54 protein-coding genes and 1 pseudogene (1 of these 55 cut by a window edge) are annotated in these 55,125 nt (G+C 68.1%); 24 read left to right on the forward strand and 31 right to left on the reverse strand.

Annotated features, from left to right (window positions below; genetic code table 11):
• Positions 1-45: 45 nt before the first annotated feature.
• Positions 46-408, reverse strand: coding sequence for a hypothetical protein (locus NDI65_RS12070; RefSeq protein WP_139043121.1), 363 nt, complete (start codon positions 406-408; stop codon positions 46-48).
• 568 nt (positions 409-976) lie between these two features.
• Between NDI65_RS12070 and NDI65_RS12075 the strand changes: the two genes are divergently transcribed.
• The 4 genes from NDI65_RS12075 (at position 977) to NDI65_RS12090 (ending at position 5,419) form a co-directional block, all read left to right on the forward strand.
• Positions 977-2,134, forward strand: a complete 1,158-nt coding sequence (locus NDI65_RS12075; RefSeq protein WP_089779946.1) for an ABC transporter substrate-binding protein — start codon at positions 977-979, stop codon at positions 2,132-2,134.
• A 31-nt stretch (positions 2,135-2,165) separates the two neighbouring features.
• Entirely contained in the window at positions 2,166-3,209 is a 1,044-nt protein-coding gene (locus NDI65_RS12080; RefSeq protein WP_089779373.1) for a sugar ABC transporter permease, read from the forward strand.
• Positions 3,206-4,150, forward strand: coding sequence for a carbohydrate ABC transporter permease (locus NDI65_RS12085; protein WP_310893686.1), 945 nt, complete (start codon positions 3,206-3,208; stop codon positions 4,148-4,150). The genes NDI65_RS12080 and NDI65_RS12085 overlap by 4 nt, the downstream gene beginning before the upstream one ends.
• A gap of 117 nt (positions 4,151-4,267) precedes the next feature.
• Positions 4,268-5,419: an ABC transporter ATP-binding protein gene (locus NDI65_RS12090; protein ID WP_089779370.1), complete on the forward strand. Its 1,152-nt coding sequence runs from the start codon at positions 4,268-4,270 to the stop codon at positions 5,417-5,419.
• 45 nt (positions 5,420-5,464) lie between these two features.
• On the opposite strand, the gene NDI65_RS12095 is transcribed toward NDI65_RS12090, so the two are convergent.
• Positions 5,465-6,145, reverse strand: a complete 681-nt coding sequence (locus NDI65_RS12095) for a hypothetical protein (protein ID WP_310893687.1) — start codon at positions 6,143-6,145, stop codon at positions 5,465-5,467.
• Between the two features lie 420 nt (positions 6,146-6,565).
• Between NDI65_RS12095 and dpsA the strand changes: the two genes are divergently transcribed.
• Positions 6,566-7,096 (forward strand): DNA starvation/stationary phase protection protein DpsA, encoded by a 531-nt coding sequence (gene dpsA / locus NDI65_RS12100; protein WP_089779366.1) that lies wholly within the window; start codon positions 6,566-6,568, stop codon positions 7,094-7,096.
• A gap of 150 nt (positions 7,097-7,246) precedes the next feature.
• Here the strand turns inward: dpsA and NDI65_RS12105 are convergent, their stop codons facing one another.
• The 9 genes from NDI65_RS12105 to NDI65_RS12145 all read right to left on the reverse strand — a co-directional run bounded on the left by NDI65_RS12105 (position 7,247) and on the right by NDI65_RS12145 (position 14,050).
• Positions 7,247-7,414 carry a hypothetical protein gene (locus NDI65_RS12105; protein ID WP_004970437.1) on the reverse strand — a complete coding sequence of 56 codons (168 nt, stop codon included), beginning with the start codon at positions 7,412-7,414 and terminating at the stop codon, positions 7,247-7,249.
• A gap of 109 nt (positions 7,415-7,523) precedes the next feature.
• Positions 7,524-7,958, reverse strand: coding sequence for a metal-dependent transcriptional regulator (locus tag NDI65_RS12110; RefSeq protein ID WP_089779364.1), 435 nt, complete (start codon positions 7,956-7,958; stop codon positions 7,524-7,526).
• The gene (locus tag NDI65_RS12115) at positions 7,955-8,767 is read right to left on the reverse strand and encodes a hypothetical protein (RefSeq protein WP_089779944.1); all 813 of its coding nucleotides are present in this window, start codon (positions 8,765-8,767) and stop codon (positions 7,955-7,957) included. Before NDI65_RS12115 ends, NDI65_RS12110 begins: the two co-directional genes overlap by 4 nt.
• A 304-nt stretch (positions 8,768-9,071) precedes the next feature.
• Positions 9,072-9,521 (reverse strand): DUF6069 family protein, encoded by a 450-nt coding sequence (locus NDI65_RS12120; RefSeq protein WP_089779363.1) that lies wholly within the window; start codon positions 9,519-9,521, stop codon positions 9,072-9,074.
• Between the two features lie 158 nt (positions 9,522-9,679).
• Complete coding sequence (locus tag NDI65_RS12125; protein WP_089779361.1) at positions 9,680-12,493, reverse strand: aconitate hydratase; 2,814 nt, start codon at positions 12,491-12,493, stop codon at positions 9,680-9,682.
• Between the two features lie 108 nt (positions 12,494-12,601).
• Positions 12,602-12,784 carry a hypothetical protein gene (locus NDI65_RS12130; RefSeq protein ID WP_089779359.1) on the reverse strand — a complete coding sequence of 61 codons (183 nt, stop codon included), beginning with the start codon at positions 12,782-12,784 and terminating at the stop codon, positions 12,602-12,604.
• 10 nt (positions 12,785-12,794) lie between these two features.
• The gene (locus tag NDI65_RS12135; protein WP_089779357.1) at positions 12,795-13,214 is read right to left on the reverse strand and encodes a hypothetical protein; all 420 of its coding nucleotides are present in this window, start codon (positions 13,212-13,214) and stop codon (positions 12,795-12,797) included.
• A gap of 70 nt (positions 13,215-13,284) precedes the next feature.
• Positions 13,285-13,551, reverse strand: a complete 267-nt coding sequence (locus NDI65_RS12140; protein WP_089779354.1) for a glutaredoxin family protein — start codon at positions 13,549-13,551, stop codon at positions 13,285-13,287.
• A 73-nt stretch (positions 13,552-13,624) separates the two neighbouring features.
• Positions 13,625-14,050, reverse strand: coding sequence for a CopG family ribbon-helix-helix protein (locus tag NDI65_RS12145; protein ID WP_004970423.1), 426 nt, complete (start codon positions 14,048-14,050; stop codon positions 13,625-13,627).
• A gap of 262 nt (positions 14,051-14,312) precedes the next feature.
• Between NDI65_RS12145 and NDI65_RS12150 the strand changes: the two genes are divergently transcribed.
• Positions 14,313-14,810, forward strand: coding sequence for a hypothetical protein (locus NDI65_RS12150; RefSeq protein ID WP_042665845.1), 498 nt, complete (start codon positions 14,313-14,315; stop codon positions 14,808-14,810).
• Positions 14,811-14,962: 152 nt separating this feature from the next.
• On the forward strand, positions 14,963-15,130 hold the full coding sequence (locus NDI65_RS12155; RefSeq protein WP_167344134.1) for a hypothetical protein: 168 nt from the start codon (positions 14,963-14,965) through the stop codon (positions 15,128-15,130).
• Positions 15,131-15,169: 39 nt separating this feature from the next.
• Here NDI65_RS12155 and NDI65_RS12160 read toward each other — a convergent pair whose 3' ends face one another.
• From NDI65_RS12160 to mutS, 5 genes are all read right to left on the reverse strand, one after another.
• Entirely contained in the window at positions 15,170-15,814 is a 645-nt protein-coding gene (locus NDI65_RS12160; RefSeq protein ID WP_089779352.1) for a DUF6663 family protein, read from the reverse strand.
• A 71-nt stretch (positions 15,815-15,885) separates the two neighbouring features.
• Positions 15,886-16,842: a bifunctional 2-dehydro-3-deoxygluconokinase/2-dehydro-3-deoxygalactonokinase gene (kdgK1, locus tag NDI65_RS12165; protein WP_089779349.1), complete on the reverse strand. Its 957-nt coding sequence runs from the start codon at positions 16,840-16,842 to the stop codon at positions 15,886-15,888.
• An 88-nt stretch (positions 16,843-16,930) separates the two neighbouring features.
• Positions 16,931-17,233 carry a hypothetical protein gene (locus tag NDI65_RS12170; RefSeq protein WP_042665842.1) on the reverse strand — a complete coding sequence of 101 codons (303 nt, stop codon included), beginning with the start codon at positions 17,231-17,233 and terminating at the stop codon, positions 16,931-16,933.
• Positions 17,234-17,342: 109 nt separating this feature from the next.
• Positions 17,343-19,574, reverse strand: coding sequence for a DNA mismatch repair endonuclease MutL (gene mutL, locus NDI65_RS12175; RefSeq protein WP_310893688.1), 2,232 nt, complete (start codon positions 19,572-19,574; stop codon positions 17,343-17,345).
• The gene (gene mutS / locus NDI65_RS12180) at positions 19,571-22,294 is read right to left on the reverse strand and encodes a DNA mismatch repair protein MutS (RefSeq protein WP_310893689.1); all 2,724 of its coding nucleotides are present in this window, start codon (positions 22,292-22,294) and stop codon (positions 19,571-19,573) included. The genes mutL and mutS overlap by 4 nt, the downstream gene beginning before the upstream one ends.
• Before the next feature lie 296 nt (positions 22,295-22,590).
• On the opposite strand from mutS, the gene NDI65_RS12185 reads away from it, so the two are divergent.
• The 3 genes from NDI65_RS12185 to NDI65_RS12195 all read left to right on the forward strand — a co-directional run bounded on the left by NDI65_RS12185 (position 22,591) and on the right by NDI65_RS12195 (position 28,049).
• Positions 22,591-23,757 (forward strand): ABC transporter substrate-binding protein, encoded by a 1,167-nt coding sequence (locus NDI65_RS12185; protein ID WP_264371811.1) that lies wholly within the window; start codon positions 22,591-22,593, stop codon positions 23,755-23,757.
• Positions 23,754-26,210: a methyl-accepting chemotaxis protein gene (locus tag NDI65_RS12190; protein WP_310893690.1), complete on the forward strand. Its 2,457-nt coding sequence runs from the start codon at positions 23,754-23,756 to the stop codon at positions 26,208-26,210. Before NDI65_RS12185 ends, NDI65_RS12190 begins: the two co-directional genes overlap by 4 nt.
• A gap of 180 nt (positions 26,211-26,390) precedes the next feature.
• Positions 26,391-28,049: a methyl-accepting chemotaxis protein gene (locus NDI65_RS12195; protein WP_089779341.1), complete on the forward strand. Its 1,659-nt coding sequence runs from the start codon at positions 26,391-26,393 to the stop codon at positions 28,047-28,049.
• Positions 28,050-28,096: 47 nt separating this feature from the next.
• Here the strand turns inward: NDI65_RS12195 and moeB are convergent, their stop codons facing one another.
• Entirely contained in the window at positions 28,097-28,909 is an 813-nt protein-coding gene (gene moeB / locus NDI65_RS12200) for a molybdopterin-synthase adenylyltransferase MoeB (protein ID WP_089779339.1), read from the reverse strand.
• Between the two features lie 139 nt (positions 28,910-29,048).
• Between moeB and NDI65_RS12205 the strand changes: the two genes are divergently transcribed.
• Together NDI65_RS12205 and NDI65_RS12210 are read left to right on the forward strand one after the other, a co-directional pair.
• Positions 29,049-29,402 (forward strand): rhodanese-like domain-containing protein, encoded by a 354-nt coding sequence (locus NDI65_RS12205; RefSeq protein ID WP_089779337.1) that lies wholly within the window; start codon positions 29,049-29,051, stop codon positions 29,400-29,402.
• A 36-nt stretch (positions 29,403-29,438) separates the two neighbouring features.
• Positions 29,439-30,026: a hypothetical protein gene (locus tag NDI65_RS12210; RefSeq protein WP_089779334.1), complete on the forward strand. Its 588-nt coding sequence runs from the start codon at positions 29,439-29,441 to the stop codon at positions 30,024-30,026.
• Positions 30,027-30,056: 30 nt separating this feature from the next.
• On the opposite strand, the gene NDI65_RS12215 is transcribed toward NDI65_RS12210, so the two are convergent.
• Positions 30,057-30,647, reverse strand: a complete 591-nt coding sequence (locus NDI65_RS12215; protein ID WP_089779332.1) for a 50S ribosomal protein L15e — start codon at positions 30,645-30,647, stop codon at positions 30,057-30,059.
• A gap of 243 nt (positions 30,648-30,890) precedes the next feature.
• On the opposite strand from NDI65_RS12215, the gene NDI65_RS12220 reads away from it, so the two are divergent.
• Entirely contained in the window at positions 30,891-31,763 is an 873-nt protein-coding gene (locus tag NDI65_RS12220; RefSeq protein ID WP_089779331.1) for a hypothetical protein, read from the forward strand.
• A gap of 61 nt (positions 31,764-31,824) precedes the next feature.
• On the opposite strand, the gene NDI65_RS12225 is transcribed toward NDI65_RS12220, so the two are convergent.
• From NDI65_RS12225 to NDI65_RS12235, 3 genes are read right to left on the reverse strand one after another with little or no spacing between them, the layout of a single operon-like run.
• Positions 31,825-32,901 (reverse strand): ABC transporter permease subunit, encoded by a 1,077-nt coding sequence (locus NDI65_RS12225; protein WP_089779329.1) that lies wholly within the window; start codon positions 32,899-32,901, stop codon positions 31,825-31,827.
• A complete protein-coding gene (locus tag NDI65_RS12230) occupies positions 32,898-33,833 on the reverse strand; it encodes a sugar ABC transporter permease (protein ID WP_310893691.1) in 936 nt (311 codons plus the stop codon). Before NDI65_RS12230 ends, NDI65_RS12225 begins: the two co-directional genes overlap by 4 nt.
• Before the next feature lie 5 nt (positions 33,834-33,838).
• Complete coding sequence (locus tag NDI65_RS12235; RefSeq protein WP_089779325.1) at positions 33,839-35,128, reverse strand: substrate-binding domain-containing protein; 1,290 nt, start codon at positions 35,126-35,128, stop codon at positions 33,839-33,841.
• A gap of 229 nt (positions 35,129-35,357) precedes the next feature.
• Between NDI65_RS12235 and NDI65_RS12240 the strand changes: the two genes are divergently transcribed.
• Positions 35,358-36,491, forward strand: a complete 1,134-nt coding sequence (locus NDI65_RS12240) for an ABC transporter ATP-binding protein (RefSeq protein ID WP_089779323.1) — start codon at positions 35,358-35,360, stop codon at positions 36,489-36,491.
• A gap of 67 nt (positions 36,492-36,558) precedes the next feature.
• Here NDI65_RS12240 and NDI65_RS12245 read toward each other — a convergent pair whose 3' ends face one another.
• Complete coding sequence (locus NDI65_RS12245; RefSeq protein ID WP_089779321.1) at positions 36,559-38,565, reverse strand: glucan 1,4-alpha-glucosidase; 2,007 nt, start codon at positions 38,563-38,565, stop codon at positions 36,559-36,561.
• Between the two features lie 104 nt (positions 38,566-38,669).
• On the opposite strand from NDI65_RS12245, the gene NDI65_RS12250 reads away from it, so the two are divergent.
• From NDI65_RS12250 to NDI65_RS12260, 3 genes are all read left to right on the forward strand, one after another.
• Positions 38,670-40,850, forward strand: a complete 2,181-nt coding sequence (locus tag NDI65_RS12250; RefSeq protein ID WP_089779940.1) for an alpha-amylase family glycosyl hydrolase — start codon at positions 38,670-38,672, stop codon at positions 40,848-40,850.
• Between the two features lie 5 nt (positions 40,851-40,855).
• Positions 40,856-41,926 carry a TrmB family transcriptional regulator sugar-binding domain-containing protein gene (locus NDI65_RS12255; protein WP_187367421.1) on the forward strand — a complete coding sequence of 357 codons (1,071 nt, stop codon included), beginning with the start codon at positions 40,856-40,858 and terminating at the stop codon, positions 41,924-41,926.
• Positions 41,927-42,025: 99 nt separating this feature from the next.
• Positions 42,026-42,865, forward strand: coding sequence for a YihY/virulence factor BrkB family protein (locus NDI65_RS12260; RefSeq protein ID WP_089779318.1), 840 nt, complete (start codon positions 42,026-42,028; stop codon positions 42,863-42,865).
• 25 nt (positions 42,866-42,890) lie between these two features.
• Here NDI65_RS12260 and NDI65_RS12265 read toward each other — a convergent pair whose 3' ends face one another.
• On the reverse strand, positions 42,891-43,106 hold the full coding sequence (locus tag NDI65_RS12265) for a DUF1328 domain-containing protein (protein ID WP_209446888.1): 216 nt from the start codon (positions 43,104-43,106) through the stop codon (positions 42,891-42,893).
• Between the two features lie 519 nt (positions 43,107-43,625).
• Here NDI65_RS12265 and NDI65_RS12270 point away from each other — a divergent pair.
• Positions 43,626-44,294: a helix-turn-helix domain-containing protein gene (locus NDI65_RS12270; protein WP_089779314.1), complete on the forward strand. Its 669-nt coding sequence runs from the start codon at positions 43,626-43,628 to the stop codon at positions 44,292-44,294.
• 127 nt (positions 44,295-44,421) lie between these two features.
• On the opposite strand, the gene NDI65_RS12275 is transcribed toward NDI65_RS12270, so the two are convergent.
• The 5 genes from NDI65_RS12275 to NDI65_RS12295 all read right to left on the reverse strand — a co-directional run bounded on the left by NDI65_RS12275 (position 44,422) and on the right by NDI65_RS12295 (position 49,062).
• Positions 44,422-45,330 carry a serine/threonine-protein kinase RIO2 gene (locus tag NDI65_RS12275; RefSeq protein WP_089779312.1) on the reverse strand — a complete coding sequence of 303 codons (909 nt, stop codon included), beginning with the start codon at positions 45,328-45,330 and terminating at the stop codon, positions 44,422-44,424.
• A gap of 219 nt (positions 45,331-45,549) precedes the next feature.
• Positions 45,550-46,311 (reverse strand): MBL fold metallo-hydrolase, encoded by a 762-nt coding sequence (locus tag NDI65_RS12280; RefSeq protein WP_310893692.1) that lies wholly within the window; start codon positions 46,309-46,311, stop codon positions 45,550-45,552.
• A gap of 79 nt (positions 46,312-46,390) precedes the next feature.
• Positions 46,391-47,158 carry a helix-turn-helix domain-containing protein gene (locus tag NDI65_RS12285; RefSeq protein ID WP_089779309.1) on the reverse strand — a complete coding sequence of 256 codons (768 nt, stop codon included), beginning with the start codon at positions 47,156-47,158 and terminating at the stop codon, positions 46,391-46,393.
• A gap of 149 nt (positions 47,159-47,307) precedes the next feature.
• Positions 47,308-48,363, reverse strand: a complete 1,056-nt coding sequence (locus tag NDI65_RS12290; protein ID WP_310893693.1) for a sensor histidine kinase — start codon at positions 48,361-48,363, stop codon at positions 47,308-47,310.
• 48 nt (positions 48,364-48,411) lie between these two features.
• Entirely contained in the window at positions 48,412-49,062 is a 651-nt protein-coding gene (locus tag NDI65_RS12295; RefSeq protein ID WP_089779305.1) for a VOC family protein, read from the reverse strand.
• A 165-nt stretch (positions 49,063-49,227) separates the two neighbouring features.
• Here NDI65_RS12295 and NDI65_RS12300 point away from each other — a divergent pair, with 165 nt between their 5' ends.
• The 3 genes from NDI65_RS12300 (at position 49,228) to NDI65_RS12310 (ending at position 51,876) form a co-directional block, all read left to right on the forward strand.
• On the forward strand, positions 49,228-50,055 hold the full coding sequence (locus NDI65_RS12300; RefSeq protein WP_310893694.1) for a biotin/lipoate A/B protein ligase family protein: 828 nt from the start codon (positions 49,228-49,230) through the stop codon (positions 50,053-50,055).
• A gap of 63 nt (positions 50,056-50,118) precedes the next feature.
• Complete coding sequence (locus NDI65_RS12305) at positions 50,119-51,000, forward strand: deoxyribonuclease IV (protein WP_089779301.1); 882 nt, start codon at positions 50,119-50,121, stop codon at positions 50,998-51,000.
• Between the two features lie 123 nt (positions 51,001-51,123).
• Positions 51,124-51,876, forward strand: coding sequence for a methyltransferase domain-containing protein (locus NDI65_RS12310; RefSeq protein ID WP_089779936.1), 753 nt, complete (start codon positions 51,124-51,126; stop codon positions 51,874-51,876).
• Between the two features lie 63 nt (positions 51,877-51,939).
• On the opposite strand, the gene NDI65_RS12315 is transcribed toward NDI65_RS12310, so the two are convergent.
• Entirely contained in the window at positions 51,940-52,578 is a 639-nt protein-coding gene (locus tag NDI65_RS12315) for an NAD(P)H-binding protein (RefSeq protein WP_089779299.1), read from the reverse strand.
• A 134-nt stretch (positions 52,579-52,712) separates the two neighbouring features.
• Here NDI65_RS12315 and NDI65_RS12320 point away from each other — a divergent pair, with 134 nt between their 5' ends.
• Positions 52,713-53,060 carry a helix-turn-helix domain-containing protein gene (locus NDI65_RS12320; protein ID WP_089779297.1) on the forward strand — a complete coding sequence of 116 codons (348 nt, stop codon included), beginning with the start codon at positions 52,713-52,715 and terminating at the stop codon, positions 53,058-53,060.
• 18 nt (positions 53,061-53,078) lie between these two features.
• Here the strand turns inward: NDI65_RS12320 and NDI65_RS12325 are convergent, their stop codons facing one another.
• Positions 53,079-53,294 (reverse strand): zinc ribbon domain-containing protein, encoded by a 216-nt coding sequence (locus tag NDI65_RS12325; RefSeq protein ID WP_007274834.1) that lies wholly within the window; start codon positions 53,292-53,294, stop codon positions 53,079-53,081.
• Between the two features lie 75 nt (positions 53,295-53,369).
• On the opposite strand from NDI65_RS12325, the pseudogene NDI65_RS12330 reads away from it, so the two are divergent.
• Positions 53,370-53,555 (forward strand): annotated as a pseudogene (locus NDI65_RS12330) (hypothetical protein); the annotation flags it as partial.
• A gap of 64 nt (positions 53,556-53,619) precedes the next feature.
• Here the strand turns inward: NDI65_RS12330 and NDI65_RS12335 are convergent.
• Positions 53,620-54,267 carry a hypothetical protein gene (locus NDI65_RS12335; RefSeq protein ID WP_089779295.1) on the reverse strand — a complete coding sequence of 216 codons (648 nt, stop codon included), beginning with the start codon at positions 54,265-54,267 and terminating at the stop codon, positions 53,620-53,622.
• Between the two features lie 134 nt (positions 54,268-54,401).
• On the opposite strand from NDI65_RS12335, the gene NDI65_RS12340 reads away from it, so the two are divergent.
• Positions 54,402-55,125: the 5' portion of a TIGR00269 family protein gene (locus tag NDI65_RS12340; RefSeq protein WP_004970384.1), read on the forward strand. Its footprint extends 242 nt past the window's final position; the window shows 724 of its 966 coding nt (coding positions 1-724); its start codon is at positions 54,402-54,404; its stop codon lies off the right edge, out of view.

The following is a 55,125-nucleotide window of genomic DNA, read 5'->3' on the forward strand; positions in this document are numbered from 1 at the left end:
AACGCGCAAAAATCCTAATTCCATAAGCTCTGCTTACGGACCGGGCTACCGTCGGGCGATAACTTTAGCCGGGGGTGTTCGGTAGATGTCGCAGGCTCGTCGAGCGACGCACCTGTGGCGGTACGTTCGATACCACTGCGGCAGTTGCAAAGCGTGGTGTCTCGTTGACCGCGCTGAGCGCGCGGCGAAGATGCGCGAGGACCCCACGTCGGCGACTTCCGGTTGAGCGTCGACCTCTGCCTCGAACGCCGCCTTCGCTTCCGGTTCGACACTGACCATGAGGAGGTGTCTCGCGTCGTCGAGTCGAATCAGTTGCGAGAGCGAAACCTCCCGGTTCGGAAGCGACCGAGCTAGCCCGACCAGGGGGAGCAACTCCGACCGCAGGAGGATTTCCGCGACGATTGCCATAGCCATCGGTCGGTGTCGAACCATATCTCTCCTGTCCGTGGCCGCGGTCGAGTCGGAGCACCCCGCGTCGGGGCCTCGACGGCCGAGACGAGGATTGACGCGACTACCGGTCTCACAGCTTTTATTTCGGTTCCGGTCGACTTCACAGTTCCAACTGGCTCTGCGTTCGTAGTTGATGGCGAGGACGAGCTACACAGCGGGAGGACGGCGATCACACCCGGACTCGATAGACGGCGCTTGCGGGCGTCTACCTCCAGAATTTCGATGATTAGCTCCGTCTGAGAATTTTTACTATTATCCCGAGTAAATGAATATCAATCGTTAAGTACGATGGGTTCGATATTTTTCATGCATGTCACGCGATAGCCAGTCTGATGATAGCCGACTCAGTCGGCGCCAGTACGTCGCCGGCGCGGGAGCGCTCGCGACGATGGGGCTCGCCGGCTGTTCCGGCGGCGGTGGTTCCGACGACGGTGGCGACGGCAGTACTACTGAAGCGGGTGGCGACGGCGGCGACAGCGGTACCAGTGAAGACGGCGGCGACGGCGGTAATAGCGCCCCGGTCGAGGTGCTTCACGGCTGGACCGGCGGCGACGGCGCCGCGGCGGCCGAAGCGCTCGAAGAGGCGTTCAACGAGGCCTACCCCGACGTCGGCCTCGACATGAACCCCATCGGCGGCGGCGGGAATCAGAACCTCGACGCGGTCGTGGCGAACCGGCTCCAGAGCGACGACCCGCCGGGCTCGTTCGCCAACTGGCCGGGCCCGAACCTCCTCCGCTACGAGGGCGTCCTCGGCAGCGTCGACGACGTCTGGGAGGAGAACAACTTCGAGGAAGTCATGATCGACGAGGCGGTCGAACTCCACAAGCAGGGCGGCAGTTACCGGGCCGTCCCGCTGGGTTCCCACCGCCTGAACTGCCTGTTCTACAACGTCTCGGTCGTCGAAGAGGCCGGCATCGACGTCGAGTCCCTGAACAGCCCCTCGGCGCTCATCGACGCGTTCGAGACGGTGCAAAGCGAGACCGACGCGGTGCCGATGACTCACGCGATGTCCGGCACGTGGACGACGACGCAGCTGTGGGGCGCCGTGATGCTCGGCGTGAACGGCTACCAGCCGTACATGGACTTCCTCAACGGTGAGGCCTCCGAGAGCGCGGTTCGTTCGGCGTTCGAGACGACCGCCGAGATGCTCGAAAACTACATCTCCGACGACGCGGCCTCGCTCAACCTCACCTCGTCGAACCAGAACATCATCAACGGCAACGCCGCGTTCATCCACCAGGGCAACTGGGCGGCCGGCGCGTTCCGGAACGCCGAGAACTTCGACTACGGCGAAGACTGGGGCTTCAAGACGTTCCCCGGCACGGAGGGGATGTACACGCTCCACATGGACTCGTTCCTCTACCCGGCCGACAACCCGACGCCGGAGGCGTCGAAGGCCTGGTCGGCGTTCGTCGGCAGCCCCGAGGCGCAGATTGCGTTCAACCAGTACAAGGGCTCGATCCCGACGCGGACCGACGTGAGCATGGACGAGTTCGGCCCGTACCTCCAGGAGACCGCCGAGGACTTCGCCAACGCGGAGTACCGTCCGCCGAACCTCCAGCACGGCCTCGGCGTCCCCTCCGAGACGATGACGGCGCTCAACGAAGTCATCTCCTCGGAGTTCACCGGACCGTACAACGTCGATGCCGCGACGCAGGGGTTCCTGGACGCGGTCTCGAACTGAACCCTAAGAAATGTCAAATTTTTATCAACGAGTGCGCCGCGCGATCACCCCCAGCTCTGGCGACGAGCAGCGGGTCGACGGTGACGAAGGCGAGCGCGACGAGGTCCGCACCGACGGTGGCGTCGTGAACGAGGACTCCCGGAGTTCGGGGTCCGAGTCGGGCGTGTTGGACCGCCTCGCCTCGGGAATCGACGGGCGGTTCGGGAGCGACTTCCTCGAATCGTCGATCTTCTGGGTCCCGCCGTTCCTGCTGATGGGGCTTTTCGTCTACGGCGCGGTCATCTGGAACTTCCTCATCTCGCTGACCGACTACCAGCGGTTCGCGAACGCGCCGGACTACTCGAACCTCGACTTCGAGATGTACACGCGGGCGCTCGCGGACTCGGGGTTCATCGACGCCGCGGTCAACACGTTCATACTGCTCGTCGCGTTCACGGTCGGGACGCTCGCGGTCGGTCTCGTACTAGCGATTCTGATCGACCGCGGAATCCGGTTCGAGAACTCGTTCCGGACGATCTACCTGCTGCCGATGAGCCTCTCGTTCGTCGTGACGGCTCAGTTCTGGCTGTGGATCTACAACTTCAACAACGGGATTGCCAACCGCGTCATCGGCGTCTTCGGACTCGGCCCGATTAGCTGGCTCGGCAATCAGGACATCGTCCTCTGGGCCGTCATCTTCGCGCTGATGTGGCAGTTCTCCGGGTACGCGATGGTCGTGTACCTCGCGGGGCTCCGCGCGATTCCCGACGAGCACTACGAGGCGGCGAAGGTCGACGGCGCGTCGACGCTGAAGATGTACTGGCGGGTCATCATCCCGCAGTTGAAGGGCGCGACGATAAGCGCCGCCGTCGTGTTGATGGTGTTCGGCATGAAGGCGTTCGACTTCCTCTACTCTCTGGTCGGCGGTTACCGGCCGCCGAACGGTGCCGACATCCTGGCCACGAAGATGGTCCGCGAGGCGTATGCGAACCTCAACTGGGCGTACGGCGCGGCGATCGCAATCGTCCTCTTTGCGATGGCGCTCGGCGTCATCGGCCCGTACCTCGTCTACGAATACCGGAGGAACAACCTATGAAAGACGACACGCTTCGAACGGACGGCGGAACTGCGACGATCACGACCCGGCTGCGCCGGAACGTCGGTCAGATGACGATCGAGGACGCCGGCCTGTACGTCGTCCTGCTGTTGGCGGCGGGGTTTTATCTCGTCCCAATCGAGTCCGGCTTGGTCACGTCGGTCAAGACCGGGACCGCTATCGTCCAGACCGCGCCGTTCGCCCCGCCCGGACCGTCCGGGTTCACACTGGCGAAGTGGCAGACCGCGGTCGAAGCCCTACTGCGCGGGATGGGAAACAGCATGCTGTACGCCGTGCCCGCGACGATCATCTCGGCGTTCGTCGGGAGCATCACCGCGTACGGGCTGACGATTCCGGACTGGAAGCAGTCGTACAAGGCGCTGGTGCTGGCGCTCATCATCGCGGGGATCTTCATCCCGTACCAGGCCGTGCTAGTGCCGCTGACGCAGTTCTGGTCGCAGTGGGCTCAGCTCACCGACCTGCTTTCGTTCGTCTGGGCGCTCGGCATCCCGAACGACTACGTCGGCATCGTCGAACTCGTGGTGACCCACGTCGCCTACGGGATTCCGATCTGTACGCTGCTGTTCCGGACGTACTACAAGACGATGAGCGAGGAGATGATCGAGTCCGCGCGCCTCGACGGGGCGACGCTCCGGCGGGTGTACCGACGCATCGTCTTCCCGCTTTCGGGGCCGATGTTCGCCGTGGTCCTCATCTACCAGTTCACCCAGATCTGGAACGACCTCCTGTTCACGCTGGTGCTCGTCTCGACGGAGTCGAGTCCCGCGGCCCCCGTCGTGTTGATCCTCGCGGGGCTCGGCACCTCGATGGAGGGACAGGACTTCGCGCTCCGGATGGCCGGGGCGTTCTTCGCGGCGCTCCCGACGCTCGCGGTGTACATCTTCTTCGGCGACGAGTTCGCCGAGGGGGTGGCCGCGTGACGCGTCGGCACTGCGACGTGACCGCCGTCGAGGCCGTCTCGCACGGCGACCGCGGCCGCCGGAGGCGCTCGTCGCGGCGCGGAACCGACAGCTCACCAACGATACCTACTCAGAGATATGGCAACGCTTGAACTCGATTCGATAACGAAGACGTTCCGGGACGGCGACGAGGAAATCGTCGCTGTCGACGACATCTCGATGTCCATCGACGACGGGGAGTTCCTCGTCGTCGTCGGTCCGTCGGGCTGTGGGAAGTCGACGACGCTCCGGATGATCGCGGGATTGGAGTCGATTACGTCGGGCACGATTTCGCTCGGCGACCGCGTCATCAACGACGTCCCCTCTCAGGAGCGCGACATCGCGATGGTGTTCCAGTCGTACGCGCTGTACCCGCACATGACCGTCCGTCAGAACATGTCGTTCGGACTGGAGGAGTCGACGGACCTCCCGGACGACGAAATCGGCCGGATGGTCTCGGAGACGGCCGACCTGCTCGACATCCCGAGCCTGCTGGACCGGAAGCCGAGCGACCTCTCGGGCGGCCAACAGCAGCGCGTCGCGCTCGGCCGCGCCATCGTGCGCGACCCCGAGGTGTTCCTGATGGACGAACCGCTCAGCAACCTGGACGCGAAGCTCCGCGCGCAGATGCGGACGGAGCTCCAGCGACTGCAGGACGACCTCGGCGTCACGACCGTCTACGTCACCCACGACCAGACGGAGGCGATGACGATGGGCGACCGAATCGCCATCCTCGACGGCGGGGAACTCCAGCAGATTGCGACGCCGCTTGAGTGTTACCACGAGCCCGCAAACCAGTTCGTCGCGAGCTTCCTCGGCGAGCCGTCGATGAACTTCTTCGACGTGACGCTCGAAGGCGACCGCCTGGTCGGGGACTCCTTCGAGTACCCGGTCGGCGCTGAGATACGCGACGACGTCGGCGACGCGACCGACCTCGTCCTCGGGATTCGACCCGAGTCAGTCGAACTCGTCGACGCCGCGAGCGGCGACCACGACTTCGAGATGGCGGTCGACGTCGTCGAACCGATGGGCGACGAGAACACGCTGTACCTGTATTTCGACCCCGACGCGGACCCCGAGACCGCAGGGACGCTGGTTGCGACCACGGACGGCCTCACGCGCATCAGTCCGGGCGAGACGGTCGTCGCGCAGATTCCGGAGGAGGCGATTCACCTCTTCGACCGGAAGACGGGCGAGGCGCTCCACAATCGGTCGATGGAGGAAGCCGCACAGCAGATCGACCTCGGCTGAGCGGACCGGCACTCCTTTTCCCGTCGTTCGGTCGCGCGCCGCTTCTCACCAGGGGTGAGTCCGGTCGACGCCTTCGGCGATGAGCGCCGCGGCGGCGACGTGGGCGTACGCGCACCAAGCGAGCGCCAGGAGGGCGGCGACGCTCCGCGCGATCGTCGCCGCGAGCGCGCTCCACGAGAGGACGACGAGGACGGCCCCGCCCACCCACGCGAGGAAGTACGTGCCCGAGGCCGCTCCGCGAAGGGCGTCTCGCCGAAGCCCGGAGCGGAGTCCCTCGCGGACGCTCACGGCGGTCGCGACAGGCAGGAGATACGCGCAGACGACCGTGACGAGCAGCGCCACGGTGGCGAGCATCGCCGTCGTCACGCCGCTCAGCACGGCCGGAACCGTGCCGGTCGCGGTCACGTAGCCGACGGCGACGACAGTGACCGCGGCCGGGAGGAGGTAGACGGCGGCGACGCCGACCACTCGCCCGGCGAGTCTGAGCGTCTCGGTCGTCGCCAACGGGGGAAAGCCGTCGCCGGCGAGCACGCCGCCGAGGAGGCCGAAGAAGGCGAGAAGCGGGGCGACGGCGAGCAGCGCCGGAGCCAGAAGCGTGAGGTCGGGCCAGAGTCGCGCCGCGAGGCGGAAGAGCGTCCCGGCGAGAAGGAGCGCGACGAGGCACGTCGCGGTGCCGTCCACTCGCGTGCGGTCCGCAAACGGGTACCGGAGGGCGTCGACGAACACGTCACGCTCCCCGCGTGCGGTCGGAGACGCCGCGCGTCGGCGAGTCGTCGGCCGCGCTGGTCACTGATCGGAACACGGCTGTTCGCTCGACGGCACCGCGCAAAAGGGTGTTGATAGCACGACTAGTCGGCCCCGAGCGGGGGAACACACGATACGTTTACGACCGAATCGGATTCGAGAAACCGCGACCTCGTCCGCGTCGACCGCGGGGTCGAAAATAATATACTGAATCTGGTAGGTGATTCGGTGAGACCGGAATATCTCAGCCGAACCGTTCGTCCCCATGCGCCTGCTTAGCACGTTCTATTCGCCGCTTTAGAAGCAATTGGCGAGATTCACGAAACGAGATTTTAGGCGACACGAAAAATTGTTCGTTCTCGGATAAGTATTAAGTGTCCCCAGCCCCAACTACCAGTCGAGATGAGCACACAGAAGTCAGTCCTCAAGGAAGCAGGCAGCGTCGGCGACAACCCGGTTCGTCTCGACACCGAGAAGGCCGAACAGATCATCGAAGCGCTGAACACCGACCTCGCGGACGCGTACGTCCTCTACCACCAGCTCCACAAGCACCACTGGAACGTCGAGGGTGCCGAACACCTCCGCCTCCACGAGTTCCTTCAGGAGGCCTACGAGGAAGTCGAGGAGGCCGCGGACGAAATCGCAGAGCGCCTCCAGTCCATCGGCGGCGTCCCCCACGCCAGCATGCCCGCGCTGAGCGAGGCCGCGACCGTCGAACCCGAGGACGAGGACGTCTACGACATCCGCACGTCGCTCGAAAACGACCTCGAAATGTACGGCGACATCATCGAGAGCTACCGCGAGCACATCGAACTCGCCGCGGGTCTCGGCGACCACGCGACGGCGCACATGCTCCGCGAGCAACTCATCGAAATCGAAGAACACGCCCACGTCATCGACCACTACCTCGAAGACGACACGCTCGTTCAGTAAGCGTCGCCGCCGACGCGTCGGAGGACGCGGTTCCCGTTCCGACGGCCGACCCTTTTCTCGCGAACGCTCCCGCGACGCGTAGCGACTGGACTCGCCGCGCTCGCATCCCGAGCGCCCCCCGAACAGGACGGGACCGCGTCACGCCGGGCGTTATCGCGTCACGTCGATGGTCACGTCGCTCGAAATCCAACCGTCGCTGTTGCCCGACTCCATGAACACCGACTTCCCCGGCCCGCCCTTGCAGACGGATATCTCGGGGGAGTCGGGTCGGTCGGGCTCCGACGCGGATTCAGAGTTCGACTGCGTACCAGCGGCCATTGCGAGACTTTAGGGAAACCTAAAACAAAAAGGGTGCGGTTCTGATTCGGCGCTTGCCGTGCTAATTGTTGACAAACCACAGATTCGGTGTCGGTCCGTGTCGAGCCGTTCACCTCGCGGGCGTGTCGGGCGACGACTGCGACCTCGTCTCGGTGCTCCCGTCCGCCTCGTCGTGGTCGGCCTCGCCGCGGAGCAGCGTCGCCGCGAGGCGCTCGGCGACTGTCCGGCTGACGTTTCCGACGAGTTGCATCGCCTCGTCTTCGTGGTCGTCGAGGCCGAGCACGTCCCGGCAGAACCGCGAGAGGGTCCGGTAGGTGTCGTAGAGGTCCGCGGCGGCGTCGCGGCCCTCAGCCGTGAGCGTCGCGCCCTCGTACGGCTCGTAGTCCACGAGCCCCTTGGCGTCGAGGTTCTGGAGGCGCTCCGTCGCCGCGGGCGGCGAGCGGTCGAGCGCGTCGGCGACGTATCCCGGCGAAATCGGCGCTTCCTCGCCGCCCTCCCGCTCGGCGATGTACAGGGTGAGGAGGTACTGCGGCGCGCCGATCATACGCGGCGGACGAGGTGGTCGCGGACGGCTCGCTGACAGTCCGCGCAGACGCCGCTCGTGCGGACCGCGGCCGTCAGGACCGGGTAGTCGGTCGCGCGGTCCTCGTAGAGGTACGCCGCGAGATGTCGGTGGTCGACTTCGACCGCCGCGGTTTGGTGGGTCGCCCCGTCGAGACGCCGCTGTCGCTCGCGGACCAGTCTGTCGCACGCCTCGCGGTGGTCGGCGAGCGTCTCGTGACGCCGCCGGAGGGCGTCGAACCCCAGCGCCGAAAGCGGCGTCTCGTCCGCCCGGGTCAGCCAGTCTTCGCACTCGTCCAGCACGGCGAGCGCCGCCCGGAGCGACCGCTCCTCGCCGTCGAGCGCCCGCCGCATCCCGTCGAGGCCGCGCTTCCGGTCCGTCGCCGCCGACACGACCGCCTCCTTGACCGCCGGCGTGAACCGCCCTCCCGTGTCGGAATCGAGCGCCGCCGCGACCTCCGGCCCGAACTCCTCGCGAATCGTCACCGAGAGCGGTTCGGACTCGTCCCCGTCGGCGACGCTGTGGGCGCGTATCGTCTCCGCGAACAGTTCGCGGACCCGTCGCCGTCCCGCGCCGGCGTCGGCGTTTCGCCGGGTCGGCGTCGGCGTCGATGTCGTCCCGCACGCGGTCGCTCGCGCGGTGTCCGCCGGCGGGCGCGCCGACTGTGCGGCGAGCTTTCGCACGCGCCGCTCGAACCGCTCGACGGCCCGCCGCTTCGCCAGCACCTGCTCGCGCTCGCGCTCGACGCGGCCCAGCGCGTCTCGGACGCCCGCGGCCTCGTCACCAGCCACGTCCGCGCCCCGTCTGTCCGGCGCGCCCGACCCGGTGGTCTCGCCGCCGAGACAATCGCGCATGTTCAACACGCACCCGCGGCGGTTCCGCCGCCGCACGCGAGCGCGCCGCGTCGGTTCGGTCCCGACGACCGTTGGGACTCCTTGTCGGCCATATTCTTTAGGGCGGCCTAAAACAACATAGTGTCTTCGGTTTTTAGGCTATCCTAAAGAGTGGTCGCACGGTGGCAGACGGGGCACCGACCGCGTCGCCACGGTCGGTTCGCGGCGGTGCAGTCGGGGCCGGACGCCGGCGGTCGGGCGGTCACTCCTCGGTCGCGTCCGGGCGGGTTCCCTTCGGGACGCCCCAGCCGAGTTCAGTGAGCGACGCCACGCAGACCGCCGCGACGACGACGTGCATTACCATCAGCACGACCACGCCCGGCACCGTCGCGCCGGGGTCGGCGTACAGGAGTCCGATGTCGGGGAGGAACGACGCCACGAGCACCGCGCCGGCGACCCTGACGAACGTCCGGTCCGCGTCGGCGACGCGCCCCGTGAACAGCCCGTAGACGAGCGTCGCCCCGACCGCGCCGCCGGCCGAGAAGAGCACGACCGGCGGGTACGAAAGCGGCGCGAAGGGCTCTACGAGCCCCGTTTCGAGGACGAGCGTCAACAGGAGCGCGTTCGCGACGGCCGCGACCGCCGCGGTCGCAAGCCCGCGACGCGTGAGGTCCGTCCACGTCGGGCGGACCGCGGGTGTCACGGTTGCCATGCTAGTAAGTAGCACGCGCCGGGTGAAGAATCTACGCGTCTTCGGCGATTCGTGACGCTCCGTGAGTCCGACACGCGGGTCGAAACCGGTCGGGGCGTCGGCCCGACTCAGTTGCCCGGTTCACCTCCCCGATTCGGCCTGCCGACTGCCTCCCCGACTCAGTTCTCGGTCAGGAGGCGACGGAGCACGTAGTGGAGGATGCCGCCGTTTTCGACGTACGTCACCGCGGCGGGCGTCCCGACCTGCGCGGTCACGTCGAACTCGATTTCGGTCCCGTCGTCCCTCGTGGCGACGACGGTCAGTTCGTCGTTGACTTCGAGGCCGTCGTCGAGGCCGCGGATGTCGAACTGCTCGGAGCCGTCGAGGCCGAGCGATTCCCACGAGTCGCCGTCTTCGAACTGGAGCGGGAGGACGCCCATGCCGACGAGGTTGTCGCGGTAGATGCGCTCGTAGCTCTCGGCGATGGTGGCGCGAACGCCGAGGAGGTCCGTGCCCTTGGCCGCCCAGTCGCGGCTGGAGCCGGTCCCGAACTCGACGCCCGAGAGGACGACGAGCGGGGTCCCCTCCTCGCGGTAGCGCTGGCTCGCCTCGAAGACGGTCGTCTCCTCGCCCGTCGGGTGGTGAATCGTGTAGCCGCCCTCCACGTCGTTGAGCATCTGGTTCTCGATGCGGACGTTGGCGAACGTCCCGCGCATCATCACCTCGTGGTTCCCGCGGCGGGAGCCGTAAGTGTTGAAGTCCACGGGGTCGACGCCGTGGTCCATGAGCCACTGGCCGGCCGGGAGTTTCGACCCGAACGGCCCGGCGGGGCTGATGTGGTCGGTCGTCACCGTGTCGCCGAGCGTCAGGAGACAGCGGGCGTCCTCGATGTCGGAGACGCCGGGTTTCTCCAGCGGGAACTCCGTGAAGAACGGCGGCTCGCGGATGTAGGTCGACTCGTCGTCCCAGTCGTACACGTCGCCGGTCGGCGCTTCGAGCGCCTCCCAGCGCTCGTCGCCCTCGAACACCTCGGCGTACTTCTCGCGGAACATCGAGGGGTCGACGCTGTCGTGAATCGTCTCACGGACCTCGTCGGCGTCCGGCCAGATGTCCGCGAGGTAGACCGCGTTGCCGTCGTCGTCGGTTCCGAGCGGGTCGGTTTCGAGGTCGATGTCCATCCGCCCGGCGAGGCCGTAGGCGACGACGAGCGGCGGGCTGGCGAGGTAGTTCGCGCGAATCTTCGGGTGGATGCGCGCCTCGAAGTTGCGGTTGCCGCTGAGGACGCTCGTCGTCCACAGGCCGTGTTCGTCGATGGCGTTCTCGATGGGTTCGGGGAGCGGCCCGGCGTTGCCGATGCAGGTGGTACAGCCGTAGCCGACCACGTCGTAGCCGAGCGCTTCGAGGTGCGGGAGCAGGTCGGCCTTCTTCAGGTACTCCGTGACGACGCGACTCCCCGGCGCGAGGCTCGTCTTGACGTAGTCGGGCACGTCGAGGCCCTTCTCCAGCGCGTTGCGCGCGAGGAGGCCCGCGGCGACCATGACCGAGGGGTTCGAGGTGTTCGTACAGGACGTGATGGCGCTGACGACGACGCTCCCGTGGCCGATTTCGACCGTCTCGCCGTCGAGGTCGACCTCGACGCGCTTCGTCAGTTCGCCGAGGTCGGGCTCCTCGGGTGCCGCCTCGGGCGTCTCGGTCAGCGTCCCGCCGTCGCCCGCGAGTTCGCCGTCGCCGCCGTCGCCTCCCTCGCCGAGCCAGCGGACGATGGCCTCCTCGTCGACGTCGTCGACGACCTCCTCGAACTCGCCGTGGAGCAGTTTCCGGAAGTGCGTCTTCATGTCGCCCATCGGGACGCGGTCCTGTGGGCGCTTCGGCCCGGCGAGGCTCGGTTCGACCGCCGAGAGGTCCACGTCGACCGTCTCCGTGTACTCGGGGTGTTGCTCGCCGAAGAGGCCCTGCGCGTCGAGGTACTCGCGGACGAGTTCGATGTGTTCGGGCTCGCGGCCCGTGAGTTCGAGGTAGTCCAGCGTCGCCTCGTCGACCGGGAAGACGCTGATGGTCGACCCCTGTTCGGGGGCCATGTTGGAGATGGTCGCCCGGTCGGGGACCGAGAGGTTCCCCACGCCGGGGCCGAAGAACTCGACGAACCGGTCGACGACGCCGACCTCGCGGAGCTGTTCGGTGACGTGCAACACGAGGTCGGTCGCGGTCGCGCCCTCGGGGAGTTCGCCGTCGAGTCTGACGCCGACGACCTCGGGGAGTTTCATCGTGATGGGCTGGCCGAGCATCGCCGCCTCGGCCTCGATGCCGCCGACGCCCCAGCCGACGACGCCGATGCCGCCTATCATGGGCGTGTGGCTGTCGGTGCCGACGAGCGTGTCGGGGAGGAGCCAGCGGTCGCCGCGCCACTCGCGGTCGTGGACGACGCGCCCGAGGTGTTCGAGGTTCACCTGGTGGACGATGCCCGTCCCCGGCGGGACGACGCTGAAGTTGTCGAAGGCGTTCTGCGCCCACTTGAGCGCCTTGTAGCGCTCGGCGTTGCGCTCGTACTCCAACTCGACGTTCTTCTCGTAGGCGTCGGGCGAGCCGAAGAAGTCGACCTGCACGCTGTGGTCGATGACGAGGTCACACGGAACCTCGGGTTCGACGATTCTCGGGTCCTTGCCGGCGCGGTCGGCCGCCGACCGGAGCGCCGCGAGGTCGACGACCGCGGGCACGCCCGTCAGGTCCTGTAGCACCACGCGGGACGGCGTGAACGGGACTTCGACGTTCGGCACGTCCGGCTCCCACGAGGCGGCGTTTCGCACGTCCTCCTCGGTGACGATGTCGCCGTCGACGTTCCGAATCACCGACTCCAGCAGGATGCGGATGCTCACCGGCAGCCTGTCGAGTTCGCAGAGGCCCTGTTCTTCGAGAACGGTCAGGTCCGCCATCTTGTACGTGGTTCCGCCGTGTTCGAACTCACGGATGGCGTCCAGCGTATCTACGTCGCTCATCGTCGACCGTTAGGGTCTCCGCGGGCTTGAATGCGGGACTCGTTCTCACGTCGTCGGAATCGAGGCGAACGGAGGGGCAGAACGGTACCATCTACAGGGGGCCGCGGCTCACGGCGACCGCGGGTGGGACTTCCCCAGTTCGCCGGCGACGATGACGCCGCCGTGTTCGAGAAGCGCGTACGAACAGTCCCAACAGCTGTACCGCAGGTCGTGGCCGCGGGCGACGACCACGTCGGCGCGCTCGCCGCAGCGATAACAGGCACGGCGGCCCGCCGGGTGGATGACGCGCATCGCCCTCGGACTACTCCTCGGGGACGCCCGCGACGCCGACGAACTCGTTGACCTCGTCTTGGACGTACCGGCGGACGCGCTCGCAGTAGTCCCACAGGAGGTCGTTGAACTGCTCTCGCTCCGGCTCGGTCAGGCTCTCGCCGCCCCGGGACCACGACGCCGGAATCTCGGGGTGTCGGGTGCAGACGACCGAAATCGGGTGGTTCTTCGGATGTCCCATGACGACGGCGTACTCGTCCGTGCCCCAGAGCCCGTCGTCGCCGTCGCCCGCGAGTTCCGCGTCCACCTCGTCGAGAAGCTGTCGCTCCTCGGACGTGACGGCGGCGTCGTCCCCGGCGAACAGCTCGCGGTACGCCCGGTCGCGGGCCGTGTACGTCCACCCGTCGAGCCGCTCCCGCGCCCCTCGAAGGAGTCGTCTATCAGCTTCCATGCGTACCAAAAGGCGCGCCGAGGTGATAGGCGTAGGCCCGTTTCGCTCCGTCACCTCCCGTCCCGTCGATTCAGTCGAGCGACCGCGCCGCGGTCAGTTTCTCCCTGAGCCGGTCGGCGTCGACGCGGAACTTGAACGCGGGTCGGCCGTCGACGTAGACGTACGGCACGCGCTCGCCGTACGTCTCGCGGAGTTCGTCGTCGGCGTCGACGTTCACGAGGTCGATATCGACCGGGACGTCCGCCTCCTCGGCGACGTCGCGGACGGTCGCCTCCGCCTCGTCGCAGAGGTGGCACTCCGTGCGCGTGTAGATGACGATGGGGACGGCGTCGCTCATCGACGGATGTCGTCGCCGCGGCCTGTTGAGTCTTCTCGTCGGCGTCGTCCCCGGCGGCGGTTGTCCCGAACCGTCAGTCCTCGACGATGCCCGTGAACTCGTCGACCGGCATCACCGAGTAGTCGACGCTCAGGGTGTCGCGGGTCGCGCGAATCTTCCCGACGAACGTCGAGATGTCCGAGAGCTGTCCTTCGAGGACGAACAGCTCCATGCAGTAGTGGTTGCCGACGTGGTTGTGGAAGTTCGACTTCACGAGGCCCTCGTACTCGTGTCGCAGGCCCATCATCCGCTCTTCGACGGCGGTCGTCTCGTAGTCGAAGATGACGGTGACGACGGCCATCAGCTCGCGGTCTTCGAGCTTCTTGTCTTCGAACTCGCCGAGGAGGTTTCGGGCAGCCTCCCTGACGACCTCGCTTCGCCCCGTGTAGCCGTGCTCGCCGGCGAACGAGTCGATTCGTTCCAGAAGCTCCTCCGGCATGGAGACGCTGACGACGGTCATATATTAACTCCGATGGGTAATCCTATTAAAGATTCGTATCGCTCCCCGAATCGTCTTCGCTCGCGCCGCGACGGGGGAACGGTGCCTGATGTATCTGTTGGCCGACCCCGCCGCGGATATCGGTCGCCGATTCGCGTCGAAACCGCGGCTGACGGGGGTTTCGTCCGGGTGTTCTGCCGCCGTCGGCGTTTTCGATTCAGATACCGGAGGCGAACTGTTGATATAGGAGAAGCGACCAGTCACAAATCGATCGAATCCTCGTATGGCGACAACATCCGAACCCGGACTCTCCGAGACGCGAATTCACGAGGTACTGAGTAACGACCGCCGTCGGATGGCCATCGAGTTCCTCCAAGGCGGCGACCTGACCCTCCGAGAACTCTCGGAGCGCATCGCGGAAGCCGAGACCGGGGAGTCGCCGCCGCCGCGAAACATCCGACAGAGCGCCTACGTCTCGCTGCAACAGACCCACATCCCGAAGCTCGCCGAGCTCGACATCGTGACCTACGACGAGGAGTCGAAGGTCGTCTCGCTGGCCGAGGCCGGCGACGTGACGGTCTACATGGAAGTGGTCCCCGAGGGCGAACTCTCGTGGAGCGAGTACTACGCCGCCCTCGCCGCGCTCGGTATCGTCCTCATGATCGCCGTCGTCGTCGGCGTCCCCGTCGTCTCGAACGTCGGCGCGCCCGCCCTCGCCGCGCTCGTTTTCGCCGTCCTCGGCGGCTCGGCGGTCTACCAGCGTTGGTCACAGGAGCGCTGACGCGCTTCGTCGCCCCGCTTTTCTGTCGATTTCCCGTCCCCCGCCCTTCGCAACCGGCCGGACTCCCTTTCGACCGCTCGACGCTCGGAGACGACGGGGACGCCGACGCCCGCCGGCGTGACAGTTAGGTCGTCTCCGCCACGACTCGGCGTATGCACGACTCGGACGACCCGGACGGGCCGCCGACGGTCTGCGACGAGTGCGGCGCGAGACACTCGTTTCGGCGGCGGTACGTCACCGGCGGCGGCTGGCGAACCGTCTACCGGTGTTCCGAGTGCGGGTCCCGCGCGTCGAGCGACGCCGACGACGGCCCCGCGTGACCGAGCGAGTCGCGGCGGGAGTTGGCGGCGACCGCGGCGTCAGCAGTAGGTGTCGCGCATCGTCCGCGCGAACAGCCCCTCGCGGTCGAGCGCGATGGCGACGAGGACGAACTCCTCGTCGAGGGGGCGCAGGACGAACACCTCGCGGGGCGCGTCCGGCGCGTCGGTCTCGTCGTCGAGGCGGTCCAAAAGCGGGTCCAGCGGGACGACGCCGTCGCCGAACTCGTCGAACAGGTCGCGCGCGCCGGGCTGTTTCGCGAAGACGTAGAGCACGGCGTTCGGGTCGCCGTCGGTGCCGTAGGTGACGCGCGAGCCGATGGCCTCGCCGTCGCCGGTCGCCCGCCACGTCTCGCGGGCGGCCTCGAACAGCCCCGTCGCGGCCCCGACGAACCGAAAGCGGGTCCGGTCGCGGACCGTCACGGCCGCAAAGCGCGGGTCGCCGTCCTCCCAGCGCAGGGTGGCCTCGATTTCGTTGCCGGGTTCGAGCGCCGAGACGCGCTCGGCGAGGTCGCCGCCGTAGCCGGTCTGCGGCACGTAGGTCGGCGAGTAGGCGTCGTCGGCGTCGGTCTCGACGGCCGGGTCGGTCCAGTCGATACGCTCGTCGGGGAGTTCGAGCAAGAGGAGTTCGTCTCCGTCGCGCGGACTGCGATAAACCCGGAACCGGCCGGCCGTCGTGACCTCCATATCCGCGGCTACTGGGCGGACGGAAATACGCCTGCCGGTCGGCCGTCCGGTCGTCGGGACGCCCGTCGGCGTTACCGCGAGATGCCGTCGCCCTCGTCGGCGACGACGCGCTCGACGTCCTCGGGGTTGACGACGGCGATGTCGCCTTCGACCGTCCGCTTGAACGACGCCGTCGCCGAGGCCCACTCCAGCGACTCGGCCACGCTTCCCCCGCCGAGGTGCTTTGCGAGATAGCCGCCGACGAAGGCGTCGCCGGTGCCGATGGCGTCGTACGTCTCGGCCTCGTAGACGCCCTGTTCGAACACCGCGCCGTCGGACACCGCGAGCGACCCCGCCTCGCCGCGGGTGACGACGACAGTCTCGATGTCGTAGTCTTCGGCGAGTCCGCGGGCGACGGACTCGGCGTCGCCGTCGCGCCCGAGGACGGTCGCCGCGTCGCGCTCGGCGGCGAAAAGCAGGTCGATAGAACCGAGCAGGTCGCGGTAGGCCTCGGCGGCCTCGTCGGGCGACCAGAGCTTCGTCCGGTAGTTCAGGTCGAAGGCGGTCATCGTCCCGGCGTCCTGCGCCGCGTCGAGCACGTCGGCCGTGGTCTCGCGGAGCGTCTCGGAGAGCGCGGGCGTGATGCCGGTCGTGTAGCACACCTCGGCGTCGCGGACGGCGTCGAGGTCGAACTCGTCCGTCTCCAGCGTCGTCACGGCCGCGTCGGCGCGGTCGTAGACGACGTTCGTCGGGCGCGGGGCCGCCCCGTGTTCGAGGTAGTACACCCCCTGTCGGGAGTCGTCGGCCCAGACGACGCCGTCGGTGTCGACGCCGTGGCTCCGGAGTTCGCCGACGATTCGCCGGCCGAGCGGCGAGTCCGGGAGCTTCGAGCACCACGCGGCGTCCCGTCCGAGTCGGGCGACGGCGACGGCGACGTTGCTCTCCGCGCCGCCCGCCTGCACTTCGAGTTCGCGGGCGGTTTCGAGTCGCTCGCCACGCGGCGGCGACAGCCGAAGCATCGTCTCGCCGAAGGTCACGAATGCGGTCATGAGAGGCCGTTCGCGGGCGCGATATAAACCTCCGGCGTTGCCGTCGAACGAAGCGCCCGCGGTCGATTCGGCCGCCCTCCCGGCCGGGTCACGCGGAGGTCAACCGTCTGACGAGGTAGATGAACGCGATGGGGATGCTCAGGAACGGAACCGCCACGAGGTAGTACACGGGTGAGGGAACCCAGTCGCTCTCGCGGGCGAGGTCGAGTCGGTCGACGTGGAGCGCCAGCGGCCCGACGACCACGGCGGCCGCCGTCCCGTAGAGCCGAATCGCCTGCCCGACCGCGTCGGCCCACGGCGGCACGCTCGGCCCCGTCGCCGCGGTGAAGAGGTACGAGACGACGAGCACCAGCGGCCCGAAGCAGATGCCCAGAAAGACCAGCGGGTTCATCGCCTCCACCGTCTCGGTGCCCGGACTTGAATCCTCGCCGATGCTATCGCTTCCGAGAATCGGCGGCCGGGTCGCGGACAGCGGCGGGCAACGCGACCGACCCGCTCGGTTACTCCTCGCTTCGCCGCCCGCCGTGGCCGGGGTAGTCGCGCTCGAAGCGCGAGGCGATTTCGTCGCGGTCGAACTCGACGATGACCGGTCGGCCGTGGGGGCAGGCGTAGGGGTTCTCGCAGTCGTCGAGCGCCGCGAGCAGGTCGAGCACGGAGCCCTCCCGGAGCGACGTGTTGCCCGTAATCGAGGGGTAGCACGCGAGGTCGGACAGCAGTTCGTCGGCGACGGCGTCGACGGTCTTCCGGCCGCCGTCGACCTCCTCGCGGACGAACGCCGTCAGCGCGTCGCGGAGCAGTTCGGGGTCGAGCGCGGCGTCGAACACCGCCGGCACGGTCCGCACCGAGACGGTCCGCTCGCCGGTTCGCCCGGCGTGGAAGCCCACCTGCGCCAGCGCCTCGCGGTACTCCTCGAACAGCGCCGCCTCCCGCGCGGTGAGTTCGAGTTCGACCGACTCGGCCAGCGCCTGCGTCGGCGTGTCGCCCTCGACTTCGCCCTTCAGGCGCTCGTAGTTCACGCGCTCGTCGGCGGCGTGCTGGTCGACGAGGACCAGCCCCTCGTCGGTCTCGGCGACGATGTAGGTGTCCGCGAGTTGGCCGATGATTCGCATCGACGGCAGCGAGTCGAACTCGGGCGAGAGGTCCGCCTCCTCGCCCGAGAGGTCGCGCTGGGTCGTCGGCGCGGCGATGCGCGAGGGAGGGCTTCGGGACGCGTTTTCGTCCCCCTCCGACTCGGCCGACGACGCCGCGTCCGGCGTCGGTTCAGATTCGTCCCCGTCGTCGGTCGAAAGCGACGACTGGTCTGTCGTCTCCGGCCCCGGCGCGAGGTCGTACTCGCGGGGCGGCGTCGGCGGCGCGGACGACGGGTTCGAGGTCTGAGCGGGCGATTCGGCGGGCGTCTCGGTAGTCGAACCGGACGCGTCGCTGTCAGCCGAATTGTCGGAACCGACTCCCGCCCCCCGTTCAGTTGCAGGCGTGGTGTCCGGGTCGGCGTCGTCGGTCGCGGTCGCGTCCGAGTTCGCCCGAGCGCCCGACTCGCGGGCCGCTCGTGACTCCCGAGCCTCCCGCGCCGACTGCACGTCCCGCGCTGACGTGGGTTCCGCACCGCCCGATTCGCCGTCTGACGCCGACTCCCGGACTTCGTGGGGGTCCAGTTGCGCCGCGTCGTCGTCCGACGAACCGGGTTCGATAGCCGCCTCGTCGGCTTTCGACCGGCCCCGCGGGGCCGACGACCGGACGAGACCGTGGCTCAGGAGGGCGTCTTCGACCGCCTCGGTCACCTCGCGCTTGACGCCCGCCTCGTCGTTCCAGCGGACCTCCATCTTCCGCGGGTGGACGTTCACGTCCACGGCGTCGGGCGCGACGTCGACGAACAGCACCGCGAAGGGGTACCGGTCGGCGTCGAGTTGGCCGCCGTAGGCGTCGAGGACGGCCTCGCGGAGCACGCGGTCGGTGACGTAGCGGTCGTTGACGAACGTCGAGAGGTAGTCGCGGGCGCTCCGGGTCGTCTCGGGGTGGCTCACGAGCCCCGAGACGGAGACGCCGGGGGCGTCGTGTTCGACCGGGACCATCGACTCCGCGACCTCGCGGCCGTACACCGAGAGCACGGTCGATTGCAGGTCGCCGCGGCCCTCCGTGGCGAACACCTCGCGGTCGTCGTGTTCGAGCGAGACGGCCACGTCGGGGTTGGCGAGCGCGTAGTGGGTGACGACCGCGTTGACGTGGTCGAACTCGGTCGCCGTCGTCTTGAGGAACTTCCGGCGGGCGGGCGTGTTGTAAAACAGGTCGTCGACCTCGACGACGGTCCCCTCGGGACAGCCGGCGGGTCGAATCGACTCGACCTCGCCGCCCTCGTATTGCAACTCGGTTCCCACGTCGCCGCCGCGGGGCTTCGACCGGATGGTCAGCCGCGACACCGCGCCGATGGTGTGGAGCGCCTCGCCGCGGAAGCCGAGGGTGCCGACGCCGGCTTCGAGGTCCTCGATGTCGCCGATTTTGCTCGTCGTGTGCTCGCGGACGGCGAGTTCGAGGTCTTCCTCGCTCATGCCGACGCCGTCGTCGCGGATGCGAACGCCCTCCACGCCGCCGGCGTCGACGGCCACGGAGATGCGCGTCGCGTCCGCGTCGAGGCTGTTTTCGAACAGCTCCTTGACGACCGAGGCGGGTCGCTCGACCACCTCGCCGGCGGCGATGCGCTGGATGGTCTTCTCGTCGAGCTGTCTGATGTCGCTCACTTTCCGTCACCGCCGTCCAGCTTCGACTGCCACGCCTGCACCTTCGCCATCAGGTCCAGCGGCGACGTGTCGTTCACGTCTGTCGATTGCAGTTCGTCGAGAACGGCGTCCGCCTCCGGGTCCAGCGCGGCCTCGGCGTCCGCCTCCGTCTCGGCACTCGCGTCGGCGAGCGCACCGACCGACCCGTTTCCGGTCGCACCGTTCGCGGGCGCGCCGGAGCCCGACGAGTCGCCGCCGGAGCCGCCGGCCTCGGTGACGTTCATCTGCCCGCTTCCCACGTCGAAGACGGCCTGTACGGGCTCCGAACTGCCGGAGCCCTTCGCCTCGATGGCCTTCTCCTCGCGGAGTCGGTCGAGCACGTCGGCGGCGCGGTCGACGACCGGGCGCGGAACCCCCGCCAAATCGGCGACGTGAATCCCGTAGCTCCGGTCGGTCGGCCCGTCGACGACGGTTCTGAGGAACGTCACGTCGCCGTCGCGCTCGTCGGCCGCGACGTGGACGTTGGCGACGCGGTCGAGGTGGTCCGCGAGGGTCGTCAGTTCGTGGTAGTGCGTGGCGAACAGCGTCTTCGCGCGCACCTCGTTGTGCAGGTACTCGGTGGCCGCCCACGCGATGGAGATGCCGTCGTAGGTGGCGGTCCCGCGGCCCACCTCGTCGAGGATGACGAGCGAGTCCTCGGTCGCCGAGTGGAGGATGTTCGAGAGTTCCTGCATCTCCACCATGAACGTCGAGCGGCCCTGCGCGAGTTCGTCCAGCGCGCCGACGCGAGTGTAGATACCGTCGACGACGCCGACGGTCGCCGAGCGGGCGGGGACGAAACTGCCGACCTGCGCGAGGAGCGTGATGAGCGCCGCCTGCCGCATATACGTCGATTTGCCGGACATGTTCGGCCCGGTGACGATGAGGAAGCCGCGCTCGTCGTCCATGTGCAGGTCGTTCGGGACGAAGTCGGTCGTCGTCTCCACGACCGGGTGGCGACCGGCCTCGATGTCGAGCGCCCCGGCGTCTGTGAGTTCGGGGCGCGTCCAGCCGTTGCCGGCGGCGTGGGTGGCGAGCGACGCCAGCGCGTCGATTTCGGCGATGGTCCGGCCCACGTCCTGTAAGAGTTCGGCGTGCTGAGCAACGCGCTCGCGGAGGTCCTCGAACAGTTCGTATTCGAGGTCGCCGCGGGCCTCTTCGAGCCGGAGAATCTCGCGTTCCTTCTCCTCTAACTCCTCGGTGACGAAGCGCTTGGAGTTCTTGAGCGTCTTTATCTGCCGGTAGTGGTCGGGCACCTGGTCGGCGACCGACTTGCCGACCTGGATGTAGTAGCCGTCGGTCTTGTTTCGGTCGACGGTGACGTGCGAGAGGCCGTGGGCCCGCTTCTCGCGGTCGGCGAGCGTGTCGAGCCACGACTTCGCCGACTCGTGGCGCTCGATGAGGTCGTCGAGTTCGTCGTCGTAGCCTTTCTGGAACAACCCGCCCTGTGTGACCGTCTTCGGCGGGTCCTCGGCGAGCGCATCGGCGAGTTCCGCCCTGAGGTCGGCCGCGGCGTCTCGGTCGGGCCGCGCGACGACGTCCGCGAGCGGGGAGTCCGCGAGTTCGGTCCCCTCGATGGCGTCGGCGAGCGCGGGAAGCACAGAGAGGGTGTCGCGGACCGACAGCAGGTCGGACGCGCCGGCGCTCCCGGACGCCGACCGGGAGGCGAGCCGTTCGAGGTCGTACGCTCCGTCGAGCACCTCGCGGACGCGCTCGCGGGCGAGGGCGGCAGACGCGAGCGACTGGACGGCGTCGAGTCGGCGGGCGAGTTCGTCGCGGTCGCGCCGCGGGCGGGTCAGCCACTCGCGGAGGAGTCGGCCGCCGGGCGAGGTGACGGTGTGGTCTATCGTGTCGAACAGCGACCCCGAACGGTCGCCGTGCATCGTCTCGATGAGTTCGAGGTTGCGCTGGGTGGTCGCGTCGAGTTCGAGGAGGTCCGAAGGGTGGTAGACCTGCAGGCGCGTCATCGACCGGAGGACGCCCGCGCCCGTCTCCTCGACGTAGGCGAGGACGCCGCCGGCGGCCCGAGTCGCGAGGTCGGAGTCGAGGCCGACGCTATCGACCGTGGACGCGCCGAACTGCTCGCGGACGGCGTGGCGGGCGCGACCCGGCGCGAACGCCTCGGCGGAGAAAAGCGAGAAGGAGGCGTCGGTGGCCTCGCGCAGTCGCGAGAGCGTCTCGTCGTCGCCGCGCAGGTCCGGGCCGGGGAGGACCTCGACGGGGGCGAAGCGGTAGAGTTCGGCCGCGGCGTCGTCGACGGTCGCGGCCTCGGTGACGAGGAACTGGCCGGTCGTGATGTCGGCGAACGCGAGGCCGACGCCGTCGCCGCCGGTCACGACGGCCGCGAGGAACTGCGCGTCGGCGCGCGACGTTTCGAGGAGCGTCCCCGGCGTGACGACGCGCTTTACCTCCCGGCGGAGGTCGCCGGACTCGGTCTCGTACTGGTCGGCGACGGCGACCCGGTAGCCGCGCTCGACGAGCGCCTTGAGGTAGGGCGTCAGGTCGTTCAGCGGCACGCCCGCCATCGGGTACGACGACCCGTGCGAGGACTTCTGGGAGACCGTGAGGTCGAGTTCGCGGCCGACGGTCTCGGCGTCGTCGGCGAAGAACTCGTAGAAGTCGCCGCACTGCATGGCGAGCAGGTCGGCGTCGGTCTCCTCTTTCAGCGAGAGGAACTGTCCGACGATTCCCTGAGTAGTCATGTCCGCACGTGGGCGGGCCGGCGGATAAAACGCTACGATGCCCAGACCGTCGGGGGTGCGCGTGCCCCGGGTCCTGACCGCCCTGCTCGCCGACCCGACTACGGGTCGAATGGTACTACATCCATGTTTCGTGTTCGATATTGGACAATAATCCCAAAAATACAGCGTATGATAATCGGCGGCCCAAAATTATATACGGGAGCTGTCTCGGAAAATCTGTGACAGTCAGGTACGACAGACGAACGTTTCTCCGCACCGCCGCCGGCGCGGTGGGACTCGGCTCGCTGTCCGGGTGCGTGGGGACGTTCGGAACGGAGTCCGGGGAACCCGTTCGATTCGGGGCGATGTTGCCCGTCAGCGGGTCGCTGGAGCAGGTTGGAACGCACGGCAAGCGCGCCGCCGAGCAGGCGGTCGAGGACATCAACCGGGCGGGCGGCGTGCTCGGGCGACCGGTCGAACTGACCGCCGTGGACACGGAGGGGTCCGCGTCGGTCGCGACCGACGGCTACGCCTCGCTGGCCGACGCGGGCGTCGTCGGCTTCGTCGGCGGCCTCGTCAGCGACGTGTCGCTCGCGCTCGCGCCGAAGGCGGCGGCCGACGCCGTCATGGAGATGAGTCCGGCGAGCACGAACCCGCGGCTCTCGGACGCCGGGCGCGCCGACGGCCGGAAGTTCTTCGGCCGGACCGTCCCGAGCGACAGCCTGCAGGCGACCGCGATGGCGAAGATTCTCGACGCGCCGCAGTACGCCGACGCCGACCGAGTCGCCCTCCTCACCGTCGACGGAGCCTTCGGCTCCGACCTCGGAACCACGCTCGCCGACCAACTCGACGCGGAGGTCGTTACCGAGGTCAGCTACGACCCGAGCGCGGAGGGCTTCGGCGGCGTCGTCGACGAGGTGTTCGCCGACTCGCCCGACGCGGTCGGCTTCGTCAGCGTCCCCGGGCAGGAACGGGGCGTCCTCGACGCCTACGGCGCGTCCGACCACGAGGCCCCGTGGGTCTTCTCGGCGGGCCTGTTCGACGGCGAGATTCCGCCCTACTACGAGGGCTTCTACAGCGCCTCGCTGTCGTCGGTTCGAACGGACGGCTACTTCGACCTCTCCCAGCGGCTCTCCGACATCGCGCCGCTCCAGCCCTACGCGGCGAACGCCTACGACGCCTTGTTCCTCATGGCGACCGCGGCGGAGTACGCCGGCGAGGCGTCGGGTCCGGCCATCGCCGACGCCCTGCAGGTCGTCTCGGGCGGGACCGGCCACACTGTCTCCGTCGGCGAGTTCGACCGGGTTCGGACGCTCGTCGACGCCGGCCGCGAACTGAACTATCAGGGCGCGTCGAGCGGGGTCGACCTCACGGAGGCGCTCGAACCGCTGAGTTCGTACCTCGTCGAGCGGGTCCACGACGGCTCCGTCGAGCAGGTCGAGCTCCTCCAGCGCCAGTTCTTCGAGTCCGGAGGTGCGCAATGAACCCGTTCTCGCGGCTGACGAGCCTCCTCGAACGGGCGCTTCCGAACGTGATTCGCCGGCGCTACGCGGCGAAGTTCGGCGTCGTGCTCCTCCTCATCGCGCTCGTCATGGGCGGCGCGGGCGCGTACATCCACTTCGACACCAAGTCGGTCGTCGAGTCGCAGACCGAATCGCAGATTCGCGGCGCGGCGGCGACGGAGGCGAAGTCGGTCTCCGACTGGGTGACTTCGAAGGAGTCGACCGTCTCGTTCCTCGCCGAGTCGCTCGCCGACCAGCCGGCGGGCACCTCGGCGGCCGACCACCAGCGGTGGCTCGAAGGGAAGCTCATCCAGCTCTCCGGCGACGTTCGCTCGCTCCACTACGTCGACGCCGACACCGGGGCGGTCGTCGCCAGCACGACCGACAGCGCGACCGGCCAGTCGCTCGACTCGCTGTCCGCGCCGTGGGCCGACGACGCCGCGGCGCTGGCGTCGGGGCAGTCCGTGACCGTCTCCGAGCCCTACGAGTCCGGCGGCGAGCCGATCGTCGCGTTCGCCGCGCCCGTCTCCGGAGCCAACAGGGCAATCGTCCTGACGGCGTCGCTCGAAGCCGGCTCCCACCAGTTCGAGTCGCCCTACGCGACCGGTGACACCAAGGTCGTCACCGAGTCCGGGACCATCCTGTTCGACAACCGCAAGGCGTCCATCCTCGACCAGTACGCGGCCGCCGACGGCTCGTCAATCGAGGCCATCGACGCGGCGCTGTCCGGCCAGACCGGCTACGAGGTCGTCTCCGCCCGCACGGGCATGGAGTCCGGCGAGTACGCGATGGCGTACGCGCCCATCACCGGCACCGACTGGGTGCTCACCTACCACGTCCCGGCCGAACGGGCGTTCGCGCTCCAGTCGCAGGTGACGACGAACGTGATGCTCCTCGTCGCCTTCGCCGTCGGCGCGCTGTTCCTCGTCGGCGCGACCATGGGCCGCGGCACCGCGCGGTCCCTCTCGGTCGTCGCCCGCAACGCCGACGACATCGCCAGCGGCGAGGTGGACGGCGACCTCCCGAACACCGCCCGCATCGACGAGATGGGCCGGCTGTACGACTCCTTCGAGTCGATGCAGGCGTACCTGACGACCGTCGCCGGGCAGGCCGAGGCGCTCGCGGACAAGCGCTTCGACGACCCCGTCCTCGACGAGGACATCCCGGGTTCCTTCGGCGAGTCGATGGGCCGAACGCACACGGAACTGGAAGCCCTCATCACCGAACTCGAAGCGACGGCCGCCGAGTTCAGCCAGACGATGGCGGACGCCGCCGACGGCGACCTCACGCGCCGGATGTCGGAGGACGCCGACAACGACGCGATGAACGAGATGGCGCGGTCGTTCAACGACATGGCCGACGAGCTCGAAGCGACCGTCGCGGAGGTCGTCGAGTTCGCCGAGACCGTCGCCGCGGCCAGCCAGGAGGTCACCGCGAGTTCCCAGGAGATAGAGCGCGCCAGCCGGCAGGTCAGCGAGTCCACGCAGGTCATGGCCGAGGGCGCGCACGAACAGCGCGAGAACCTCCGGCAGACGACGAGCGAGACGAGCAACCTCTCTGCGACCATCGAGGAGGTCGCCTCCTCGGCGAGCGAGCTCGAAGAGACGGCCCAGCACACCCTCGAAGCGAGCGAGGACGGCCACGAGGCGGCCGCCAACGCCATCGACACCATCGAGACCGTCGAGACCCAGACCCGCCGGACGGTCGACCGCATCGAGGACCTCGAAGGCGACATGGCCGAAATCGGCGACATCGTCGAACTCATCACCGACATCGCGGAGCAGACGAACATCCTCGCGCTCAACGCGAACATCGAGGCCGCCCGCGCCGGGACGGCCGGCGAGGGCTTCTCGGTCGTCGCCAACGAGGTCAAGGAACTCGCCGGCGAGACCAAGGCCTCCGCCGAGGAAATCGAGGCGACCATCGAGGAGGTCCAAGCGAAGTCTGCGGCGTCCGTCTCCGAGATGCGCGAGACCCGCGACGCCGTCGACTCCGGCGTCGACGCGGTCCAGACCGCCCGCGACTCGCTGGACACCATCGTCGAGAACGTCCGGGAGACGACCGACGGCGTCGACGAAATCAGCCGGACCACCGACGAGCAGGCCGCCTCGACCGAGGAGGTCGCGTCGATGATGGACCGCGTGTCCGATATCAGCGACGAGACCGCCGAGCGAGCCGAGTCGGTCGCCGCCGCGGCCGAACAACAGACCGCCTCGCTCAGCGAGGTCTCCGACGGCGCGGACCGCCTCGCCACCCAGTCCGAGCGGCTGATGTCGCTCGTCTCCGAGTTCACCGTCGACCACGACGGCGCGGACCGCGACGGCGCGTTCACCGACTCCGACGCCGCTTCGGTCGCCGAACTCGACGCGCCGGCGACTGACGGCGGCCTCGACGGCGACGGCACCGACCGCACCGACGACGGCCGTTCCGACTGACTCGTCCCCGGTTTCGGCCCCCGCCGGTCCCCTTCGGCTCTCCCCCGCCCGACGACCGCTTTTCTCGACCGTTCCTCTCCCGCACCCACTCGGTAGAAGATACCGCTTCTGTACCATCGAATATCAACAATGATAGCTCGAAGCGTAGCGTTATACCGGCAATCGACGTGAGGTAGACGCATGGACCTGCTTTCGCGACTCGCGGCGCTGGTCCCGGGGGCCGGGGCTCGGACGCGGACCGACGGCGGCGCACAGGCGGACGAACGAGAGACGGTCGCGGCGGCGGCCGAGCAGTTGCACGCCGGTGCCCTGCTCGACGGCGTGGGGATGCCGGTGTTCGTCCTCGACGCCGACGGTCGAATCATCGCGTGGAACGCCCCGATTACGACGCTCACGGGCGTCCCCGCTGCGGAGGCGCTCGGGTCGGAACACGTGAGCGAACTGTTCTACCCGGACGGCCGGCGGGCGAAGACCCTCGCCGACAAGGTGCTCGACGACCCGCGGGGCGCCGACGTGGTCCACGGACTCGACGTGGTCGACGAGGGCCGCCGGCTCTACCGCGACACCAGCACGATGACGGACAGACACGGCGCGAAGCGGCACATCTCGTTCACCGCTCAACCGCTGTTCGAGGGCGACGAACTCGTCGGCGTGGTCGAGGCCGTCCACGACCGGACCGACGCGGTGGAGAAACAGCGGGCGTCCGAGGCGCTCGTCGAGGAGGTCTCGGCCACCATCGGGAGCCTCACCGCCGGCGACCTCTCGGCCCGGGCGTCGTTCACGGACGACCGCGGCGTCCTCGACGACGAGACGCTGGCGGTCGTCTCGGACCTCAACGAGATGGCGACCCGGTTCGACCGCCTCGCCAGCGAGGTCGACGCCACGACCGCCGACCTCGGCGGGGCGATTCAGCGGGCCGCGACCGCCGCGACCGACATCGAGTCGCAGGTCACGGAGCAGGCGGACCTCCTCTCGACGGGCGCGGAGGAGATGCAGGAACTGTCGGCCAGCATGGAGGAGATCGCCGCCACCTCAGACGAGGTCGCGTCGGCGGCGAACCAGGCCCGCGTGGCCGCCGAAAACGGCCACGAGGCCGGACAGAGCATCAGAACCGCGACCGACCAGGTCATCGATATCTCCGACGAACTGCTCGACAGCGTGACCGAACTGCAACAGCGCATGGGCGTCATCGAGGAGGTCGTCGAGGTCATCGCCGAAGTCGCAGACCGGACGAACCTGCTCGCGCTCAACGCGAACATCGAGGCCGCCCGGGCGGGCGAGGCCGGCGAGGGCTTCTCGGTCGTCGCCGACGAGGTCAAACAGCTCGCCAACCAGACCCACGAGCACACGGAGGAGATCGCCGACAGCATCACGGAGATTCAGGAACAGGCCGACGAGACGGTGCTGGCCTCCGAGCAGTCCCACGAGCAGATTCAGGTCGCCTCCGGCGAAATCGAGGACGTGCTCGCCTCGCTCTCCGAAATCGCCGACGCCGCGGATTCCGCGGCCAACGGCGTCACCGAGGTCGCCCGCGCGACCGACTCGCAGGCGACGAACATCGAGGAGGTCACGAGCACGATTCAGACGGCCCAAGAGCACGCGACCGCCGCCGAGTCGTCGACGACCGACATCACCGACGCGACGGCCGACCAGACGGTCGCGCTCGACGCGCTCGCCGACCGGGTGGACGCCCTCGTCGGCGGCGACGCCGCGGCGGTCGAGGAACTGGACGCGATGGACTTCGACGACGCGGTCGACGGCGCGGACGCCGACTCGGTCCGCGCGGCGACCGACGGCGGGTCCGACGACGAGTTCGGCGGGTTCCAGTTCGACCGGTAGCGCGACCGACTCGGAGCGTTCGACGACGCCGCGTTGGAGTTCTCTCCTCAGTCGAGGCTGATCGCGCAGCTCTCGACGTAGTCGATGTCCTCGATGGAGTCGACGCCGCCCTCGCCGCAGACGGGGCAGTCCGGGTTCTTCCGGTACGGGACCGTCTCGAACGTCATGTCCATGGCGTCGTAAAACAGGAGCCGCCCGTCGAGCACCTCGCCCTCGTCGAGCAGGAGCTTCATCGCTTCCGTCGCCTGAATACAGCCGACCGTTCCGGGGAGGACACCGAGGACGCCCGTCGTCGCGCAGTCGGGGACGGTCCCCGGCTCGGGCGCTTCGGGGAACAGACACCGGTAACACGGCCCCTCGGGGACGAGCGTCGTCGCCTGCCCCTCGAACTTGTATATCGCGCCGTGGACCAGCGGGATTCCCTCGAAGCGACAGACGTCGTTGAGCAGGTAGCGCGTCGGGAAGTTGTCCGAGGCGTCGACCACCACGTCCGCGTCGGCGACGATTTCGTGGACGTTCGACTTGTCCACGCGGGCCTCGACCGGTTCGACCGACACGTCGGGGTTGAGCCCGCGGACGAACGCGGCGGCGCTCTCGGCCTTCGGCGTTCCCACGTCGTCGTCGCGGTGGATGACCTGCCGCTGGAGGTTGCTCCGCTCGACCGCGTCGTCGTCGACGACGACGAGTTCGCCGACGCCGACCGCCGCGAGGTACTGGATGGCCGGCGCGCCCAACCCGCCCGCGCCGACGACGACGACCCGCGCGGAGAGCAGTCGCCCTTGCCCCTCCGGGCCGACCTCGTCCATGATGATGTGCCGCGAGTAGCGGTCCAACTGGGTGGCGTCGAGTGAGAGCGTCATATCCCGAGGTTGGCGTCGCCCCCGAATAAAGCCGCGGCACGGGCGCGCCCCGCGTCTCGACTCTCAGCCCGTCGTCGCTACCGCCGACGACATCGCCGGAAGCGACGCGCCTTTGGCGCTCCGCCCGCTCACGTCGGGTATGGTCGCCGAGACGACGCCCGACGAACTACGCGAGAGACTGGCCGACGACGACGAACTCGCCGTCGTCGACATCCGAGACCCCTCGTCGTACGCGTCCGGACACATCCCCGACTCGGAGAACCTCCCGGCGGCGACGCTCGGCCCCGAGGTGTTCGACCGCGAGTGGCCCGCCGAGGTCGTCGTCTCGTGTTACGTCGGCAAGAGTTCGAAGCAGGTCGCCTCGGTGCTCGACGACAACGTCGACGCCGACGTGTCCAGCCTCCGCGGCGGCTTCGACGCGTGGGACGGCGCGGTCGAAGACGGCTCCGCGGACGAGGGCGAAGCGGACCTCGGTCCCACGTCGCCGTTCTGACAAAATTTTATCAAGAGTCGCGTCGGAGTCCGGCGTATGGCTCTCCCTCTCGGATTGCTCCCCGTCTTCGTCCTCGCGCTGACCGTCGGTGTCGCCACAGTCGTGACGCTCGGCGCACACCTGTTGTGGCGCGGGTGGGACCGCCCGTTTCAGTTCGCCCTCCAGCGCGCGTTCTTCGCGGCGGGTGTGTTCTACCTCGGCGTGACCGTCGTCGTGTGGGTCGTCGCCGGCGGCAGTTCGATGTGGGAAGTCGCGGCGACGATTCTCGTCGCGGGCGTCGCCGCCGCCGGCGTGTTGTGGACGCTGCCGCTCCTCGTAGGACAGCGGCTCGTCGCCCGGTTCCAACAGCTCGACTCGGAGACTGCCCTTCGGTTTGCGACCTACGGGTGGCCGATTGCGATGTTGGTCGTCGCCACGCTCTTCGTCGCACCCGGTGGACTCACCGACGGCCACCTCTTTTCGCTCGGCGGTCCGCAGATGTGTCTCGTCGGATTCTGTGGCGTTAGCCGCGCCGTCGTCGCCGTCGTCGTTCTCCAAGTCGTCGTCGCACTCGTGGGACCGGGTCTCGTCGGTGCGGGACTGTACGCCACTCGATGGGACGCGCTATCGCTCGACGGTCGATAAAGAGAGAAAGTTGGCGCGGTGCGCGGGGCGTTACTTGCCGCGGCCGTTGCCGGAGCGGATGGAGGGACGGATGTGCTCCGTGCCCTTGCCGCGGTTCTGGAGACCGCGGTTCTTCTTGCCCGCGTTGGTGAGACCGCGGAAGGCGCGGCCGTCGTGGGTGTCGTCGCAGATCCAGTTGAGGTCGTCGTCGTTCTGGATGGCCGGGTGCTCGGGGTCGACGAGGATGACTTCCTGCCACTTCTGGGAGCCGTCCTGTCCGACGCCGTAGGAGTTCAGCACGCGCAGGTTGGGGTGCTTGCGCGAGGCGCGCTCCTCCGCGATGCGCGGGATGGACTTGCGGCGGCCGATGCGGTTGACGCCCTGGCGCTTCGTGCGGCGGCCGGCCTTGTGGCGCTGTTTGCGCGCGCCGCCCTTGCGGACGGAGACGCGGACCACGACGATGCCCTGCTTGGCCTTGTAGCCGAGCTCACGGGCCTTGTCGAGGCGGGTGGGGCGCTCGATGCGCTCGATAGCGCCCTGCTCGCGCCACTCCTGTTTTCGCTGCCACTGGAGTTCGGCCAGCTTGCCTTCCTTCGGGGTCTTCCACGCTTCCTTGATGTGGGAATAGAAGCTTCGTGCCATTGTGTATCACCGCGGGCGCTTGCGATTCAGTCCGTCGGGGAACTCCCCTGAGACCACATTTCGTCCCGTGCGTGACGGGTGCCCTCTGGCGTGCCCGCGTTGCCAGCGAGTTGGCGGATTTTCCCTATGGGGAGGGTTAAGAACTTCGGATTAACAGCGGGTGTGCGAACGAGAGCCAATGGTCGGCGCTGGCGAGGTGTCCTGTCAGCACATTATAATACGGCGGCGGTGTCGTATCGGAACGTGCCCTCTTCGGATACGCCTTCCACGCGGAAACAGGTCCTCGTCGCTGCCCTTCAGTGGGGTCTGGTGCAGGCCTTCGTCTTGGATACCCTCGGCGGACTCCTCGGGAACTACTACCGAGCGACGACAGCCGCGTTCTTTCCGCCCGACTGGGTGACGTCGATTCAGTTCGCCGCACCGCTCGGACTCGTCGTCGGCGCGCTCGGTGGGTACCGTTGGATTACGACTGGCCGGGGTTCGACGTCGCCGTCGGCCCACCGTCGTCGCGTCGTCTTCGTCGGGTCGTTCGTCGTTTGCTGGGCGCTTGCTATCGTCCCCACGATGGCGTTCCAGTTGCTGCTCGGCGAGCGGCTGTTTACGGTCCCGTTCTTCGTCCTTCCGACTCTCACCGCCGTCGCCGCATTCGGTGTCGCGCACCTGCTCGCCTATCGGGTCGACCGCGAGTGGTACCGTCGCCACCGCGGCAGGCTTCTCGGGTCGGCGAGGGGTGCTATCGTCGGGCTGATTCTCGGCATGGCCGGGTTCGCCGTCTACGGGAGCTACCTCGCGGCGACACGGACGAACTTCAGTCTCGACGGTGGGCCAGCAACTGTGGTGGCGACTTGTCTCGGCGCAGTTGCCGGCTACGCCCTCACCGACTCCGAACGCGGTGGGGACCGCGCGGCGGAGTTTCTCGTCGTCCTCCTGCCCTCGCTTCTCGTGTTGAGTCTCCTGATGGGACTCGTCTCGGCCGCGTTCACCGTACTCGGAGTGTCGGACCTCGTCTCCTCGTCCGCCACGTTCGTTCTCCCGGTTGTGTTCTCCCTCGGTTTGGCGAGTTATCTGACGTACCGGGCGGAGACGAGAGTCTACGGACGACTTGTTGGTCAGTGACGCGTACTCGGCGGTAGAGACCCCCAAACGGAAAGAGAGGCGCGCGTCGGCGGCCCGACGCCTATCCTTCCATCCCGCCGAACGACAGGCCACCTTCGATGTAGCGCTGTGCGAACAGGTAGATGAGCATGATGGGCGCGGCGAACGTGAGCGCGAACGCCGAGAACCGGGCCCACGGGATGGAGTACCGGCCGACGAGCGAGTACAGCCCGACGGGCAGGGTGTAGTTGTCCGTCGAAAGCAGCGTCTGGGCGACGACGAACTCGGTCCATCCGGTGAGGAAGGTGAAGATGAACACCGTCGCCAGCCCCGCCTTCGACAGCGGCAGGATGACCTCGGTGACGATTTTCCACGACGGCGCGCCGTCTATCATCGCGGCCTCCTCGTAGGAGACGGGAATCCCGTCCATGTACGTCTTCAGGAGCCACGTGTTGAACGGGACCGCGGTGGCGGCGTAGTACGCCGACAGCGCGAGCTTGTCGTCGTTGAAGCCGAACTGGACGAACAGGGCGTACAGCGCGATGAGGAGCGCGACGCCCAGCCCGCCGCCGATTTGGGTGAACAGGACGTAGCCGTACAGCACCTTCGAGCGGCCGATGAACTGCCGGCGCGACAGCGCGTACGCGCCGGGGACGATGAGACACATGGCGAGTATCACCGTCGGAATCGCCACGGTGAGGCTGTTGGCGAAGAACCGCTTGAACTCCGAAGTCTCCGTGACGCCGTACTGCGACACGTCGAGGAACGTCAGTTCGGGCGTCTGGAGGAACACCTCGTAGCCGCCGAGGCCGATGCTGATTCGGTAGCTCGGGACGATGAGGTCGCCGACGACCCAGAGGAACGGCTCGATGGTCGGGTCAGCCGGCCACAGGCGAATCCCGCTCGACGAGTACAGCGACGCGCCGGTGCCCGAGAAGGCTCCGACGGCGACCCAGTACAGCGGGAACAGCAGGAGCGCGACGACGACCGCGGCACCGAGGGTGACGCCGGCGGTCTTCAGCACGGTCGCGGGGCTGATGCGCCCCTCGCGGACGCCTTCGAGGGTGTACTTGGCGTCCTTGAGCGACTCGACGGGAGCCATCGCGGCGTTCCGCGCGTCGTCGGCGAGTTCGGCCGCGATGTCGGAGATGACGCTCATGCGTCGTCCACCCCGTCGGCGAGCTGTCCCTTCTTGACGTTCAGCATCATGAAGACGCCGATGACGGCCACGGCGACCAGCATGATGGCCGCGCCCTCGCCGTACTTCTGGAAGCGGAACGCCTCGCGGTAGCCGTAGACGATGAGGAGTTCGTTCGTCCGCGACGGCCCGCCCTGATTGAACACGTACGGGATGAGGAACTGCTGGAACGACGCCGCGGCGGTGAGAATCGAGGCGAACAGCACGGGGCGCTTGATAGAGGGGAGCGTCACGTGCAGGAAGCGGGCGAAGAAGCCCGCGCCGTCAATCATCGCCGCCTCGTGGAGTTCCTCGGACACGTCCTGGAGGGCGCTCACGGTGATGATGACCATGAACGGGTACGCCAGCCACGCCTCGGTGACGTTGTAGGCGAGGAAGGCCATCCAGCGGTCGGAGAGCCACGCGACCGAGCCGAGACCGGCCGCCCGGAGGAACTGGTTGGCGAGGCCGAACTCGGCCGAACTGAAGATGCCGCGCCAGATGGTGATGCTGAAGATGCCCGGGAGGCCGAGCGGGACGATGATGAGCGCGCGCATGAACCGCTTGCCGCGGACGCGCTTGCCCGTCACCACGAGACCGACGCCGAGACCGACGAGCACCTTGAGCGCGACCGACGTGGCGACGAACAGCCACGTCACGCCCATCGAGTTCCAGAACTGCCCGTCCGAGAGGACCCGAACGTAGTTGGCGAGACCGACCCACTGCTCTCTGCCCTGGAACAGCGTGGCCGGTTCCGCGTTGGTAAACGAGAGGTACACCAGATACAACACGGGAAACAGCATGAACGCGAGGAAGACGAACAGCCCCGGGAGCACCAAAACCAGGGGCAGGTCGTCCCTGCTCACCACCGGGCTGTCCGCGACGCGCTCGACGGCGCTGTCGACGACGCTCATCGTCCTTACTCCCAGTTAGACCGGATGTTCTCTTCGGCGCTCGTGAACGCGGCTTCGAGCTCCGCGTCGCCGTTTTTCACGCTGTTGAAGGCGTCTTCGAGCGGCCCCCACACGTCGCCCATGTTCGGGTGCGTCGGGATGGGCGTACCGAGCGAGACGGACTCCGAGAAGCCCCGGACGGCCTCGGGGAGGTCGTCGCTCGCGGCGAGTTCCTCGTGGACCGGGATGTAGCCGAACTCCTCGGCGTTCGCCGAGAGCACGTCCGTGTTCGTCGTGTACCACTCGGCGAACGCGCGGGACGCGGCCGCCGTCGCCTCGTCGCCCTCCAGCGTCGAGGTGAAGTAGAGCTGTTTGACCGTCGTGTACGGCTTGGGCTCCGCGTCGCCCTCGGGCGAGGGGAGCCGGGCGATGCCGGCGTCGATGTCGTTCGAGCGGACGTCGCCGAGGAACCACGGCCCGTTGATGGCGAAGGGCGCGTTGCCTTCGAGGAAGACCGCCGCCTGCGGGTCGTAGCCGGTGTCCTTCGGCTGGTACGGGACGAAGTTGTCGAGGATGAACTGGAACCCGTCGAGCGTCGCCTCGTTCGACAGGCCGAGTTCGACGTTCGACTCGTCGAAGTAGTAGCCGCCGAAGGCGTGCGCCCACGCGCTCATAAAGTAGGCGTCGAGCGGGTAGCTGAGCCCGTACATCCCGTTTTCGGGGTCGTGGTACTCCTCCATGACCGCCGTCATGTCGGCGACGGTCTCGGGCGCTTCGTCCACCATCTCGCGGTTGTAGATGAGGCCGACGGTCTCGGCCGCGTAGGGGAGCGCGACGGTCGCGCCGTCGAACTGGACCGCCTCCTGTGCGGGCTCGGTGTAGACCGAGAGGTCCACGTCCAACTGGTCGCTCTGGTCCGAGAGGAAGCCGTTCTGGTAGTACTCGCCGGTCCAGTCGTGGGCCCAGTCGAACATGCCCGCACCCTGCCCGGCCGGGATGGCGGAGGTCGTCTTCTTCCGGAGGTCGGCGATTTCGGCGGGCTTGGCCGTGTGGGTCGTCTCCGAGGTGAACGTCTCGGCGTTCGCTTCGAGCGCCTGTTTCTCGGCTTCCGCGCGCTGGTGCCAGAGCGTGAACGCCCCGCTCGGCCCCGCGGAGTCGGCGTCCGCCCCCGCGGTGGTCTCGTCGCCACCGTCGCCCTCCGCACCGCTCTGTTCGGGTGTCTGCGTCGAATCGGTCTCCGACACGCCCACGCAGCCCGCGAGTGCGCCGACGGCCGTCGTGCCTGCCAGTTGCTTCAGGATTGTGCGGCGGTTCATTGGCATAACGAATCTATGATGAACTATGTGTTCATATATTTAATAGTTCGGAATGACGCCCGCATTCGCGGCGAAAGTCGCCAGTTCGGCGAGCAGTGAGAACTTCGAGAACCGTCGATAGAAGGCGTCTCGTGGCATCGATAGCCGTTTGAAATTTAATACGAACTATTGCATCACAAATTCAGAAAATAGGAAAACGATTATGGACGATGGGGACAGACGGGGAGTAATGGCACGTCTCACGCTCGAAGCGCTTCGCAAGGAGTACGACCGGGGTCGCGTCGTCGCCGTCGAGGACCTCTCGCTCGACGTCGAGGACGGCGAGTTCATCACCGTCGTCGGCCCCTCGGGGTGCGGGAAATCGACGACGCTCCGCATGGTCGCGGGGCTCGAATCGCCCTCCGGCGGCGCGATTCGAATCGGCGGCGAGGACGTCACGGACCAGCACGCCCGCAAGCGCGACGTGGCGATGGTGTTCCAGAACTACGCGCTGTACCCGCACAAGACCGTCATGCAGAACATGGCGTTCGGCCTGCGGATGAGCACCGACCTCTCGAAGGACGAGCGCCGCGAGCGCGTCCGCGAGACGGCGTCGATGATGGGCATCGAGGACCTCCTCGACGACAAGCCCGACGAGCTTTCCGGCGGGCAGAAACAGCGCGTCGCGCTCGGCCGCGCCATCGTCCGCGAACCCGACGTGTTCCTGTTCGACGAGCCGCTTTCGAACCTCGACGCGAAGCTCCGAACCACGATGCGGACCGAGATTCAGCGCCTCCAGAACGAACTCGGAATCACCTCGCTGTACGTCACCCACGACCAGGAGGAGGCGATGACGATGGGCGACAGAATCGTCATCCTCAACGACGGGAAGCTCCAGCAGGTCGGCCGCCCGAAGGACGTGTACGAGAACCCCGCCAACGAGTTCGTCGGCGGCTTCGTCGGCTCGCCGTCGATGAACTTCCTCGACGTGTCGGTCGAACGCGAGGGCGACCGCCTCGCGCTCGTCGGCGACGGGGGCTTCTCGTACCGCCTGTCCGAGTCGTTCTCGGCGACGCTCCGCGAGGCCACCGACGCGACCGACCTCCGCGTCGGCATCCGACCTGAGGACGTACGCACGGCCTCGTCAGGCGCGAACGTCGTCGACTCGACCGTCGGCGTCGTCGAGCCCATCGGTTCGGACAACTACCTCCACCTCGACATCGGCCCGGACTTCATCGCCCGCGTCGACTCGGACGTCGAACCCGAGACGGGCGAGACGGTCGGCGTCACGTTCGACGAGTCGGACCTCCACGTCTTCCACCCGCGGACCGGCGAGTCGCTCCTCTCCCGCGAATCGAAGCGGCGGGCGGCCCCGACGCAGTAGTCGTGAAGAAGTAGTTCGCCGTTTTCTCTCGGTCCCCTCGCCGTTCGACAGCCGCGCCGCCGCCGACTTACATCCCGTCGAACGCGTCGTCGACGTCGAGCGTCGCCAGCGTCGCCAGCCGGAGCGCGTGCGGCCAGCCGAGCGGCGTCGCGCTGTCGGGCGTGCCGTCGTCGAAGAACTGCTCCGCGAGGTAGCCCCCGTCGGTGCACAGCGGGCCGTCGGGCAGGACGAGGTCGAGGAGCGCCCGGCCCTCGTCGGCGAACGCCCCCGCCCGGTCGTCGTCGTGGGCGGCCAGCAGGGCGGCGAGTTCGACGCCGGCGTTCGCGCCCCACGCGGTCGAGACGGTCCAAATCTTCTCCGAGGACTGCTCGCGCGTCCGCCAGTCGTCACCCTCGAAGCGGACGAGTCCCTTCACGTCGCTCTCGTCGGGGTCGTGCCAGAGCCCGTCGAAGACGGACTCGACGTGGCGGACGAGCCGGTCCAGTCGGTCGTTATCCACGGGTTCGAGTCGGTCGTAGGTCCGGTGGGCCGACGCGAGCGCGAGCGCGGCGGAGTCGTAGCGGTCGTCGAGTCCGCCGTCGGCGACGCGGAGCGCGTAACAGCCGCGGCCCTCGCTCCAGAGGAGGTCGATGCCCTCGTAGACCTCGCGGGCGCGCTCCGCGGCGCGGTCGGTCAGCGCCGAATCGAGGTCAGACAGCGCGAGTTCGGCGTAGGCTTCGAGGAACGTCGCCGCGGTGTGGCTGAACCTGCCGGTCATGTTCTCCCACGCGTTCTGGCAGTCCACGGGGAGGCCGTCGTCGCCGAGGGTGTCGTCGAGGCTGTCGAGGGCGAGCGCCAGCGTCCCCTCGATGTCGGCGCGGAGGTCGTCGTCGGCACAGCGGTCGTGGTAGGCCGCGAGGAAGGCGATGACGCTCCCGGTCTGGTCGGCCTGATAGTCGGCGTCGTCGCCGGATTCGAGGCGGGCGTTCGCCCAGCCGGGCGCGAGCGACCCGTCGAAGGGCCAGACGCGGTGGGGCCACGAGCCGTCCTCGCGCTGGGTGCGGCAGTAGGCGCGGGCGCTCCGCTCGTGCCACGCATCGAGGCCGAGGTCGAGTCGCTCGTCGGACTCGAAGAGGAATTTCGAGATTTCGGCGTCGTCGCGGAACCACGTGTAGCCGTAGCCGCCGGAGTAGGCGTAGTAGGGGTCGAAGTCGGGGCCGGCGATGCGGAGGCCGAGCGCCCCCGAAAGCAGCGAGAGCACGCGGACGTCATCTCGCATCGCGGCCGATTCGCGGTGGTCGGGAACCGCGCCCTCGACCTGTCCAGCGGCGCGCTCGCGGAGGTCGTCGAGGTCGCGCGCGACGAGGTCGCGGACGGTTTCGAGCGCCTCCTCGCGGTCCGTCTCGGTGTCGTCGGTGAGCAGGTGGCCGACCGCGGCCGCGCCCGCCTCGAACGGGACCGTCCCGACGATTGCGCCGCTCAGTTGGCCCTCCTCGTAGCAGTCGTCGGTGCGGGGCCGCGGCAGTTCGACCTCGCCCTCCGAGAGCAGTTCGTCGAAGCCCTCGGGAACCCGACCCTCGACGTGGTCGAACGCGGGCGACGACGCGAGGAAGTCGTGTTCCTCGGCGTGGTACGCCTCGACGGCGTCGCCGTGAGTCAGTTGCCCGACGAGCGTGTCGCGGCCGTCCGGCTGGAAGTGGACGAACGCGACGAGTTCCACGTCGGCGTCGGTCTCGAACCGACTGACGTGGCCGTCGCCGACCGCGAGGTCGTACTGGGTCACGTCGCCGTGGGGCGTCTCGTGGTCGGTGACGACGAGCGCGCCGTCGTCCGCGTACGACTGGCTCGCGCCCTCGTCGAACCAGTGGACGCCGGCCTCGTCGCCGACGGGACGGACGCCGAACCGGGAGCGCTCGACGCCCCAGAGCCCGGACAACGGGTAGCCGAAGTCGCGGAGCGAGCCGTCGGTCTCGACGTGGACCAACCGGCTGCCGAGGCCCGAAAACAGGCCGCTCGTCGTCCGTCGCTCGCCCGGGAACCGCGTCGGGTGGTCTGCGTGCCGCTTGTAGTCGGCCAGCGCGTCGCGTAGTTGCATCGCTGAGTCGTGGGGCCCCTGCAGATAATAATCTTGGTGTAATGTTCCTTCAAACTTTCATGCCGTTTCGAAACGGTAAGGGTCCCCCTCCCCCGAGGGTGGATATGCATCACCCCGGTCCGCCGCGAGTCACGACGGTCGGTCGTCCGGTCGAACTCGCTCCGAGAGCCCCGAAACGAGACGCAACGTACCGGTGGCGCGTCCTCGACGCGCCGGCCGAGAGCGCCGTCGCGGTCGGCTCCGGGCCGGTCGTCCACCTCGACCCCGACGTTCCCGGCACGTACCGCCTCGAACTCGACGCGCCGGACGACCGCCACGAACAGACCGTTCGCGCCTTCCCCGACGACCGCCGCCCGGCGACGATGACGGTCCCCGCGGCCGACCTCGAACCCGCGTCGCCCGACGAGGTGTCCGTCATCGGCCCGTTCAACGACCGCCTCGTCGGCCGCGACCGCCCGCGCCGCGCCGGCGACGACTACGCCCTCGACGTGGCGCTCCCGCCGGGCACGCACCCGTTCGGGTTCGCCCCGAACGACGACCTCGCGGAACAGGTCCGCGGCGAAGTCGCGGTTCCCGGACCGGGCCGCCCGCGGGTTCGACTCGACGCGCAGGAAGTTGCAGACGGAGACGAACTCGTCGTCGTCGCGGACGCGGAGCCCGCGCCCGACGCCGCGGAGGCGACGCTCGCCGTCGAGTTCCTGTTCGACGGCCGCGACGCGCTCGAACCGGGCGACTGCGAGATCGACGGCGACAGCCTGCGCGTGCCGGTCGAGACGCTCCGCGAGTCCGACTCGTCGGAACCGGTCCGCGTCCACGCCGTCGCGGTCCAGACGACGACCGAGTCGGAGGGGCCGTACGTCCGGCATTCGATTCTCGACACGCTGGTCGTGGACTCCGGGGACGCGGGCGGCGAACCCGGTTCCGGCCCCGCTGGCCTCGCCGTCTCGCGCCCCGGCGACGCGCCCGAGTGGGCCCACCACGCGACCGTCTACGAGGTGTTCGTCCGGTCGTTCGCCGGCGAGACGCCCGACCCGACGTTCGACGAACTCGCCCGGCGCGTCCCCTACCTCGACTCGCTCGGCGTCGACTGCCTGTGGCTCACGCCGATACTGGAGAGCCACACGACCCACGGCTACCACGTCACCGACTACTTCGAGACCGCCTCGGACCTCGGTTCGCGCGAGGACTTCGAGGCGCTCGTCGACCGCTGTCACGACGCCGGCATCCGCGTCGTCTTCGACCTCGTCATCAACCACACGTCGCGGGACCACCCGGCCTTCCAGTTCCACTCGACCGGCGTCCCCGGCTACGAGGACCACTACGCCCGCGTCCCCGAGCGCGAGGACCCCTCCGACGTCGACTGGGGCGGCCCCGGCGCGGCGGAACACTACTTCAACTGGACGCGCATCCCGAACCTCAACTACGACTCGCCCGCGGTCCGGTCGTGGATGCTCGACGTGGTCGCCGAGTGGGCCGGCGTCGTCGACGGCTTCCGCTGCGACGTGGCGTGGGGCGTCCCTCACGGCTTCTGGAAGGAGGTCCGCGAGCGGGTGAAGGCCGACGACCCCGACTTCCTGCTCCTCGACGAGACCATCCCGCGGGACCCCGCGTACCACGAAACCGAGTTCGACGCCCACTACGACACGACGCTGTACGGGGCGCTCCGCGAGGTCGGCGCGGGCGAGAAACCGGCGACGGCCATCTTCGACGCCGTCGCCGACGCCCGCTGGCACGGCTTCCCCGACGACGCCGTGCAACTCCGGTACGTCGAGAACCACGACGAGGAGCGCTACCGGAGCGCGGTCGGCGACGACGCGCTTCGGGCGGCCGCGGCCGCGACGTTCACGCTCCCCGGCGCGCCGATGATTTACTACGGCCAAGAGACCGGCGTCGAAACCCAGCGCGGGACGATGCGCTGGTACGACGCCGACAGCGACCTCGTGGGCTTCCACCGGCGACTCTCCCGCCTCCGCGACGCCCACGAGGTACTCCGCGTCGGCGGCGTCGAACCCGTCCCCGCCGGCGTTGCTCCCGCCGGAGACGGCGGCGTCGAGTCCGACCGCGTGGTCGCGTTCGCCCGCGACGACGGCACCGACCGATTCGTGGTCGTCCTGAACTTCGACGGGGAGCCGACGACCGTCGAACTCGGCGCGGACGTCGAGGGGACCGACCTCCTGACGGGCGAGCGAGTCGGCGCGAACGACGCGGTCGGGGACGACGGGGGCGTCCGCGTCACCGTCGCCGACGCGGTCGTGCTCCGCGCCGTCGGCGAGTCGAGCCATTAAGTACCATGGTCGATGACAGTCCGACCATGGACGACCGGGAACTCGCCGACCTCCTGAAGCAGTTCGGGCTCTCAGAGAAGGTCGTCGACACGTATCTGACCCTGCTCGAACTCGGGGAGGCGAAGGCGAGTCAGATCGCCGACGCGGCGGGCGTCTCCAAGCGCTACGTCTACAGCGTGAGCAAGGAACTGGAATCGCGCGGGTTCGTGGAGATCAACGACCACGTCGTGCCGACCACGATTCGGCCGCTGCCGCCGATGGAGGTCATCGAATCGCTCTCCGAGAGCGTCGAGTCCATGCGCCCCGCGCTGGAGGAACGCTACACGGCCACCGCCCGCGACGAAGAGCGCTTCGAGGTCATCAAGTCCCGCGTGACGGTGCTCAAGCGCATCGCCGAGCTCGTCGGCCGCGCCGACTCCGAAATCACGCTGTCGCTCCCCTACGACGTGCTCGGCGAGGTCGAAGACGAACTCCGCGCCGCCCGCGAGCGCGGCGTCCTCGTCTCCCTCGTCGTCAGCGGCGTCGAACCGCACGACGACCTCGCGCTTGACGGCGCGGCCTCGCTCGTCCGCGTCTGGCACGAACTCATGCCCACGATGCTCACCGTCGACTCGCGGACGGGACTCATCTCCCCCGGCGAGATGGTCGCCCGGTCGAACTCCGAGTCGCAGGCCATCGTCTTCGCACAGCCCCACCTCGGGCCGGTCATCGTCGGCTCCTTTTTCGGGAACTACTGGCCGATGGCCGCCGAGGCGTACACGACCGACCCCGACCCGCTCCCGGCGACGTACCACAACTTCCGCCACGCCGTCCTGCAGGCCGCCCTCTGCGACCGGGCGGGCATCGACCTCGACGTGACCGTCCGCGGGCGGATGGTCCACACCGACGGCCCGACCGAACTCCGCGGCCGCGTGGTCGATATCCGTCAGGGCCTCCTCGAACCCGCGAACAACTCCTTCCCGGTCGAGAACGCCTTCGTCATCGAGACGGCCGAGGGGACCTACAGCGTCGGCGGACAGGGCGCGTTCGTCGAGGACTTCGAGGCCGACTCCGTCGAGTTCGCGGCCGTCGAGTAGACCGACCGCCCCCGTTTCCGAGACGCCAGCGCCGCCGGCCGTGCGGTGCGTTCGCAGGCCCGCCACCGAATTATTACGTGGGCCTCTCGTTTGACGCTCATGGACCGCGACGGAGCCCGTCGCCTCGCCGCGCGGACGCTCGCCGTCACCCGCGAGAAGAACGTCACGGTGACGGCCGCGAGTCTCGCGTACTACGCGTTCAACTCGCTCGTCCCGCTGGCGCTCCTGCTTTTCGTCCTCGTCACGACGTACGGCCGGGTCGAGTCCCTGCTCCCCACGTTCGAACTGCTCCTCGGCCTCGACCTCTCGCAGTTCGAATCGACGCTCAGACAGGTGAGCGGGCAGTCGGCCGGGCGATTACGCGCGGCGGCGCTCGCCCTCGGCATCTTCCTCTGGAGTTCGTTCCGGCTGTTTCGGGGGATGGACAGCGTCTTCAGCGAGGTGTACGGCGCGCGAAAAGAGGTCTCGATGCTCAGGCGGTTCCTCAACAGCGCGCTCGTCATGGCGACGGTCGCGGTCGGCGTCGGCGTCATCGCCGCCGTCGGTCTCGTCGTCTCTTTCCGCGTGACACAACTGCTGTGGTCGGTCGCCGCGCCGATTCTCCTGTGGGTGGTGCTCACCGTGCTTTTCGTTCCGATGTACGCGCTGTTTCCGGGCGTCGACGTCGCCCCGCTCGAACCGGTTCCGGGGGCCGCGCTCGCGGCGCTCGGCTGGACGGCGTCGCTACAGGTGTTGCGCGTCTACTTCGGCGTCTCCCAGAGCATCGAACTCTACGGTGCCGCGGGCGGCGTCCTGCTCGTTCTGACGTGGCTGTACGTCGGCTCGCTGGCCTTGCTCCTCGGCGTCGTCGTCAACGCGGTGCTGGCGAACCGGGTCGACGCCGACGCCGACTGGTATCCCGGCGACGAGGCGACAGACGACGCTAACGGTGGCGCCTAGGCTCGAAAAACGTGTTCGGTCGTCCCTACAGCAGGAACGTGACGATGGCCAGCACGAGGAAGACGACGACGAGGATACGCGCGACCTTCATCGACAGCCCGGCGACTCCTCGGAAGCCGGCGAGTCCGGCGACGATAGCGAGTACGAAAAACACGATACCGTAGTAGAGGAGACCGCCGCCGCCGGCCTGCAGCGGCGCGGAAGCGGGCATGCCGAGCGCCGCGAGTGACGCGAGCGTCATCGACCGGCGGTGGGCGACGTCCCCCCGCGTTTCACCTCCCGCACGTGTGCGACGGGTTTCGGCGGCTTCGGAGCGCGAGCGTCTCCGGTCTCGTCGGCATGAACTGTGTGTCTCATCGCGGTCGTGATTGCCGCCCGCGCACAATGAGGCCGGTCCCTGCATTGGCAAGGCTCGGTCCATCGCGGGGCGTGCTTCGCCGACGCCGACTTAGCGGCGGTTCAACGCTTCGGTGGCGAGTTGCGCCGCGAATCCGGCGCTGCTCCACCGGAGCGAGAACGCTCCGGCAGCCACCAATAGCACTCCCCGTTTGGTTCGCCCCTTCGTCAGCGCTCTGGCCCCCGCGACGACCGAGGTCACCGCGCTCAGCGCTTTCGTCCACTTCGAGTCCAGCAGTTGGTGTCCGATCACGCTCTGAACGAGTATCCGAAGCGGTGTAAGCGGCGGGCTTGCGCGTGCCCCGGGCCGCCCGCTGGGCGCGCCGCCCGCAGACAAATGTACCACGCTCGCCTATCCACCGCTATGGCAACTATCGTACGGGGAGCGATCCCGTCCGAAGAATTCGCGTTAGGTCACACGCTCTCCGCGCTTCCGGACGTCGAAATCGAGTGCGAACGCATCATCGAAAGCGGTGAACACACCGTGATGCCCCTGGTGTGGATTCGTCACGCCGACCGCTCGGACATCGACGACGCCCTGCGGGAAGACCCGTCAGTCGACGAAGTCACCTGTCTCTCCGAGTTCGACGACGAATTCCTCTACCGGATGGCGTGGGTCGACCACGTTCACCTGCTCCTGCAGATGATAACGAACTCTCACGCGACGATTCTCGACGCGTACGGCTGGGGCGACGAGTGGCAGTTCCGCGTACTCTACCCGGCTCGCGACGACTTCGCGCGAACGCACGACTTCGCGGCGGAACACGGGCTGAGATTCGAAGTCGAGTCGATTCGAGAGATGGACGCCGAACCGGCCGGCCGGTACGGCCTCACCGAAAGCCAGTTCAAGGCGCTCGTGACGGCGGCGCAGGAGGGCTACTTCGAAGTCCCCCGACGAGTCTCGCTCTCCGAACTGGCCGACAAGATGGGCGTCTCGCACCAGTCGCTCTCCGAGCGACTCAGACGGGGGACAGATGCGCTCGTCGAAGACTCTCTGCTCATCGGGTCGGTCCCGGACGACTTCCGGGACTGAGACGCCGGAACCCGAATTTCATATCGCAGTATGTGGTTTATTTTCACCCGTCGAGCGGTCTCCCAGCGGTCGAGACCGGTAGCTGACGCTCGTACGGGTGGAAACCGGGTCGTCGAGCGAAAGGCCGTCAGGCGTGGGCGGTGACGCTCTCGAACTCGTGTTCGGCGATGGCGGCCGACAGCGCGTCGATGTCGACGTCATCGGGCATCTCGGCGGGGTACTTGCGGCGGAAGTAGCCGACGATGTTCTTCGCGTCGCGCGCGAGGAGCTCGCGGGCGTTGTCGTGGTCGGTCGGGACGGCCTGCGGCCAGTCGAAGACCGTGATACCCTGTTCGCCGACCGCGACGTTGTACTCGGACATGTCGGCGTGGACGTAGCCGGCTTCGTAGGCGTCGGCCATCTCGGAGAGAATCAAGTCGAGGACGCCCGTCACCTGCTCGGGTTCGAGTTTCGCCTTGGCGAGTTCGACGCCGTCGAGCTTCGCCATGATGATTGCGTGGCGGTTGTGGTCGACGGGACGCGGGACCGACACTTTCGGAAACAGCGTTTCGAGCGCCTCGTACTCGCGTTCGGCCGCCTTGCGAGCGGTGTAGAGCCACGAGACGTGGTTGTTCTCGGAGGTGTAGTCGCGCTCGCGGCGCACCTCGCGGAAGTTGGTGTACCCCTCGCGGTGGAACTTGAGCGCCAGCGGCTTGAACGACTGCACCTCGAACACGTCGCTTTCCTTGCCGACGCCGAGCGGCGCGCCGAACCCCTGGATGGTGTCTCGCTGGGCGAACGTCCGGAGGGCGAGCGCGTCGTACCCCTCGACCGTGAGCTTGTACCCCTCGTACTGGATGGTCTTGCGCTCGACGAGCTCGCGGGTCATACAGCGGTCGATGCGGTAGTCGACCTCCTCGGCGGTCAGCCCCGAGTTCTTCGGGAGCTTCCCCCGGTTGACCCACTCGCTGAAGCGCATGCCCTGCTCGACGCCCGAGAGGAGATAGAAGTCCTCGGGTTCGAGTTCGGCCATGACGCCGGCGACGTTCCGTACCATGCACGTCCGTCCGTCGGCGAGGCGTAAAAGGCCCGCGAGTCGGCGAACGTCGCCCGCGATAAATCTCATGTGACGATACGAAATCGGGTGTGGCGACTCGCGGAGTGTCGGAAGATGGTGCTGGCGGTCGGCGTCTCGCGTCAGAACTGACCGGAGAAGTTGCTACGGAGAGGTGGTCTACCTATCGCTCGGGACCGTTAGTAGTCCGCGAAACTGCCGTTACAGAGACACCTGCTCACCGTCCTCGGGGACGAGGACGTTCTCGGTCTCCGCTCGCAGTTCCTCACGAGAGAGCAGACAGTGATTGATGGCTTCCATGTGGACAACTGCCACGGTCGCATCCGTGGCCTCCCGGACGGCCGCGATGTCCTCGACACCCATCGTGATTGGTTCGCCTTGGTCGAACTGTGCTTCCCCACCGTTGAGGACGACCATCTCAGGTTCGAACCGGTCGAGCGCTTCCGCTACCGGGTCGTACCAGATGGTGTCCCCGGCGATGTACAGCGATTTCTCGCCCTCGAAGACGAACCCGGAGACCGGACCCATCCCCTCGGCGAGTTCGCCGTGGCCGTGCTGGCCCGGCGTCCGGTGAATCGTCACCCCGTCGAACGACGTCTCGTCCTCGACGGGTCGCACGTCGGCGAAGCCCTCGTCACTGAACGCGTCTGCGTCCTCTGGTTGGCAGAACAGCGGCACGTCCGAATCGAGTTTCTCTCTGGCTGCCTCGTCCCAGTGGTCGGGGTGGCGATGCGTGACGACCACGGCGTCGTAGTCGAGTTCGACGTCCGGGAGCGGCACCAACGGATTTCGCTTCTGATTCGCCGTCGTGAGGAACTCGGGCACCGCCGGATTGTCCGTCACCGTCGGCATCTCGCCCTGCGGCGTGAACATGGGGTCAACGAGGAACGTGGTGTCATCGACCGTCGCAAGCACCGTCGCGTTTCGCACGAGTCGTACGCGAATCTCGGAGTCGCTTGTCATACGCACCTTGCTTGGGGAGTTGACCGGTTACGATTTGTTCTGAAATATTCCAACTCCCTCGGGTCGAGTGTGGTGGCGACTACTCGATGAATTCAACGTCTCCGAGGTCGAGGGACGTGTCGATATCGACCGTCATCGAATCGGCGGCGAACTGTTCGGCGAGCCACGCCTCGGCCCGGTTGAGTCGATACTGGAGCGTGGAACTCGGCACGCCGATTTCCTCGGCGATTTCGCTAACCGAGGCCTCTCGGGGTTCCTCGTAGTAGCCGTGAGTGAGTGCGGCTTCCAGTGCCGTCTTTTGCGCTGTCGTAAGGTCGTTCTGTGTTCGTCCGTCTTCGAGCAGGCAGGGCGGTTCGCCGAGTCGTTCGACCGTCAGCGAAAGTCCGTCCCGGAGATTCGCTCGAACCTCGTCGTGTAAGGCTCCGAGCGAGCCGTCGACGAGGAGGTTCCAGCGGAACTGGTCGCGGTGGCGTTCCGACCGCAGTATCACTCCCTCTCCGAGGTGGTTCGCGGCGGCGGTTGGGATCGACCGTCGGTCGTCGCCTTCCCGCTGGAGCGAGTAGATTTTCCGCGATTCCGGGTTCGACGAGAGAATCTCGCACCTGTACTCGGTGATCGGTGCGCCGCACATCCCAACCAGACTCGAATCTTGGGCGACCCGTTCGAGGCGCTCGTCGTACTCGTCGAGGCCGGACGGTGTGCCGACGAGTTTCTCGACGCCCCATACTGCCTCGCTGGTCGCTTGTACCTGCATCGACCGCGCGTACAAATCGGGGTGCTCGATGAAGGCGTCCATCAACGGGTCGACCCCTCGTTCGTACTCGACGGTGAACACGACCTCGCGCATTGTGGGATAGTTCCGCTCAGAGGGTATAACCACTCGGACTGGCCCCGACTCCAGAACCGCTCTTCTGGTCGGTTGTACGTCTCCCGAGCGGCCGATTCAGTCAGCGAACCCGAAAATAAGTCACTCCCCTCGCTTCCGCGGCTGTGGACTCACGCCGCGTCGAGGTGGAACTCGACGACTGCGCCCTCGTCGTCCTCGGTCGCCGGGAGCCGAAGCTCGCCGCCGTAGGCCTCCACGATCCACTTCGAGAGCCAGAGGCCCAGCCCGTTGCCGTGGGCGAGGTCGCTCTCTTCGACGTTCTGTTCGATGAGTTCGCGCTGGTGGTCGGGGATGCCCGGCCCGTCGTCCGCGATTCGCACGACGACCTCGCTGCCGACGCGCTCGTAGGTGATTTCGACCGTCGGGGCGGGGCCGGCGTGTTCGAGCGCGTTCTCGACGATTTCGCGGAACGCGATTTTCAGCTTCTTCCCGCCGACGACCGCGGCGGAGTCGTCGCCGCGGACGGTGATAGTCGCCTCCGGGTTGGCCGCCGAGCGGTCGTCGACCAGCGGTTCGAGGAGCGCGCGCGGGTCGACCGTCTCGCCCTCGGGGTCGCTGTCGACGAGTTGGGTGACGGTCTTGACCTGGTCGCTCATCGTTCCGAGGTCGTCGCCGGTCGCTTTCAGTCGCTCGCCGATGTGGACGGTCGCGTCGTCGCCGCCGTCAGTGGCGAGTTGGTCGCCCCAGCCGAGGAGCAACTGCGCGGTGTGTCGGAGGTTGTGGCGGACGAGCCGATTGATGACCGCCGAGCGCTTGTACTGCTCGGACAGCTCGCGGGCTCGAATCCGGCGCACGTCGTTGAGACCGATGAGGACGTGCGCGACGGCGCTCACGCCGACGACCACGGCGGCGCTGAAAAGCGGCTCGCTGACCGTTCCGCCCGCGGCCCGCTGGTAGCTCCCGATGAGTGCGAGGACGAACGCGGTGACGACGACGCCGAGGAGGTTCCAACCGGCGACGCGGGCGATGTGAACGGTCTTGAGGTCGCTTCGGTAGACGACTGGGCCGAGGGCGACGAAGAGCACCGAGATGACGAGTCCGAAGGCCGCAGCGACGAGTCCCGCGAGGTCGGATGCGACCGAGCCGACGCTGTTCGAGACGATGGCGAACAGGGCCAGCCCGGTGAGACTGAGCGACCCTGCGCTGACGAGACGAGAGACGTTCACAGTTCGTTGACTCTCGTTGGAGTAATAACGTTTCTCTGAAACGAGTTGTCACTCGGCGTTGACGCGGTACGGGAGGCCCTCGGGGTCGAAGACGCCGTCGGCGTCGCACTGCGCCGACACCGGGCCGACGGTCGCCTCGCTGTCGGTCGGATACCACGCGCGGCCGGCCGGCGAGACGACGAAGCGGGCGTCCCGGTCGCCGACGAACACGAGCTCGCCGCCCTCGAACGATTCCAGCGGTTCGATGCCGAGCGCCTCGGTCAGAGACGCCACGAACGACTCCACGTCGGGGACGGCCATCCCGACCTCGGTCGCGCCGCGGAGGTCGGTCGCCGGGTCGAACTCGCCGGTCGCGTCGCCGTCGTAGCAGACGTACTCGACGACGTTGCCCTCGGGGTCCTCGAAGTAGACGGAGTCACAGCCGAGGAAGTCGAACCGGACGCTCGGCCCCTCGTCGGTGTCGAGCACGGTCACGCCCTCGCGGTCGGTCAGCCACGCGACCACGGAGTCGACCGCGGCGGAGACGGTGAACGCGAGGTGGCCGGGGTCGGTGTCGCCGAGTTCGAACCACAGAGTCGTCTCCCCGGCGGTCGCCGAGCGCTGCGACCCGGGAACGGCCGCGAAGCCGAGCGTCTCGACGTAGAACTCACACAGCGAGATGGGGTCGGTCGCGGCGAGGGCGACGCGGGTGAACTTCATGGTCCCACGTCACCGCGACGCGGTTTAACGGAATCGCTCGCGTCGGCCGACTCTGCCGCGGCGGCGGTCGGTGACCTGACCGGTGACCGCCGCAGCGGGCCGCACGGACTCGCCGCGACGGTCGAGCGTCGAAATCGCTTTCTCCCGGATGGACGAAACCGACGTATGAACGACTCGCAGGAATCGATTGCCGACCGCGAGTGGCGGCTGATTCGCGAGGAGGTCCGACCGGGACCGATGCAGATGGCGCTCGACGAGGTCGCGGGCGAGACGGCCGCCGCGGGCGGCCCCCGGACCGTCCGCGTCTACTCGTGGGAGCCGAGTTGCCTCTCGCTGGGCTACGGACAGGACCCGGAGACGGTCGACTGGGGCTACTGCGACCGCGAGGGAATCGACGTGACCCGCCGACAGACCGGCGGCGGCGGCATCTACCACGACCGCCACGGCGACGTGGCGTACTCCATCGCCGCGCCGAAATCGGAGCTACCGGGCGACCTCATGGACTGCTATCACCTGCTGTGCGAGCCGATTTTGGACGCGATTCGCGCGGTCGGCGTGGACGTGGACTTCGTCGACGACGACGTGCCCGTCATCTGGCATCCCGCCTGCTACCTGCGGGCGCTCCACCCCGCCCACGACATGGTCGCCGCGGGGCGGAAGGTCGCGGGCAACGCCCAGTACCGCCGCCGCGACGCCGTCGTCCAGCACGGCTCTCTCACCTACTCGGTGGACGCCGAGACGCACCTCGACGTGTTCGACGGCCACGACGTGACGCCCGAGGCGTTCCGCGAGCGCGTCGTCGGCATCGACGAACTCGCCGACGCCTCCCGCGGGGAGTTCGTCGCGGCGCTGACCGAGTCGCTCTCGGGGTTCGTCGACGCCGACGAGGGGTCGTGGACCGACGACGAACTCGACCGGGCGCGGGAGAAAGTCGAGGGGAAGTACCGCGCCGACGACTGGGTTCGCCGCCGGCCGGGGTCGCGGTCCGAGTGAGCGGCGGCCGGCCGGGCCGCCGACTCCGAAGTCCCTTTGTTCGGGTACCCCGTCGGACTCTCCATGCAAGTCGGCGCACACGTCTCGATGTCCAGTTCGAAGGTCTCCTCCGACGAGGAGACGCCACCGCACGGTAACGTCGCCAACGCCGTCTTCCGGCAGGTCGCCTTCGGCGGCAACTGCGGGCAGATTTTCACCACCTCGCCGCAGGTGTGGCGCGACCCCGACATCTCCGACGAGGAGGCCGAACTGTTCCGCGAGGAGACCGCCGACAAACTGGCCGGCCCGTGGGTCATCCACTCGTCGTATCTCGTCAACCTCTGTACGCCCAAAGACGGCCTCCGGCAGAAGTCGCTTGACTCGATGCAGACGGAGGTCGACATGGCCGACAAACTCGGCATCGAGTACGTGAACGTCCACCTCGGGGCCCACACCGGCGCGGGCGAACAGCAGGGCCTCGACAACGCCGTGTCCGTCCTCGACGACCTCGACATCCCCGACGGCGTCACCGTCCTCATCGAGTCCGACGCGGGGTCGGGAACGAAGATGGGCGACGACTTCGCCCACCTCGGCTACGTCCTCGAAGCGTCCGAACAGGACCTCGACGTCTGTCTCGACACCGCCCACGCGTTCGCCGCGGGCTACGACCTCTCGACGGCCGCGGGCGTCGACGAGACGTTCGAGGAACTCGACGCCGAGGTCGGTCTGGAGCACCTCAAGTGCGTCCACCTCAACGATTCGAAACACGAGTGCGGGACGAACAAGGACGAACACGCGCTCATCGGCGAGGGCCTCATCGGCGAGGAGGGCATGCGCGCGTTCATCAACCACGACGCCATCGTCGACAACGACGTGCCGCTCGTCTTGGAGACGCCCACCGAGGACGGCAAGGGCTTCGCGTGGAACATCGACCGCGTCCGCGAACTCCGCGCCGACGGGGAGTAAGCCGCCGAACGGGGGGCCGCTGAGCCCCCGCATCGACTGTTTCGACTGTTTTTTGGGTCGCCGCGCCCGACTCCGCGTGTGCGACGTTTCTCGGAATCGTACCTCCGGCGGACGCGAGAGGGCATGTGGGACGACTCCCGAGCGGCCCTCGCCGACCTCGACCTCGGCGGTCGGACCCGCATCCTCGACGTGGGCTGCGGGACCGGCGAGTTCACGCGCGTCCTCGCGGAGGCCGCCGACGCCCGCGTCGTCGGCGTCGACGCCGACACCGACCTGCTTTCTGTCGCCGCCGACCGCGCCGGCATCGAGGCGGTCGCCGGCGACGCGACCCGACTCCCCTTCGCCGCCGACAGTTTCGATTTGGTCGTCTGTCAGGCGCTCCTCGTGAACCTCCCCGACCCGACGGCCGCGCTCAGCGAGTTCGCCCGCGTCTCGTCGGACCTCGTGGCGACGGTCGAACCCGACAACGCCGCCGTCGGCGTCGATTCGACCGTCGAGGCGGAGGCCGCGCTCGACCGCCGGGTCAGAGACGCCTTCCGCGACGGCGTGGCGACCGACGTGGCGCTCGGCGACCGCGTTCGTGGACTGTTCGCCGACGCCGGCCTCTCGGTCGTCGGGACCCGTCGGTACCACCACCGCAAGCTGACCGAACCGCCGTACGACGACCACGACGTTCGGAGCGCGGCCAAGAAGGCGACCGGCGAGGGACTGGACCGCCACGAGGCCGACCTCCGCCGCGGGCTCGACGACGACTCCTACGAGTCAGTCCGCCGGGAGTGGCGCGAGATGGGCCGCGAGGTCGTCCAGCAGATTCGAGACGGCGAGTACCGCCGGGCCGAGGTCGTCCCGTTCGACGTGACGACGGGCCGGGTGTAGCCGGGCCTGCTCGTCGGGCCGAACCGATGGCCGAGTCACCGGCCGAAAAACGAGACCGTCCGTTCAGTAGCCGACCGCGAGCTGTTCGTGGACGGCGTCGCCGCTCTCCAGTTCGTCAGCGAAGGCGATTGCGAAGTCCTCCATCGAGATGCGGCTCTCGCCGTCCTCGTCGGCGACGAGTTCGCCGCGGGCGGTCCGGAACTCGCCGGTCCGCTCGCCGGGTTCGATGAGCGCCGCGGGCGCGACGTAGGTCCACCGCAGGTCGTCGGCGTCTTCGAGCAGGCCGTACGCCTCGATGGCGGCGCTCGCGACGGGTTTCCACTCCTCGGGGAACTCCGGCGAGTCGATGAGTCGCGTGTCGGGACCGACGTTCAGGATGCCCGCGCCGCCGGTCCAGACGAGGCGGTCGACCGAGGCGCGGCGCATTCCGTCGAGGACGGCGTCGAGCATCTCGACGAGCGCTTCGGGCGACTCGTCGCCGCTCGGGCCGAGCGCGGAGGCGACCGCGTCGTGGCCCGCGGCGAGTCGGGCGATTTGGTCTGCGTCGGTCGCGTCGCCGGCGACCGCCGAGAAGTTGGGGTCGTCGACGCCGTCGACCGCGCCGCTTCGGGAGACGCCCGTAACCGCGTGCCCGCGGTTCAGGAGTTCGTTGGCGATTCGAGTACCGATTCGGCCGCTCGCACCGAGGAGGAGTACGTTCATGATGGGTGTGTTGTGTGTCGTGGGTCGTGTTCGTCGTCCGGTTCGCCGCGACGATGCGGTTACATCGTCATACTTGGTCAACGAGGGTGAGTTTAATATACCTAAGCGAACCTCGGTGTGAGTAGGTCACACCGATGTCACCGCACCAGAGCCTCGAAGCGAAGTACGAACAGTGCCCGGTCATCAAGACGCTCGAAGAGATCGGGTCGCGGTGGCGGATGACGGTTATTCACGTGTTACGCGAGGGTGACCTCCGGTTCAACGAACTCAAGCGCGCGACGGGCGCGAACTCTCAGACGCTCTCGCGCGTGCTGGACGACCTCCAGGAGTTGGGGTACGTCGAGCGGGAGGTCGAAGACGGCAGCCCCATCGCAGTGTACTACTCGCTCACACGGAAGGGCGAAGAGCTGCTTCCGGCGTTCGACGACATCTACGAGTGGGGCGAAAAATGGATGTCTGCGGACGGCGGTGCGGAGTCGTAACCGGCGGCGCGCGGGCGCTCAGCCGAGGAACAGGTCGACGAAGTTCCCGTTCGACTTGCCGCGGTAGAGTTCCGAGTAGCCGCAGTTCGCACACGAGACGACGGTGAACTGGCGGTTCTGGATGTCGAACATCTTCGAGAGGCCGCTTCCCGTGGTTGCGATGGAGTCGATTTCGGTCTCGGAGTGGCCGCATTTCGGACAGCCGTCTCGGTCGGCGCTTGGTGGAGGGCTCATGTTGAACCGTTGAACTACCCCCGTGAAAAATGTACCTCCGAAACCACTTCCTTTCTCGCGCCCGCTGGTGAGCGTATGCCCGCCGGTGGTCTCGTGTTCCTCCTCTTCGTCCTCCTCAGCATCGGTGCCGCAGTCGCCCTCTACGCCGCGATTCGAGACGAGACGCGGGACCCGCCGACGATGAGCCGCGACGAGGCGGAGCGTCGCGCACGCGACGAGGGGATGCGCTACAACGAGGCGCGCGGCCGCGAGACCGACCGCGCCGACGACCGCGACTGGTAGCCGGTCGCCCCCGACTCGGTCCGGCCTCGACTCGGCTCCGCCCTCAGACCACGTCGCCGCGGACCGACGTGCCGGTCTGTTCGGCCCGGTAGGCTCGCATCGCCTCGACGGCCGTCTCGGCCTCGTCTCCCTCCAGTCCGAGCATCTCCAGCGCGCCCGAGAGCGTCGGGAAGGCGAACTCGCCGTTTCGGAGCTTCGACATCGCGTCCGACGACCGCTGGCCGTCGGCGTAGAGGCAGACGCCGCGGGGGTCGAGAATCTGCTCGTAGGCCTCGCGTTCGACCGCGCCCTTCAGCCGCTGGGTGACGTTGTCCTCGAAGGAGGCGTTGCACACTTCGAGGTGAACCGGTTCGTCGTCGTCGGGGAGCAGGTGGGCGGCGAGACACTTCTCGGGGGCCGCGTAGCCGTTTGTGTTGGCTCGAAGCAGGTCGGGATGCTCGCGAGCCCACTCGGCGCGGACGCTCTTGCCGACGCCCTTCACGCCGTGAGACCGCTCGAACGACTCGGCCGCGCCGGGGTCGCCGCGGAGGAGGATGTCTTTCGTCACGTACACGTCGAGTCGGTCGAGGGGGTCGAGGCCGAGCGCCACGTCGCCGTAGACCCACACCTCGCGGACCGGGACGGGGAGCGTCTCGGACTCGACGGCGTCGACGACGGCGGCAACGCGGTCGAGGGCGGCGTCTCTGTCCATCGACTGTCCCTGGGGGTCGGAGGGCCAAACCGGTTGCGACCGAGCGCGGTCGGGTCGTCGGCCGAGCGCGCGAGCGACGCCGCGGTCGCCCCGAGGCGAAACCCGTATCCCTCCTGCCGGGCAACCGACCGGCAATGGAGTGCGACAAGTGCGGCCGCGACGCGGTGATGCACGCGGCCTACTCCGGGGCCCATCTCTGCGACGACCATCTCTGCGCCTCGGTCGAGAAACGCGTGCGCCGCCGCATCCGCGAGGACAACATGCTTCCCCGCGACGCCAGCCCGGAGAACCCCCAGACGTGGGTCATCGGACTCTCCGGCGGCAAGGACAGCGTCGTCCTCACACACATCCTCGACGACACGTTCGGGCGCGACCCGCGCATCGAACTCGTCGCCCTCACCATCCACGAGGGCATCGAGGGCTACCGCGACAAGTCCGTCGACGCCTGCGTCGAACTCGCCGAGGACCTCGACATCCACCACGAACTGGTCACCTACGAGGACGAGTTCGGCGTCCAGATGGACGACGTGGTCGAAAAGGACCCCGAGAACATGGCCGCCTGCGCCTACTGCGGCGTGTTCCGCCGCGACCTGCTCGAACGCTTCGCCGACGACCTCGGCGCGGACAAACTGCTCACGGGCCACAACCTCGACGACGAGGCGCAGACGGCGCTCATGAACTTCTTCGAGGGCGACCTCAAGCAGGTCGCAAAGCATTTCGACGCCAGCATCGGCGACTTCGAGAAGCGCCGCGACGCCGGCGAGTTCATCCCGCGGGCCAAGCCGCTCCGCGACGTGCCCGAAAAGGAGGTCGCGCTCTACGCCCACCTGAAGGACCTCCCGGCGCACATCACCGAGT

Origin of the sequence: Haloferax sp. S2CR25, from assembly GCF_031624535.1 — an archaeon.
Classification (GTDB): domain Archaea; phylum Halobacteriota; class Halobacteria; order Halobacteriales; family Haloferacaceae; genus Haloferax; species Haloferax massiliensis.

What these genes read in the sequence shown, in the direction of transcription:
- NDI65_RS12260 (WP_089779318.1), top strand. Translation starts at nt 42,026, where the DNA reads ATGGACCGCGACGGAGCCCGTCGCCTCGCCGCGCGGACGCTCGCCGTC.
- NDI65_RS12265 (WP_209446888.1), bottom strand. Translation starts at nt 43,106, where the DNA reads ATGACGCTCGCGTCACTCGCGGCGCTCGGCATGCCCGCTTCCGCGCCG.
- NDI65_RS12160 (WP_089779352.1), bottom strand. Translation starts at nt 15,814, where the DNA reads ATGGAGGTCACGACGGCCGGCCGGTTCCGGGTTTATCGCAGTCCGCGC.
- NDI65_RS12195 (WP_089779341.1), top strand. Translation starts at nt 26,391, where the DNA reads ATGGACCTGCTTTCGCGACTCGCGGCGCTGGTCCCGGGGGCCGGGGCT.
- NDI65_RS12275 (WP_089779312.1), bottom strand. Translation starts at nt 45,330, where the DNA reads ATGGTACGGAACGTCGCCGGCGTCATGGCCGAACTCGAACCCGAGGAC.
- NDI65_RS12300 (WP_310893694.1), top strand. Translation starts at nt 49,228, where the DNA reads ATGAACGACTCGCAGGAATCGATTGCCGACCGCGAGTGGCGGCTGATT.
- NDI65_RS12210 (WP_089779334.1), top strand. Translation starts at nt 29,439, where the DNA reads ATGGCTCTCCCTCTCGGATTGCTCCCCGTCTTCGTCCTCGCGCTGACC.
- NDI65_RS12120 (WP_089779363.1), bottom strand. Translation starts at nt 9,521, where the DNA reads ATGGCAACCGTGACACCCGCGGTCCGCCCGACGTGGACGGACCTCACG.
- NDI65_RS12090 (WP_089779370.1), top strand. Translation starts at nt 4,268, where the DNA reads ATGGCAACGCTTGAACTCGATTCGATAACGAAGACGTTCCGGGACGGC.
- NDI65_RS12270 (WP_089779314.1), top strand. Translation starts at nt 43,626, where the DNA reads ATGGCAACTATCGTACGGGGAGCGATCCCGTCCGAAGAATTCGCGTTA.
- NDI65_RS12225 (WP_089779329.1), bottom strand. Translation starts at nt 32,901, where the DNA reads ATGAGCGTCATCTCCGACATCGCGGCCGAACTCGCCGACGACGCGCGG.
- NDI65_RS12190 (WP_310893690.1), top strand. Translation starts at nt 23,754, where the DNA reads ATGAACCCGTTCTCGCGGCTGACGAGCCTCCTCGAACGGGCGCTTCCG.
- NDI65_RS12335 (WP_089779295.1), bottom strand. Translation starts at nt 54,267, where the DNA reads ATGGACAGAGACGCCGCCCTCGACCGCGTTGCCGCCGTCGTCGACGCC.
- NDI65_RS12170 (WP_042665842.1), bottom strand. Translation starts at nt 17,233, where the DNA reads ATGAACCCGCTGGTCTTTCTGGGCATCTGCTTCGGGCCGCTGGTGCTC.
- NDI65_RS12285 (WP_089779309.1), bottom strand. Translation starts at nt 47,158, where the DNA reads ATGCGCGAGGTCGTGTTCACCGTCGAGTACGAACGAGGGGTCGACCCG.
- NDI65_RS12145 (WP_004970423.1), bottom strand. Translation starts at nt 14,050, where the DNA reads ATGACCGTCGTCAGCGTCTCCATGCCGGAGGAGCTTCTGGAACGAATC.
- kdgK1 (WP_089779349.1), bottom strand. Translation starts at nt 16,842, where the DNA reads ATGACCGCATTCGTGACCTTCGGCGAGACGATGCTTCGGCTGTCGCCG.
- NDI65_RS12205 (WP_089779337.1), top strand. Translation starts at nt 29,049, where the DNA reads ATGGTCGCCGAGACGACGCCCGACGAACTACGCGAGAGACTGGCCGAC.
- NDI65_RS12230 (WP_310893691.1), bottom strand. Translation starts at nt 33,833, where the DNA reads ATGAGCGTCGTCGACAGCGCCGTCGAGCGCGTCGCGGACAGCCCGGTG.
- dpsA (WP_089779366.1), top strand. Translation starts at nt 6,566, where the DNA reads ATGAGCACACAGAAGTCAGTCCTCAAGGAAGCAGGCAGCGTCGGCGAC.
- NDI65_RS12325 (WP_007274834.1), bottom strand. Translation starts at nt 53,294, where the DNA reads ATGAGCCCTCCACCAAGCGCCGACCGAGACGGCTGTCCGAAATGCGGC.
- NDI65_RS12255 (WP_187367421.1), top strand. Translation starts at nt 40,856, where the DNA reads ATGGTCGATGACAGTCCGACCATGGACGACCGGGAACTCGCCGACCTC.
- NDI65_RS12085 (WP_310893686.1), top strand. Translation starts at nt 3,206, where the DNA reads ATGAAAGACGACACGCTTCGAACGGACGGCGGAACTGCGACGATCACG.
- NDI65_RS12105 (WP_004970437.1), bottom strand. Translation starts at nt 7,414, where the DNA reads ATGGCCGCTGGTACGCAGTCGAACTCTGAATCCGCGTCGGAGCCCGAC.
- NDI65_RS12295 (WP_089779305.1), bottom strand. Translation starts at nt 49,062, where the DNA reads ATGAAGTTCACCCGCGTCGCCCTCGCCGCGACCGACCCCATCTCGCTG.
- NDI65_RS12305 (WP_089779301.1), top strand. Translation starts at nt 50,119, where the DNA reads ATGCAAGTCGGCGCACACGTCTCGATGTCCAGTTCGAAGGTCTCCTCC.
- NDI65_RS12110 (WP_089779364.1), bottom strand. Translation starts at nt 7,958, where the DNA reads ATGATCGGCGCGCCGCAGTACCTCCTCACCCTGTACATCGCCGAGCGG.
- NDI65_RS12250 (WP_089779940.1), top strand. Translation starts at nt 38,670, where the DNA reads ATGCATCACCCCGGTCCGCCGCGAGTCACGACGGTCGGTCGTCCGGTC.
- NDI65_RS12280 (WP_310893692.1), bottom strand. Translation starts at nt 46,311, where the DNA reads ATGACAAGCGACTCCGAGATTCGCGTACGACTCGTGCGAAACGCGACG.
- NDI65_RS12150 (WP_042665845.1), top strand. Translation starts at nt 14,313, where the DNA reads ATGGCGACAACATCCGAACCCGGACTCTCCGAGACGCGAATTCACGAG.
- NDI65_RS12070 (WP_139043121.1), bottom strand. Translation starts at nt 408, where the DNA reads ATGGCAATCGTCGCGGAAATCCTCCTGCGGTCGGAGTTGCTCCCCCTG.
- mutS (WP_310893689.1), bottom strand. Translation starts at nt 22,294, where the DNA reads ATGACTACTCAGGGAATCGTCGGACAGTTCCTCTCGCTGAAAGAGGAG.
- NDI65_RS12140 (WP_089779354.1), bottom strand. Translation starts at nt 13,551, where the DNA reads ATGAGCGACGCCGTCCCCATCGTCATCTACACGCGCACGGAGTGCCAC.
- NDI65_RS12310 (WP_089779936.1), top strand. Translation starts at nt 51,124, where the DNA reads ATGTGGGACGACTCCCGAGCGGCCCTCGCCGACCTCGACCTCGGCGGT.
- NDI65_RS12315 (WP_089779299.1), bottom strand. Translation starts at nt 52,578, where the DNA reads ATGAACGTACTCCTCCTCGGTGCGAGCGGCCGAATCGGTACTCGAATC.
- NDI65_RS12125 (WP_089779361.1), bottom strand. Translation starts at nt 12,493, where the DNA reads ATGAGCGACGTAGATACGCTGGACGCCATCCGTGAGTTCGAACACGGC.
- moeB (WP_089779339.1), bottom strand. Translation starts at nt 28,909, where the DNA reads ATGACGCTCTCACTCGACGCCACCCAGTTGGACCGCTACTCGCGGCAC.
- NDI65_RS12155 (WP_167344134.1), top strand. Translation starts at nt 14,963, where the DNA reads ATGCACGACTCGGACGACCCGGACGGGCCGCCGACGGTCTGCGACGAG.
- NDI65_RS12215 (WP_089779332.1), bottom strand. Translation starts at nt 30,647, where the DNA reads ATGGCACGAAGCTTCTATTCCCACATCAAGGAAGCGTGGAAGACCCCG.
- NDI65_RS12130 (WP_089779359.1), bottom strand. Translation starts at nt 12,784, where the DNA reads ATGCGCGTCATCCACCCGGCGGGCCGCCGTGCCTGTTATCGCTGCGGC.
- NDI65_RS12245 (WP_089779321.1), bottom strand. Translation starts at nt 38,565, where the DNA reads ATGCAACTACGCGACGCGCTGGCCGACTACAAGCGGCACGCAGACCAC.
- NDI65_RS12240 (WP_089779323.1), top strand. Translation starts at nt 35,358, where the DNA reads ATGGCACGTCTCACGCTCGAAGCGCTTCGCAAGGAGTACGACCGGGGT.
- NDI65_RS12320 (WP_089779297.1), top strand. Translation starts at nt 52,713, where the DNA reads ATGTCACCGCACCAGAGCCTCGAAGCGAAGTACGAACAGTGCCCGGTC.
- NDI65_RS12235 (WP_089779325.1), bottom strand. Translation starts at nt 35,128, where the DNA reads ATGAACCGCCGCACAATCCTGAAGCAACTGGCAGGCACGACGGCCGTC.
- NDI65_RS12135 (WP_089779357.1), bottom strand. Translation starts at nt 13,214, where the DNA reads ATGGAAGCTGATAGACGACTCCTTCGAGGGGCGCGGGAGCGGCTCGAC.